Source organism: Psychromonas arctica DSM 14288, from assembly GCF_000482725.1.
Lineage (GTDB): Bacteria > Pseudomonadota > Gammaproteobacteria > Enterobacterales > Psychromonadaceae > Psychromonas > Psychromonas arctica.
Genome location: NZ_KI519479.1, coordinates 147,674 through 193,705, shown reverse-complemented (window position 1 = coordinate 193,705; position 46,032 = coordinate 147,674). Strand labels below are relative to the sequence as shown.

The 46,032-nt window shown below is 37.7% G+C and carries 30 protein-coding genes (1 of these 30 running past the window's edge); 5 read left to right on the top strand and 25 right to left on the bottom strand.

What is annotated here, in order from left to right; genetic code table 11:
- Window positions 1–681: 681 nt before the first annotated feature.
- From H592_RS0115840 to H592_RS0115830, 3 genes are all read right to left on the bottom strand, one after another.
- Window positions 682–1,914, bottom strand: coding sequence for a quaternary amine ABC transporter ATP-binding protein (locus tag H592_RS0115840; RefSeq protein WP_028869630.1), 1,233 nt, complete (start codon window positions 1,912–1,914; stop codon window positions 682–684).
- A 1-nt stretch (window position 1,915) separates the two neighbouring features.
- Entirely contained in the window at window positions 1,916–2,806 is an 891-nt protein-coding gene (locus H592_RS0115835) for an ABC transporter permease (protein WP_028869629.1), read from the bottom strand.
- Window positions 2,807–2,945: 139 nt separating this feature from the next.
- Window positions 2,946–3,950 (bottom strand): ABC transporter substrate-binding protein, encoded by a 1,005-nt coding sequence (locus H592_RS0115830; RefSeq protein ID WP_028869628.1) that lies wholly within the window; start codon window positions 3,948–3,950, stop codon window positions 2,946–2,948.
- 492 nt (window positions 3,951–4,442) lie between these two features.
- Between H592_RS0115830 and H592_RS0115825 the strand changes: the two genes are divergently transcribed.
- Window positions 4,443–5,822 (top strand): ATP-binding cassette domain-containing protein, encoded by a 1,380-nt coding sequence (locus H592_RS0115825; RefSeq protein WP_028869627.1) that lies wholly within the window; start codon window positions 4,443–4,445, stop codon window positions 5,820–5,822.
- Window positions 5,823–5,914: 92 nt separating this feature from the next.
- Here the strand turns inward: H592_RS0115825 and H592_RS0115820 are convergent, their stop codons facing one another.
- From H592_RS0115820 to H592_RS0115800, 5 genes are all read right to left on the bottom strand, one after another.
- Window positions 5,915–8,854 (bottom strand): UvrD-helicase domain-containing protein, encoded by a 2,940-nt coding sequence (locus H592_RS0115820; RefSeq protein ID WP_028869626.1) that lies wholly within the window; start codon window positions 8,852–8,854, stop codon window positions 5,915–5,917.
- A 253-nt stretch (window positions 8,855–9,107) separates the two neighbouring features.
- Entirely contained in the window at window positions 9,108–10,757 is a 1,650-nt protein-coding gene (locus H592_RS0115815; protein ID WP_028869625.1) for a GTPase family protein, read from the bottom strand.
- Complete coding sequence (locus tag H592_RS0115810) at window positions 10,744–11,841, bottom strand: YcjF family protein (RefSeq protein ID WP_028869624.1); 1,098 nt, start codon at window positions 11,839–11,841, stop codon at window positions 10,744–10,746. The genes H592_RS0115815 and H592_RS0115810 overlap by 14 nt, the downstream gene beginning before the upstream one ends.
- Before the next feature lie 385 nt (window positions 11,842–12,226).
- Entirely contained in the window at window positions 12,227–12,868 is a 642-nt protein-coding gene (locus tag H592_RS0115805; RefSeq protein ID WP_028869623.1) for an RpiB/LacA/LacB family sugar-phosphate isomerase, read from the bottom strand.
- Between the two features lie 530 nt (window positions 12,869–13,398).
- Complete coding sequence (locus tag H592_RS0115800; protein WP_028869622.1) at window positions 13,399–14,532, bottom strand: TerD family protein; 1,134 nt, start codon at window positions 14,530–14,532, stop codon at window positions 13,399–13,401.
- A 474-nt stretch (window positions 14,533–15,006) separates the two neighbouring features.
- Between H592_RS0115800 and H592_RS0115795 the strand changes: the two genes are divergently transcribed.
- From H592_RS0115795 to H592_RS0115785, 3 genes are all read left to right on the top strand, one after another.
- Window positions 15,007–16,458, top strand: coding sequence for a glyceraldehyde-3-phosphate dehydrogenase (locus H592_RS0115795; protein WP_245600441.1), 1,452 nt, complete (start codon window positions 15,007–15,009; stop codon window positions 16,456–16,458).
- 489 nt (window positions 16,459–16,947) lie between these two features.
- Window positions 16,948–17,373: a DUF4174 domain-containing protein gene (locus tag H592_RS22545; RefSeq protein WP_084296307.1), complete on the top strand. Its 426-nt coding sequence runs from the start codon at window positions 16,948–16,950 to the stop codon at window positions 17,371–17,373.
- Window positions 17,374–17,449: 76 nt separating this feature from the next.
- A complete protein-coding gene (locus H592_RS0115785; RefSeq protein WP_211235679.1) occupies window positions 17,450–18,613 on the top strand; it encodes an alpha/beta hydrolase in 1,164 nt (387 codons plus the stop codon).
- A gap of 200 nt (window positions 18,614–18,813) precedes the next feature.
- Here the strand turns inward: H592_RS0115785 and H592_RS0115780 are convergent, their stop codons facing one another.
- From H592_RS0115780 to H592_RS0115720, 13 genes are all read right to left on the bottom strand, one after another.
- Window positions 18,814–19,269 carry a tellurite resistance TerB family protein gene (locus H592_RS0115780; protein ID WP_028869619.1) on the bottom strand — a complete coding sequence of 152 codons (456 nt, stop codon included), beginning with the start codon at window positions 19,267–19,269 and terminating at the stop codon, window positions 18,814–18,816.
- Window positions 19,270–19,333: 64 nt separating this feature from the next.
- Window positions 19,334–19,951, bottom strand: a complete 618-nt coding sequence (locus tag H592_RS0115775; RefSeq protein ID WP_028869618.1) for an HAD family hydrolase — start codon at window positions 19,949–19,951, stop codon at window positions 19,334–19,336.
- Window positions 19,948–21,036 carry a cysteine protease StiP family protein gene (locus H592_RS0115770; RefSeq protein ID WP_028869617.1) on the bottom strand — a complete coding sequence of 363 codons (1,089 nt, stop codon included), beginning with the start codon at window positions 21,034–21,036 and terminating at the stop codon, window positions 19,948–19,950. The genes H592_RS0115775 and H592_RS0115770 overlap by 4 nt, the downstream gene beginning before the upstream one ends.
- A 4-nt stretch (window positions 21,037–21,040) precedes the next feature.
- The gene (locus H592_RS0115765) at window positions 21,041–21,820 is read right to left on the bottom strand and encodes an HAD hydrolase family protein (protein WP_084296306.1); all 780 of its coding nucleotides are present in this window, start codon (window positions 21,818–21,820) and stop codon (window positions 21,041–21,043) included.
- Window positions 21,799–22,869 (bottom strand): phosphoribosyltransferase domain-containing protein, encoded by a 1,071-nt coding sequence (locus tag H592_RS0115760; RefSeq protein ID WP_028869615.1) that lies wholly within the window; start codon window positions 22,867–22,869, stop codon window positions 21,799–21,801. The genes H592_RS0115765 and H592_RS0115760 overlap by 22 nt, the downstream gene beginning before the upstream one ends.
- A gap of 276 nt (window positions 22,870–23,145) precedes the next feature.
- The gene (locus H592_RS0115755) at window positions 23,146–24,222 is read right to left on the bottom strand and encodes a sodium:calcium antiporter (protein WP_245600440.1); all 1,077 of its coding nucleotides are present in this window, start codon (window positions 24,220–24,222) and stop codon (window positions 23,146–23,148) included.
- Window positions 24,223–24,757: 535 nt separating this feature from the next.
- Window positions 24,758–25,363 (bottom strand): TerD family protein, encoded by a 606-nt coding sequence (locus H592_RS0115750; protein WP_028869613.1) that lies wholly within the window; start codon window positions 25,361–25,363, stop codon window positions 24,758–24,760.
- Between the two features lie 92 nt (window positions 25,364–25,455).
- A complete protein-coding gene (locus H592_RS0115745) occupies window positions 25,456–26,031 on the bottom strand; it encodes a TerD family protein (RefSeq protein WP_028869612.1) in 576 nt (191 codons plus the stop codon).
- Between the two features lie 1,108 nt (window positions 26,032–27,139).
- Window positions 27,140–30,538: an EAL domain-containing protein gene (locus H592_RS0115740; protein ID WP_028869611.1), complete on the bottom strand. Its 3,399-nt coding sequence runs from the start codon at window positions 30,536–30,538 to the stop codon at window positions 27,140–27,142.
- A gap of 334 nt (window positions 30,539–30,872) precedes the next feature.
- Window positions 30,873–31,292 (bottom strand): ATP-binding protein, encoded by a 420-nt coding sequence (locus tag H592_RS0115735; RefSeq protein ID WP_037071966.1) that lies wholly within the window; start codon window positions 31,290–31,292, stop codon window positions 30,873–30,875.
- A gap of 198 nt (window positions 31,293–31,490) precedes the next feature.
- Complete coding sequence (locus H592_RS0115730) at window positions 31,491–33,158, bottom strand: methyl-accepting chemotaxis protein (RefSeq protein WP_028869609.1); 1,668 nt, start codon at window positions 33,156–33,158, stop codon at window positions 31,491–31,493.
- Window positions 33,159–33,415: 257 nt separating this feature from the next.
- On the bottom strand, window positions 33,416–35,761 hold the full coding sequence (pbpC, locus tag H592_RS0115725) for a penicillin-binding protein 1C (protein ID WP_028869608.1): 2,346 nt from the start codon (window positions 35,759–35,761) through the stop codon (window positions 33,416–33,418).
- 97 nt (window positions 35,762–35,858) lie between these two features.
- The gene (locus H592_RS0115720) at window positions 35,859–40,823 is read right to left on the bottom strand and encodes an alpha-2-macroglobulin family protein (protein ID WP_028869607.1); all 4,965 of its coding nucleotides are present in this window, start codon (window positions 40,821–40,823) and stop codon (window positions 35,859–35,861) included.
- Window positions 40,824–41,253: 430 nt separating this feature from the next.
- On the opposite strand from H592_RS0115720, the gene H592_RS0115715 reads away from it, so the two are divergent.
- Window positions 41,254–42,261, top strand: coding sequence for a zinc-binding alcohol dehydrogenase family protein (locus H592_RS0115715; protein ID WP_028869606.1), 1,008 nt, complete (start codon window positions 41,254–41,256; stop codon window positions 42,259–42,261).
- A gap of 157 nt (window positions 42,262–42,418) precedes the next feature.
- On the opposite strand, the gene H592_RS0115710 is transcribed toward H592_RS0115715, so the two are convergent.
- The 4 genes from H592_RS0115710 to H592_RS0115695 form a co-directional block, all read right to left on the bottom strand.
- The gene (locus H592_RS0115710) at window positions 42,419–43,366 is read right to left on the bottom strand and encodes a LysR family transcriptional regulator (RefSeq protein ID WP_028869605.1); all 948 of its coding nucleotides are present in this window, start codon (window positions 43,364–43,366) and stop codon (window positions 42,419–42,421) included.
- Between the two features lie 298 nt (window positions 43,367–43,664).
- Window positions 43,665–44,972 carry a TRAP transporter large permease gene (locus H592_RS0115705; protein WP_028869604.1) on the bottom strand — a complete coding sequence of 436 codons (1,308 nt, stop codon included), beginning with the start codon at window positions 44,970–44,972 and terminating at the stop codon, window positions 43,665–43,667.
- A gap of 20 nt (window positions 44,973–44,992) precedes the next feature.
- A complete protein-coding gene (locus H592_RS0115700; protein WP_028869603.1) occupies window positions 44,993–45,472 on the bottom strand; it encodes a TRAP transporter small permease in 480 nt (159 codons plus the stop codon).
- 68 nt (window positions 45,473–45,540) lie between these two features.
- On the bottom strand, window positions 45,541–46,032 hold the 3' portion of the coding sequence (locus tag H592_RS0115695; RefSeq protein ID WP_028869602.1) for a TRAP transporter substrate-binding protein. It continues 465 nt past the right edge of the window; 492 of the gene's 957 nt are visible here — the last part of the coding sequence; its start codon lies beyond the right edge, outside the window — the gene reads right to left on this strand; it ends in the stop codon at window positions 45,541–45,543.

The following is a 46,032-nucleotide window of genomic DNA, read 5'->3' as shown; positions in this document are numbered from 1 at the left end:
CTCGTCGGGCTCAACTCTCTGTAAACAATGGCGATGGTCGCTCCCTTTGTAAGTCAAAATATAATGGAACAATACTTTTCACAAATATCAAAGGCCACAAAAGAGAATAGGCACGTTGTCGTTATCATGGATGTACAAGCTGGCATAGTGATCGGATGGAAGTAAGCTTCGGGAATGTCTCGATAATAAAACGCCCTCGCTATTCGCCAGAACTAAATCCTATAGAGCAAGTATGAAGTTGGATGCGTCAGCATCATTAGCAAATCGCAGTTTTAACGAATAAGAAAATGCAGCTTTAAAGGATATGATAAATATAATCGATGAAGTTGGTCACGCATAGAATAGCTTTATAGGGCCAGTAAAAGAGCAATAGAAACGTGCACAAAGGACTGGATGAATCTGATCAGTTAAATTTACACATTACTATTAATCATAAAGATATTGAGGAATGGGTAATATAAATAGTGGTGATTTAAAGTCACTTTTCCGTACTCAAAGTGCGATAAAAATGACATGTGACAGCTCGTTTTAGCACATTCTAAAGAGGGTAAACCGCATACTCAAATTGCAAGATTTCTTAAAGTAAGCGATATAAGTAAAAAAGCCCATTCTGTAAAAAATGAGCTTTTAATTTCAACTTAGATCATGATGCTAGTTTTTCTTAACTCAAACCAGCGTTATTTACTCTTTTTGGGGGTCAGGATCTTTACTCTCTTCATTGCTGTCGCTGAGTACTTCCGCTAACGTGGTACGTGATAAGTGCCCTTCTACTTCACCTTCGGCATTTAAAACAGCTAAAGGATGCTCATTATCTAACATGTCAGAAATAACAGATTCCAATAGTGCATCACTTTGTACCGATGGCACATCTTCTAATAACTCATCAGTAATCGCATTGCCATAATCACTTTTTTCAACATTCTCTAATGTTTCTTGTGTGATCATACCTTGATAACCATCATCATTTACAACGTAACCATACTCTTGTTTAGATTTACGCATTTGTGCGACAGCTTCACCAATATTTTCGCTAGAGATCCGACAAATTTGTGGTTGCATAACAGTCTCAACGGTTAACGCACGTGCCCTATTTACATCTTTTACAAAGGCTTCAACATAGTCATCGATGGGATTCAATAAAATATCAACAGGTGTACCTTGTTGAATGAGTAATCCATCTCGTAAAATCGCAATTTTGTCACCAATACGTAATGCTTCATCTAGATCATGGGTGATGAACACAATGGTTTTATGTAATTTATCTTGCAGTTCAATTAACTGATCTTGCATTTCACTTCGAATAAGAGGATCTAGTGCAGAAAAGGCTTCGTCCATTAATAAGATATCAGCATCAGTACATAGTGCACGCGCTAAGCCAACACGTTGTTGTTGTCCACCAGAGAGTTGGCCTGGGTATTGTTTTGCATACCCGTCTAAACCCACCGTTTTTAACCATTCATTACCACGCTCTTCACGATCTTTTTTAGCCACACCCTGAACTTGTAGGCCATAAGTAATATTTTGCAGAACAGTACGGTGCGGCATTAAACCAAAACGTTGAAATACCATCGCCATTTTTTGACGGCGGAAGTTTTGTAGGTCTTTGTCGTTTAACTGCATCACGTCATCACCAGCAACCACTATTTCACCTGCTGTTGGATCAATTAAACGATTAAAGTGACGAATCAATGTTGATTTACCAGAGCCTGATAAGCCCATGATCACAAATATCTCACCGGGATAAATATCTAAATTAATATCCGCTAAGCCAACGGTATGCCCTGTTTCAGCTAAAATAGCTTCTTTAGATTTACCTGCTTTTACTTCCTCTAAAACTTTTTTCTCATTTTTACCAAAAATCTTATATAGATTTTTAATACTAATTAAAGGAGCGTTATTTTCATTCGAACTCATCTTAATGCCCCCCAAAATTTTGTAACGTACGTTTTGCATAACTTTGTGAAATTCGATCAAAAATGATCGCTAATGCCACAATCGCAAGACCATTTAATAAACCCTGTGTAAAGTATTGGTTACTAATCGCTTGTAATACTGGTTGTCCCAATCCTTTCACCCCGATCATTGATGCAATAACTACCATGGCTAATGCCATCATAATAGTTTGGTTAATACCAGCCATAATAGTCGGCATTGCTAACGGAATTTGCACGCCAAATAATCGCTGCATTGGGCTCGCACCATAAGCGGTGGCAGCTTCTAACACTTCTTTATCAACAAGGCGTATACCTAAGTTTGTTAAACGAATTACCGGAGGAATCGCATAGATAATCACCGCAATCACACCCGGCACTTTACCGATACCCAGTAACATAACCACTGGAATCAAGTAAACAAAAGCAGGCATCGTTTGCATAACATCTAAAATGGGGGTAACAAGCGATTGCACTCGATTAGATCGCGCCATCGCGACGCCAATCGGCATCCCTATTAGAATCGCCAACAAGGTAGAAACAATGATCATGCTCATGGTGCGCATTGTATCTTCCCACATACCGAAATAACCAATGATGACAAAAGCTGCCGCGACTGAAATAGTTAGTTTAAACGAACGACTGGCTGCGTATGAGAAAGCAGCTAGAACAGCGATAACTAACCACCAAGGAGTTGATAATAGTAATTTTTCAAACCAAATGAGGGTGCTTAATAATGGGTCAAAGAAAGATTGAATAGCATCGCCGTATTCACGTGAGAAGTCACGAAATAGACCATCTAATAATTTTTTAAAATCTCTTAATTCTTGACGATCAAGCTGCGGGATTTCTGACATCCATGACTTGTCTGACATTTTATTTTTTCTCCTGAAAAAATTCTAACCGACCTAGGTAAATATCTAGCTAAGTAGAACGCTAAAATTGATACAGTGTAAGTTATTTACTTGCCTAGAAGGTAATAAAGCCTAGTTTAACTAGGCTTTATAGGAAGGATTATAATTCTGCTAATGCTTTTTTAACTTTTGCAGCGGTAGGTGCATCAACCCATTGTGTCCAAATTGCTTCATGGTTAGTTAGGAAATACTCAACGATATAATCACCATCGGCTTGTTCGTCTTCTTTCCAAGCTAATAACGCATTCATTTGTTCATTAGTAAATGAACGACCAGCAAGATAAGCCACTACCTCTGGCGCTCTTTTCGCGAAATCTTCAGTGACAACTGACTCCACTGCTGAAGGCGGGTACATAGTAACTTTAGGATTTAAACAATCGATTTGAGTGGTACAGTTTACGAACTCTTCTTTATCGATACCCGTTCCAAAATCTACTTTAACCATTTTGTATTTACCTAAAACAGATGTTGGCGCCCAGTAGTAACCTAGCCAAGCCTCTTTGCGCTCATAAGCTTTAGCAATTGAACCAGATAAACCTGCACCTGAGCCTGGATCTAATAACTCAAAACCAGAAGCTTCTAAATCAAGTGCCGTAAACAATTGGCTAGTTGAAATTTGACAGTTCCAACCTGAAGGGCAGCCCATTAAGGCAGATTTAGTTGGATCTTCGGGGTGTTTAAACAATTTTGCATTGGCTCTAATACCAGCAATAGTGGCTAATGTAGGGTCTTTCTCAACCATGTAGGCAGGTACCCAAAAACCTTCTTCTCCACCATCGGTTAGTGTTGTACCAGCATAGCGAATTCGACCTTCAGCAACTCCTTTATCTAATGCTTCACGCATTGAGTTACTCCAGAATTCAGGTGCAATATCAGGTTGCCCTTTTTCAATCATTGCAGCACCGGTTGGCATGGTATCGCCAGGTACAAGCTCAGCATCACAATCAAAACCATGTTCAACAATAAAGCGGTCAACATTGGCAATAACGGTTGCAGAAGCCCAGTTCATATCAGCAATAGTTACTTTGCCACACTCACTTGCCGCAGCAGGTAAAGTGAAAGAAGCACAGGCAAGTAGTAATGAAGATGAGATGAGTTTACGCATATTAATATCCTTATTAATGAAGTTTGCATTTACGGTTAAAAATTAGAATTTATGACTAAAAGATGAGGATTAACATAGCAAACGAAACAACATAGTACATTAAATAAGCTTATATTTGAAGGTATTAACCATAATCACAGGGTTCGCAAGCGATAAATGAGACCATGCTTTAATTTATTGAATTGAGTCACATTAATTTTCATCAGTATGCTATGTAAATATTTATGGCATGGTTAAATGTCCCCTTTCATGATCTCTTAGCGATATTGAAATAACCTTATTTACAAGAAAGGAAGCCAACTAATATCACTATTCTTGCGTTAACAGCTATCAATAAACAGTAAAATCAACAGCGCTTGCGACTGAGCTAGTAATGAAAAACACGGTAATGACAGCAAAAATCACTCTTAAAATTAATAATTATAACTTACTCATTTATTTAACTTTGTGGCAGAATAAATTTTTAATCACTTTACCAGACTGAATAATTCTATGATAAATATTGTAAATTTAGCACATGAAAAATTAACCATCGATCATTGGCAAATACGCAACAATGAAAGCTGGTGCGTATTAGGCCGTAATGGTTCAGGAAAACAATATATTGATCAGCTTTTAACTGGCGATCTACAAATAGACAAAGTGGATCAACTCACTCTGCCGAGTAAAGAAAAAGTAGGTATTATTTCTTTTGAAGCACAGCAACAAACCTATGAAAACACGCTAGCAATGGAAGCGCCAGACTATGTGGATGCAAACGATGTTGGCACCAAAGCGCAAGATTTTTTACCGCAAGATAGATGGAACGACCCACTAATTAGCGAGTTCGGACTCAGCCATCGTATGCAAACACGTTACATTCAATTGAGCACAGGTGAAAGTAGGAAGTTATTAATTCTACAAGCTATATTTAGCGGTGCTGAACTGTTAATTTGTGACAATCCCTTTGATAGTTTAGACGTACAATCCTGTGAAACTTTATCCAATGCGCTAGCACGTTTATCTCATACAGGCTTCACCATTGTGCTGATGCTAAGCAATCGCCAAGATATTCCAAATTGGTGTAATAACATCGCCTTTATTGAGCGTGGCCGAGTAGATGTAATTGGCCAGCTCGATGATATTGAAACTAAAAATCAATTAGATGCATTATTAAGTCCAGTGCCTGACCACATTCCTTGGCCAGAAAACATACAACAATTATCTGATTATAATCATCTTTATTTAGTGAAACTAAACAAAGGTACTGTTCATTATGGCGGCGTTAATGTTTTTGAGGATTTAGACGTTGAAATAAAACCACTGCAACATACCTTGATAACAGGGGCTAACGGTAGTGGAAAATCAACCTTAATGCAGCTGATTACTGGTGATTGCCCACAATGTTATAGCAACGATATTCATGTACTAGGTTACAAAAGAGGTTCTGGAGAAACTATCTGGGATGTTAAAAAGAACATGGGAATAGTTAGCTCTGAATTACACCGCCAGTACCGTGTTAATGGCGAATTGTTAACCGTGGTATTATCGGGTTTTTATGACTCTATTGGTATGTATCAACAGGCCACAGCTCACGAAGTTAACATTGCACAGCAATGGCTAGAAAAGATTGGTTTATTGGATCAGCAAAAAAGCCTGTTTCAGAGTTTAAGTTACGGTGAACAACGACTGGCTTTAATTGCCAGAGCCCTAGTTAAATCACCTTATTTATTAATATTAGATGAGCCAACACAGGGTCTAGATGAGTTAAATAGACACCGTGTTCTTAATTTCCTAGAGCACCTAGCCACTCAACAACACAGCACCATGTTATTAGTCAGCCATAGAAGAGATGAATTTTTACCTATTTTTGAACAACATATTACCCTTTAGTTGAACTTCAATGTTGAATCCGCTAAAACAATAAAGTTTATAAAATAGTTAATGATTAGAAAAATAACCGGCTGAAAACTAATTTCAGTCAGTTAATTTGGCCACTGTAACTTGGCTTTATCAATACCATTTTTACAACTCATCGGCTCATTACCTTTAAAGTTCCGACATCCCCAAAATTCACCTTTTTTGCTTTTCCTTAACGCCATTTCTGCGCCACACTGATCGCATACAGGCACTATTTCAGAACAAGCTGGATTAAGGCATGTTTTAAAACCAGTATATTTGCTTTTTGTCATTGCCGTATCACATTGACGACAGCCTCTTTCTTTATGGTCACAACGAGGAAAATGCGAGCATGAAAAGAAGTGTCCAAAACGTCCTTTACGCGGCATTAGCGTGCCAGTTTCGCACAGCATACAGGTAATTTTATCCACTAATGTCTGACTAATTGATATACCGAATTCATTTAATTCAACATCGTAACCATCCACCAGCTCCTTAACAAAATCACTGCCATCAAGCATATCTGCAATAATATAAGCGCGCTCTTTAGCCCGTGTTAATGCCACATACATTAAACGCCTTTCTTCCGCATATTCAAAATCTTCAGGCTTAGCTAATAAAGCATCAGTAATGGCAGGAGTGGCTTTTTGAGAAGGGAAACCAAGTTTGCCCGATGTCATCCCCATGATCACAACAAAATCCGCCTCTTTCCCCTTGGAAGCATGAAAAGTTTGATTTTCAATAAACAGTGTTGGGTACTGTTTATTGAACTGAGCCAAGGTTTGCTTATCGGGTAACTGAAACCAATATCGTGCTAATAAATATACGCTTATTTTGTCGTGTTGATGAGGTTTATTAGCAATGGCAGTTAATACTTCCGCTAGTGCACCGTTGGCAACTTCAGCAATGCTTTGTGATTGTTGTTTATTAGCAGTGAAACCATTATTAACACCTTGATTCACGACACTTTTACGTAAAATAGAGACAGCTGGTTTATCAACCTGTTTAATTGCATCGATAGTTTTAGTTAACTGTGATGGATTTTTACTAACAAACTCAGTCGCCACTCTTGCAATGCTGTTATTAAATCGAAAAGTTTGATCCAGCTGTGTTTGTGTACTGGCGCCAAAATACTGTTCAAATTCAGTTGTTAATGACACATCCCCACCACTAAAACGATAAATAGCCTGCCAATCATCACCGACGGCAAATATTGAGCAGCTTTTACGATTATCACGTAAAGCCTTCACAAGGCGAGCACGTGGCTCAGAAATATCCTGAAATTCATCAACCATGATATAACGCCAAGGTGAACGAAATTGGCCATTTTCAATATACCGCAAAGCTTTATTGATCATATCTTCAAAATCAATTTCATTACGAGCGTCTAGTAATGCTTGATATGCGGTTAAGATAGGGTGCAATAACTGTAAGGCTTTACTGGTTTGCGTAGGGTCTGCTGCATTCGCAATAACTTTTTTTTCTAATAATGGATCTAAACAAGCCGCTTTATACAACCCCACCAAGGAGGAAAAGAGCTCTGCTAATACACTAATACGCCCGGTTTCTTTGAGGTTAGCTAATATCACTTGTTCAGGTAACGGCTGGTACTGTATACCCTGAGCTGAAAGGGATTTTTTTAAGTGGCTTAATAGCATCCCCTGTTTATGCATCGCATAGGTTAATTCGATACACTCAGTATTATGTTGTTGATGAGTTTGCCGCTTCCATTGTATAGACGCATGGTAATCTTCCCTATCAATATAGGGTGCAGTATCGCCATTTTCATCAATACCATAATACTCAATATACAGATTAAACGTGGGCAAAAAGAAGTCGGGTTGGTACTGTTTACGCTCAATAGTGCGTACATCAAGCGCATAGTGAGCTTCATATTGATAGTCGATGCCATGATTAAATAACCAATTGGCAACATACAATTCACCAAAACTTTTAACCTGTTCGCCTTTCAAAGTACGAATATCATTGTCTGTGAGGTATTGGTAATAATCACCTAAACTAGCAAATTCAAAGTGATTTTTTTCTGCAAAATAATAGCGACTAAAATAAGTGAATACAGCTTGTCTATACTCTGCTTGTTGATTAATTAATTGCTCAAAACAGTCTTGTACCCATTTAGCTTTAGCGTGCTGATCTTCAGCAAAATGCGATAGATTAGGTTGTGCAGCTTCTACCTTGGCAATAATACTCAAGCCTAAATGGTGAAACGTAGAAGCTTTGATTGTATCAATGCCTAACTTATCTTTAATACGTTGATCCATTTCAAGCGCTGCTTTTCTGCCATAAGCTAATAATAATATATCACTAGCTTTTGCCTGTTGGCTTTTAAGTAAATACCCTGTTCGCCCCACCATCACGCTGGTTTTACCTGTACCAGCTCCTGCTAATAACAGATTGTTATCGTCATCAATCACACAAGCTCGACGTTGCATTGCAGTTAATGGATTAGATTCAACTGCATCAAAAAATGATTGATATTGTTGAAGTTGTTGCTTGATATAAGCGTCACGAAACGCGTTAATCTGCGCCACTTGCCAATGGCGGTAGCGTGATAGTTTTTCTAAGTAAGGTGCTAGTGATATAGGTACTCGTTTAGCAGATAAAACCCAGGGAAACCACTTTTCATACTCTAGGGTTACTGCCTTGAGTAGCCGCTTTAGCACTGATTGTCGAAGGTATTGACGACTAATAAAAGGTTCTATCTTAACTATTAGTTGTATCAGTGACTGTTGATTCGCTTCTATCCACCACTGCTGGCATTGATGCTTATAACACTTAGCAGCGTCATAGCTTAATTTACTTAAGTGATAGTGTTTATGGTTAGATTCAACAATTAAAGTTTGACCAAGCCATGTAGAAATGAACACAGGTGGCTTAGTTAACGCGGCCCAATTAGCTTCTGATTTAACTTTATCAACGCAAATAATCACCCCTTCAGCATTAAAGTTAATTTCCGTACGGTGACCAAAGAGGCGACCGAAAATGCTTGAAGTGATTGATGTCATGATGATAAATAGCCTGATAGAAGATCAAAGAGCGCTTAAAGTACAACTTAATATAAGAAATGCAAGTCAGCTGCATGTAACACGGTGCACAAAATTAAGGCATGATACTGGGGCTTAATGACTTTTAAAACCAATGAAAGCCGTGAGAATAAAAGTGTTTAATGTTTTGGCCTTGTAAATCATTTACAAGGTCTTCTGATACTCACCGCATTAAATACTCATTTTTTGTGTGTTGATGGGACGATAATAGAAGTTAAGGTTTCTTCTTCAATTTTTTAATCACTATTTCATTTAACTTTGGTGCAGCGGCTCTTAACAAATTAGGATAAAGTTTTTTGCCACTATGCAGGGCACGATCAAACTGCTTTTTGATACCAATGCTTTTACCTATTGCTTCCCGTCGCTGCCTATTGCGCTGCACATTATTTGCATTTTCAATCTCAGCTTGCAGCGTGTTCTTCAGATTTTCTATACCAAAGTGTGGTTTATTCGGGCTAATTGAAAGTGCAATCATTTTATCCGGCGTTAATAGGGTTTGATTATAATCCATCGCTTGCTTAATGATCTTCGCTTTGGCTGCCTTTGCTTCAACTAAGTCCGGTTGTATTAAATCATAGGGAGGTTGCCAATCATCAACCGGTTTAAGCCTATCAACTTGATTAACTACCCCAACTACCGTCGCTCTTTTACGAGAAATATGCTTTACATCGTCATAATAGACATCAAACTTAGTTTTAAGGTTTTTATCCAATGCGCGTGCAGGCTGGTCAGCTTTTAAGATCCAAAGAATAAGGTCTGCACTAGTCATTTCAACCAGCATACTTTGCTCTGTTTTAGGCTTACCATCTAAGCCCTGTAAATCGATCAGTCGAATATCAATGCCATCTAACCTTGCTTGATAAGCAACCGTGCCGTCGGTGCAAGGTAAAACATCCACTTCGGCCATTAATTGCTCTTTGAGTACATTAATAACCGATGATTTACCTGCATTAGTTTGCCCGACAATAACAATACGTATTGGCTCTAAATCAGCCGCCATTCGCTGATCATCCTGCGTCGCAATGTTAGAAGCGGTGACACTGCCCTGCTCAAAGTTAAATCGGCCACTGTATAAATCAATCGCAACAGAGGCCACTTCATCCAATAGAGCTTGCTTGGCTTGCATCTGTATATTTTCAAATAAACCTTTAGTCATGCCCGAGGTAGATTGATCTTTGATAATATCAGTGGCAAATTTAGCAGGATTTAAATATAAGTTTTTTGCATAATTAGCCCAAATAGCTACTTTAATCGCTTTTTGACCTACTTCACCATATTGGTCATAAGCTTTATAGCCACTTGTTAAATGAGAAATTTTAACCAACTCGATGGCAGGAATATACTCCTTAACCACTAATTGATAGCGTCGACTTATTTCCTCTAATAACTGCAAACCTTCGGGAATTGAAAAATCTAACCCTTTTTTATCAAATGCATGTGCAACAAAACTCATCAGCTGATAGGCAACTTTATCCAACTCTCGCCACTCTGTATCAGTACCTAATAATTGACGAGCCTGGATCTTAGACTGCTCCCAGATAGCCACTTCATGCGTCGACCAATCGTTATTAACCTTAACCAAACTATCATCAACCTGGGTGCTATTTTCATTGAGTTTTTTTTGTTTTTCTTGAACACGATGTTTTTCTTGATGACGATTAATTAGCCATAAAGGCAGACTGATCAGCAGCGTGCTAACCGCAATACAAACAGATAAAAGAAGCAGATAATCGTATTGTATAGCCAAAAATAAACCAAATCCCACCGTCACCAACACAGGTAAAATAGCTGATACGACAGCAATTCCCCATCGTCCACCGGATAACTGTGATAAAAGCAAAAAGAGTTGTTTAATTTTTTTCATATCCAGCCGCCGCCTTACCTTGTTTAAGGGCATTTTTATATAAATCTTGCATCACCTGTTCAGATATCGGCTCACCTTTACGCTTATGGTAAAAATAATAACAGGCAACGCGGCCTAATCCATAGGTTGTAGCAAAGCTCATCGATGCTGCCGCAGCGGCACCAATCGTTTGTCCATACACGGGAATTAATTTAATAAGCTGTCTTGCACCCAGTTTAGCTGAATACTGTAAGGCAAAACTACTGCCTAATGAGCCGGTTAGCTCTGTAAATGTGCGTTTATTCCACTGCACACCATATTGATTAGCCAAACTATGTAACATCTTCGCCTGAATAGCTGGCACAGTCACCAAACCAAGACCCGGAATCAAATCACTAGCAGCAGCACTACCGGAATACCACAGCACTTCTTTTTGTACTTGATTAAAGTTTGCATTTTCAATATCGGAATGTGCTTTATCTTCCACCAGCAAACCTAAAATAGGTAGTATTTTTGTGACTTCTGAAATTAATAACTGCTCATTATAAACACCTCCTTCAGCAGCCTCAAAGTCTACACTGACCGAGTTAAAGGGGTTATTCCAAATGTCGCGCACTTGCATTTCATTAAATGCAATTTGTCGTTTTCTATCCGCTTCATTAGTTAATAAAACCGCACTATGGATCAATAATAAATGTTCAATATTTTTGCTTTTTTTAATTTGTTTTAAAGCATCCAACACCGCGCTTTGTTCTGGTTCATCAACCTTCATCACCACCACAATCGCATTACCAGACTTACTGATCTCTTTTATATCTTCGCTAGCATTGTAATCTGCCTCGCCTAAGCCACGTGTATCTAAAAATCGCATCACAGCTTTTTGTTGCGGAAAGTCATAAACTTGTGCAGTCATGGTGCAAGGTTCAAAACCGTTCCCCACTTCTACCGACGACAGTCCAGTTAATGCTTGAATAAAAGAAGATTTACCCGCCCCTGTTTTGCCTAGTAACCATAGCGTTGGTAAATACTCATGCTGAATTTTTTGCGCTTGGCTGAGATCAGGATTTTTACTGGGGTTAATAAACTCTTTTATTTGTTCAAACATAGCAGCGGACCCGTGACTAAGTGAGATTGAATAGATTAAACTAATATGGATAAATTAAAGCGATCTTGTTTGACTAGAATAACCTGAGTAGAAAGGAGTGGCTAGCGGTGTTAATGCTAATTACTTGCTGATTGACAGTAATTTTCTTGTTTTATAAAAAAATAGTGAGTGGCGATGGCGATTAATAATGAAAAATTTACTGTAATCGCCATTTTATGTAGATAGTGATGCAGAGGCTTACTACTTACTATATGTATTTACTATATGTATTTACTATATGTATTTACTATATGTATTTACTATAGGTACTTATATCAATATTATAAAGTCGTTTTATCCTGCTAGGGCCTTATAAGACTAGGTAACCTTTAACAATCCAACTAAGCTAAGCAAGAAGGGATTGTACGTATTCTTTAATCTCGGGATTTTGGCAATTATCGAAAAAGCATTGTTGAAAACGTTCGCCCGATACTGCCGTTTTAACCAATGTTTGGTCAATTGCGCGTAATGTATCTAAGTAGTTTTCTTTAACAACCGCGGCCTTAACATCATTTAAAATGCTCGCATTACTTTGTTGCGGTGCAGCGCGCTCTAACGGATACCCTTGTCCGCGTTCCCCCGTGGCAAATGCCTTTTCAAAAATATAACGAACATTAAGCTCTGCGCCCCAGCCATAACCTTTTGCAAAAGCTAAAGCCAGTGCATTGCCATTATTGATTTGGTTAAACAGAAAAGCATCAGACGGATCTAAGCAATAACCACAAACCACACCAGGATGGATATTCAATGACATCATTGCACCTTGACCAGTTCCACAACCGGCAACAACAAAATCGACAGCTTTAGCATTAAGTAAAAGACTCGCCATAATACCTAGGTGGATATAGGTTAAGTGATGATCATTTTCATCGCTCATTCCAACGTTGTAAACAGGGTAATCAAGCGGCCCGACTACTGTATTTAATTCATTTAAAATGGTCGCATTTTTACCTGCTTGGCTATTTTCCATCATTAACGCTATTTTCATATTTTACTCCTGTGCTATTCGCCGTTCGTTTTGTCAATAAGGTTTAATAAGGCCAAATCCATTCGCCTGTATTTACTCATTTTTAAATAATAAATAATTTTTATATCAAAATGCATTATCCCAATTCCGTTAATTAAATGTTTCTAGCTTTGGTACTGTTTAATTACGGTTTAATTACGGTTTAATTACGGTTTAATTACGGTTTAATTACGGTTTAATTACGGTTTAATTACGATATAGATATTACAGGTCAATAACTTAAATATACAGACAAATAGAATTCACAGCAATAAATTTTAAAACAGTGTTTTATTATGCATAAAATGTTATTGATATTGGTCATACTGGTTTAGATACAGAAGATATTTAAGCTTTAGAGAAAGGGTAATAAGAACAAGCTACCAATTCGCTGTAGTCATGGTGGCTTGATTTGAGCGTATAACCGCTACCTCACAAATTATTTAAAAAGTAACGTTAGCCAAAACAACACTGAATGACTAACGCTCCTCATTGATTTACATTGTTAATGTTTACTTACGCCCTTCGGTCCAAGTAAATCCCCAACCAAAGTGTTGGTCACAATCTTTATGGCCATCAAATAATTTATTTAACTGTTCAACCCGTACATTGCCATTGGTAACCGTTATTTCTGCGATCGCACAAAACCGTTTTGATTTACTTTTTTCAGTAAGTTTTGACTCAATCGGTGCCATTTCAGGTACATGTATCGTTACCTGTGCATTGGCTTTTTCCCAATTCGGTGAGCCTTCATAGATAAAAGCAAAGATGATCATACGTTTAACATCTTGAATTTTGTCACCATTAATGTGTAACCATTCACCATCGACACTTTTCCCCGTACGGTCATCGGCTAACAGTTCCACATAGGGTGTAAATTCAAGGCGCTTACCTAGCGCTTGGACTAACGCCTTTTGTCCATTATTAAGCTCAACAAAAGCACCTAAATCTAAATCAATAGCTGAGCTGAAAAAACCGCCTGATGCCTGCGTCCAATTCAAATTCGCTTTAATTAATCCTAACGTACCGGCACGCTTAGTTAAATCCACCTTGGGTTGTGCTTTTGTTAAACTTATTTTGCTCAAATTAACCTTTGCAGATGCACTCGATGTAGTAGATGTAGCAACTCCATTTTCTGCAGAAGGTTTAGCTGGTGTTGGCTGTGCATCATTTGTACTTGGCTTTTCTAATTCCACGCCAAAATGTTCTGCTAGTGGCGCTAAACCACCATTAAAACCTTGTGCAACAAACCTCACTTTCCATTGCTCATTACGCTTATACAACTCTAATAAGATCAGTGCTTTTTCAGGGCGATCTAGCGTATCAACCACACAGTTAAATTGAGCAGTGCTTAACGCAATATTTTTTCCCCAGGATGCTACGCTCTCTAACGTCGCAGTAATAGCAAGCTTTTCAATACGACTAGGGATTTTATCAAGATTAAATTCAATCGTCTGATTAACAATCTTAACCCCTGCGCAAGGTGAAGTCGGTAGACCATAAAAAATCATATCCTCGTCGACAGCAATTTTTGCCGTCGCATCCAGTAAAAATATGGATACGTCTATATGCTCCGCTAAGTTATGCGTTAATGTAAAGGCATGCTGAGTAAGCTGTTGATTGCCACCGATCGGTAGATTTGTCACCTAAAATTCCTTCTAATAATGTATAAATAGAGATGATTTAAGTTACCATTTTTATTACAAAAAGTGTTTATAAATCTTAGGATTTGCTATCTACAAAAAAGTGAAAAGGTGTGTCGCCGACGAAGCGACATCACTTAAAATAAGCACCAACCTGAACAGACCAGCGCAGAAGAGTTATAAAACCAAAATTTAACACTCTCAGGGCTAATATTGGCTTTGGCGATAAGAACCAAAAGAAATATCTAACCTGATAATATTGATAATATTGATAATTAAATTATAAGTCACATAAAAAATATTTAACAATATAAGCTATTTCTTTTAACATCTACGCGATCTCATTTTTCATAACACATTCAAGCTTTTGCTTTGTCAATACGAGTCAAACGAGCATAATCTAGGCCTCATTTTTAGGGATTGAGCAAGGCTCTTTTCCTTTGCAGAAACATATTATTATAAATGAAAGGTAAACGCATGAACCAAGCTATTTCTAATACCTGTATGCAAGATTGGTCGGATCGCGAGTCGACAGTAGAAACCATGATACCAATGATTGGTGCTTTGTACCGTAAAAAGAACATTGTGACTTCTGTATACGGCCGTCCCATTATAAATCGTTCTGTTATTGACTTATTAAAAGCTCATCGCTTTGTTCGCCATATGGAAGACCAAGAACTTTCTGTATTAGAAACCTTTCCCATCATTAATGCGATGATGTCGATGGATCTAGATCGCGCTCACGTTGATGTAGGTAAGCTTGCTGTTAAATTCCGTAATCAAGAGAATGCAACTGATCTTGAGACTTTCTTGAATGAAGAACTTAAAGGTGCACTTGGTCAAAATAGTCCTGCGACAAAAGAAAATCGTGATGTGGTGCTTTACGGTTTTGGTCGTATTGGCCGTTTATTAGCACGCCTTATTATTGAAAGATCAGGTGGCGGTAATGGTTTGCGTTTACGTGCGATAGTGGTTCGTAAAGGTAAAGGAAGTGACCTTGAGAAACGTGCAAGCCTATTGCGTCGAGATTCTATCCATGGCTCTTTTCGAGGCACTATCTCTATAGACAAAGAAAAAAATGCGATTATTGCTAACGGTAATTATATTCAAGTTATCTATTCAGATGCGCCTGAAAATGCGGATTACCAAGCATACGGCATTGAAAATGCTTTAGTCATTGATAATACCGGTATCTGGCGTGATCAAGCTGGATTAGAGCGTCACTTGCAAGCGAAAGGTGCTTCGCGAGTCTTACTGACGGCTCCAGGTAAGGGAGATATTAAGAACGTCGTTTACGGTATTAATAATGACGTCATTGAAGCATCGGATACTATATTATCTGCCGCTTCGTGCACAACTAATGCAATAACACCTGTATTAAAAGTGATTGATAATGAATTTGGCATTGTTAATGGTCACGTGGAAACTATCCACTCTTATACTAATGATCAAAACTTAATTGATAACTATCATGAAGGTGATCGACGTGGTCGTGCTGCGGCATTGAATATGGTTATTACTGAAACAGGAGCTGCGTCTGCCGTTGCAAAAGCATTCCCTGAAATGAAAGGGTTATTAACGGGTAACTCTATTCGTGTACCCACCCCTAATGTATCGATGGCCATCTTATCTTTGAATCTAAAGAGTGATGTAACTACAGAAGGAGTTAATGATTTTCTTCGTAAAATGTCTTTGTATTCTGCAGTACAGAAGCAAATTGATTGGGTTAACTCTTCAGAAGTGGTATCAACCGATTTCGTGGGGAATTCTCACGCCGGTATCGTCGATGCGCAAGCAACGATTACTAGTGATAAACGTGTTAATTTATATGTTTGGTATGATAACGAGTTTGGTTATAGCCACCAAGTTATTCGTATTGCACAGCAAATGTGCGGAGTGTTTTACCCAATGTACCCTGTTGTGAAATAGCAATTAAAACCAAGAGAACCATAAGCTGGCCACATATTTTTAGACAAAACACTGATATTTTAGTGTGATGAATGAAATATGTGGCTATTAGCGAGTTGTGCTAACCAAGCAAATACTGTTGTAATGGCTTATTCATGATTGGCTTAGATTCAAGTGATATGTGAATAATTTGAGCTGATATTATCTCCACTTTCGAACGCCCTAGAAGCGACTCGGCCACAGAGCATCAAACATTTTAATATATGCCCCCTTTCTTCTATCTACTATCTACTATCTACTATCTAACAGCAAGTAGCGAAATGGCTTTATCGATGACCTTCTTTTTGATCTTATAACGCTTTCATTACGTATTTAAAAACAGAACATGCTCTAACAACAGCTAACAATTTTTTTAGGCCTGTTAGCTTTGCTACATTTTATAACGCAAAAATAATACAACAAAGAGCAGCTATTTAACGTAATGGGTATCTATTGAGCAGGGAATAAAATATGAAGTACATTATTTGTTTTTTTATCTTTAGTTTGTCTATTCAGGCTAAGGAGTTAGTGATGCTTACAGACCTCTCTCCACTAAGGTGGGAAAATAGGATCATTGTCGTTAGTACCATCAATAACCAAGACAGAATATTTAACATATTTGAGCAACATGAAACTGAGCTTAATGAGCGTGATATTGTTTGGTTCATCATGCAAAATGACACCATAAGTAGCAACTTCAACGGTAATATGACCGACAGCCTTGTATCTAACATAGTGAAATATTACAAAATAAATACGCAGGTGGAGCAAGATAAAGTGCTCTTAATTGGTAAAGACGGTGCTATAAAATGGACTGCACAACACCTTGATTTAGCAGTACTATTTTCAGAGATTGATGCGATGCCAATGCGACAAGCTGAGATGCGCACTCAATAAATTAAATGAAAATAAGTTGAGCGTAAATAAACTACTTAGTTATTAATTATATATTCATTTTTAATAGGACTTTATCGTGACTTCATCTTTCTATCGTATTGCTTTGATTAGCGCGGTTGCTCTTTTAACGGCCTGTAGCCAATCCAAGACAGATCCTAATTATGTCGCTTCGGCATCATTACCTAGCTACTCTCAAGACAATTTTCAACAGTATATTAATGAAACAAAACAATGGTTATCCCAGCATCGCGTATTTAAAACAGATAATATTGAAAAAGAGTTACAAGCGAATGCCCCCTTTGAATTAATCCCTGAAAATCAGAATGGAGATGCCGTATTATTGGTACATGGTTTAGGCGACTCCCCTTACTCTTTTATGGATGTGGCGCAACACCTCGTTGCGCAGGGTTATCTTGTTAGAACAATATTATTACCCGGACATGGCAGTAAAGTTGGAGATTTAATGTTACCAACATTAAAAGATTGGCAAAATGTGGTGAGCCACCATGTTGCGTTACTAAAACCAAAAGCCAACAAACTCTGGCTTGGAGGTTATTCAACAGGTGCAAACCTAGTGACATCAGAGGCATTAAATGATGATGGTATCGAAGGGTTATTACTATTTTCACCAGCTTTTAAACCAGAATCAGCAGTAGTGAAATGGGCTAAAGCTGCCAGTTATCTGATGACATGGGCAGACCGAGATCCTGAAACCAATTATACACGCTATAACTCTTTGCCAATGAACGGCGCCGCTGTTTATTACGATACAGTGAAAGTTGTGCAACATGATTTAAAAAATACGACCTACAACAAACCTGTTTTTATGATGATAAGTGAAGGTGATAGCGTTATTGATACTCAATTTCCTACCAGCGTATTTCAAAAGCAATTTATCAATAATAATAATCAATTGATATGGCAAGGTGAGCGTGATTTATCAATTGAAAAAACGACAAGATTCAGCATGTATCGTCCCGATTTACAGATTGTTAATGGCTCTCACATGGGATTATTGTTTTCACCTAATAACGCCGAATATGGTCAACAAGCAGCGATCAGAATATGCAACAACGGACAAAGCAAAGAACAAGAAAAAGCATGCGAACAAGGCGCTGATGTTTGGTTTTCTTCTTACGGTTCAAGAGAGGAAGGTAAAACCTTGGCACGCTTAACCTACAACCCCTATTTTGAACAAAGTATGGAAAAACTAGATACGATGATGAAGGGGCAATTATAGAATTAACTGGATAGCTTATTTGTTTAAACCTATTTTAGAAGATGCTTTGAACAAAATTATTAGCAGTTGAGATAAAATTTGCTTATAAAAAAGGCTGAAATCTTTAGTGAAAGATTTCAGCCTTTTATTAACTACCAGTCATTGATTAGTTTAGCAGTCATTGGTCAGTTGAGCATTGATGACTGCATATCAATTGATGATTATAAATCGAATTCAGATGGGGCAATACCCACTGCGTTACAAGCCTCTTTAATGACTTGTTTTTCATCAGCATCAAACTCGCCATCAGCACCACCAATAATAATACCTAACTGAATACAAGCGCGTGCTTGTTCTGGTTTGCCTTTTAATGCACCTAGCGCTTGAATCGCTTCAATTTTACCAAAATCGTAATCAGCTTCTAATTTGTTACAAAAGAAATCAAACTTTTCTTTTAGGTCAGAAGGCGAAAACACTTTTAATGTATCGTTAGCCATAATAAAACCGGCTGTTTTTTTGCGCTCGTCTGCATCGATGTCACCATCAGCAGCAGCAACTAATGCACAGATTGCCATTGACGCATCAGCAAATTTTTTATTTTTAAACTGGCCCACATTTTTTTGTAAATTTTCATTGGCCTCATTTAATTTTTCTTTAATATTATTCCAAAAACTCATTTTTACTTCTCCAAATTAAAATTAAACTAAACCAGTGATAGGTTTAGCATTAAGCGTATTAATATCAATTCCCTACAAAGGGATCTAATTTACCGTTTTCTACAAAAAACTTATGTTGAGCAAGGTTTAACATCGGGATGTCTACGGGTAAGTTACCATAGGATGCCTCTACACAATAGTCTAAAGCATCTTCTTCAATGGTCATATTAAAGCGACGTACTTTTTCTTCTAATTGACACTCAGGCCCGATTTCTCCAGTTAATTTTCCTTTTTCAGACTCCAGTAATGTTCCAATCACGCGCGCTACTGGCCATTTTAGTTGTGCCACGATACCTTCAATAAAAGGTTGTGGTGAAGCGGTGATGATCCAAACTTCAACGCCTTTTTCATGCAGATCATGCATCTGTTGCACCACTTCTTTTATTTGAGAGAGTTTTGCCGCACTCACTAACCCAGCTTGATAAACTTGTTCTGCATCCCTTCCCTCTAATGATTTTTTATAAAGGCGGTGTTTAATCAGGGATCTAAGCTGTCCACGATAGACTCTAAGATCCCAAAAAAGCGCAAATAGATAAAAAAATAAGGGTTTTCTGCCTAACAAATATTTAAATAAATAGCTCAGGGAGTTTTCATGTACTAAGGTCTCATCAAAATCAAATAGGGCAACTTTTTTTGTATTCATATGACATCTTTAATTAATGCGCATGCCCCAAAAGGCATCGCTGGAAAGGTAATTATGCTAATTTCTTTTTCATTAGCAATACGTAATAAATGCTTTATATCTGGGTTATTCGGGTCATTCACAATTAACAAGTCTGGGACTCTGCGCAGCATGACGCGCGTGGCTTCTGCAATACCTGGCTTAATACGATTGATGTCACTGACATTAAATTCCTGCATCAGTTGAGAAATCGCTTGCTGTGTTTGTTGATGACGTAATTGACGCTCCTCAAAGCTTATCAACTCTGCCTGTCGATATTCTTTTGCTACAAAGCACGCTGAAATTGTTTCAATAAACCAATTTGAATAATCATAATCCTCTAGGTGCTGATAAGAAATACAGCCATGAAAGTCTTCTTCACCAATTTGGTCATTGATCACAGAGCGGCTTATTAACCCACTCACGGTTGAGTTCATAAGTGCGCTAGGGATAGTATAATCACGTAACGTTACCGAATAATCTGCTGTACCGCCAATATCTGAAATCACGTAAAGTTGTGCGCCAATATTCACTTGTCGACTGTTATTATATTCAACAATAGCTTGCTTTAACTCTCTTGTGATCACGCCTTTTGCAGTCCAACCATCAATGAACACTATACTTTCAGGTGATATTTTTAGATCATAGATAAGGTAATCAAGGGCATTAACGTCAATGCCTTTATCACGCACGATACTGATCGAAAAATGTTGAGCATTGACATTTGCATATTGCGTCATGGCTTTATTCACCAATACGCCAATAGGCGTGCCCGCGCGCACTAAAGACACAATACAAACATCCTGTTGAATATTGTGTTCTATTAAATAGGCCAGCTGTAGAATTTCATTGGCTAATTGTTGCTTATACTGCGCGGTCAGTGAAAGAAATAGTTGTTCATATGCAGCAGTGGGCTTTGATTCTTGACTGACCATTTGTGAATAATGCAATTGCCCTGTTTGAATCAACCTTTCTTTATCTTCCACTGTATAGAAGTTAGGCTCAATTTGTTTCAATAGAAACTGGCAATCTTGTTTTGAATAACTGCCTAATAATGGCTCTTTCATTATTTTATTCCTGCTTAAAAATTTGTGCTTGTTGCGGAACAATTAAAAAATCGGAGTCCTGCATAAATGGCAAATCACTGTGGCTATCACCCATTGCAAAAACCGTATCCAACTCACCTACGTTCATCATTTTTTTTAAGAAATCAACAGCTACTTTTTTGCGTGCGTAGGGAGGTAGTATGGCAAAGTTTCGACCATTAGCGTGTAAAAACATCTCTTTAGGTAAGGTAGATTCTAGATAGTCATTCACTTGTACCATTTTTTTAGCGTCTGCATAATCTTTATTTATTTTTAAGCAAAGATAGGTGCTAATGCCATGATCGATAATCAATCTAACCCGCACACCACTATTGATCACTTCAAAGTAATGAGATAATTTTTCATACAATTCAACTAATTTATTATGCCATAGTTGTAGGCTAAACTGCTGTTCTAAAAACACTTTCCATTCATCTAACAGTTGATGTTTATTATCTAAAATAACAGCCCCATGTGAAACAATAGCGTAATCAGTATTGGTGATCGCAGGTAACTTACAATTCAAAAATGAACTACTTCTTCGCCCTGTAACAGGGATAATGATCGCATCTGATTTGATCATTACGTTTAATAATTTTTGTTGTTGTACTGAAGAATAAGCATAGGGTTGACCGTTCACGCCCACTGTAGAAGGGATCATATGTTCACTAACTTGCCCTTTTACACTCGCAAATAATGTATCGTCTAAGTCAGTAAATACAAATAAGCGATCATTGTTTTTGGTTAAGACTTCCATGGGTGACATTTAACTCCATCGGCAAATTCTAACCCTTCGTACTGGTGCTCACTGACCACAAATACTGATTTATTTTCAGGAAAATAATTATACAAATAATGTTCCGCGGTATTAGATTCGGTTTCAATTTTATATTGGTTTTGAATCACTTCACAGGGCAAAATAGGTGAACGGTTAATTGATTGAAATACGACATCTACCCCACTTTTTTCTAATTTTTCAGCCAATAAAAAAGGAATATATTGATGCTCCCCATCAGCGATAACAATCGTGCTTTTTGCAGATTTAATTTCATTCAACTCGCTAACATAGGGCATCGCTAAACCACGTCTACCAACGGCAGAAGAAGCCCTTGAAGTGCTTAATGTTGTATCTGCATGTTGTGGTAATTGCGGCTTAAATTCTGGATTTTTTTCAATGCTTAGGTCAGCATCAACTAAGGATACATAACGAATAGGTAAACCGATATCTGCGCTATTAATTAAACTTTGTTGACCACCTAAATTAATGATTGAAGTCACAATCACTTCCTCTAAACAAGGTAGATAATCAATCAAATTAATAAGTAATTGTTTAATCGTTCGCCCAGTGGTAATTTCGTCATCAACTAGGATCAATCTTTTTACCTGCGCAATGGCCGTTAATAATTCATCTTTAGGTTGGTAAAAAAGATGGCTGACGGCATGACTGTGAGCCTCATCAATACTAAACCACAATTTAGCATCTATTTTTTGTCTAGTCGTATGCTGAAAATAAACCTTGCTTTGTCTTTTAGATAAGCTGTCTGCAACGCCAGCACCTAACCCCGTTGCCGCTTCAGCCAAACTAACGACATAACTGCTTGCTCCGGGTTTGATTTGCTCCACAAGTTGCTCGTAAGTTTCACGCATTACCTTCGGAGCCGTAGGCGTATATCGACCAATTAACTTATTAATAATAATAAAATGTCTTTTAGGATTCTGTCTGCAGGCAAATGACAAAATGTTATCTAAACATTCTTTGTCATTATCGGTCTTTAAGGAGATATCTCCCGCTGCAGTTGTATAAGTATGTTTCATATTAACCATTAAATTATATTTAAACGTTTAAAATTTATAATCATCGTATCGGCTCAGTATGAGCTAAGACCGCCATATATTGTTATTATTTCAAGCATCAGTGATGAATAAATTACGCCTCAAAAAAACCATACGCAGCGAGACGCTGTAATTTTAAAGCTATACTCAATGATATAACATCACTTATTGTTAAACTGCATTTCGGTGTAAATTTATTGCAACTCAATAAAAAAGGCTTATTCAAGAATAAGCCTTTTTTGCGAGCATTAAGTACTTTTATTGAATAACAAAGTACATTGCAGCAGCCCAAATACCGAACATTGCTAATAAGAAATATGCAACGCCTTTGGTTACTTTCTTATGTTTGAACAATAAGCTTGCTGCTACTGCTCCAGTAATGGCAACAATTGACCAACGTAAAATAGTCAAGTTAGCATCTTGCTCTAATGGTAATGAACTAACCCCATTAATAAGGAACCATGCTAATAATGGTAATGCAAAGGCAACCGTTGTATCAAAAGTATTAGAAGCTAATGGGTTAGCAACGGCATCTTCATATTCACCTTTTTGAGCATCTTTCACCGATAGGATTAAATCAGGAATAGAAGACGCTGCAGCACCAAATATTAAGCCAGCAAAAAACTCAGGAACACCTAATACTGTCGCACTACCTAATACACCTTCAACCAGTACATGTGATGCGCCTGATATGATTAAAATAGCGAGTATTAAAACGACTAGGGAGCTGATTAAAGTAAAACTTTTATTTGAAAATAACAATGCATTGAAGTTAAAAGTAAATAAGTTCCCGATCACACCTTTATCTTCAATTTCTTCATATTCATACTCTTCATCTTCTTCACTGTATTTTTTAGAGTCGTAATATAAATGAGCACCGTAACCTACATAGATAAGATTAAGAATAATCGCCATCCAGATAGTGAAATGATCAAAACCTAAACACACGATCAATGCAATTTCTGCCGCTAATACCCAAAAAACGTCTCTTAACAAAGTGCGCTTATCAAGTTCAATATGATCGACTTTTTTGCCGCTTTCATCTTTTGCCATTAGGATGGATAAAGCAGGGATCACACAGCCATTAAAAATAGCAGAGCCCGCTGTTACACCTAAAGCAACCATCACTAATGATGGGTCGTTAAACCAAAACAAACAAGCAATAACAACAAACATTTCTGGCATGCTAGAACCGATAGCATTAACCGTTGCGCCTTTTATACCAGGTGCGAAATTACGGCCTAAGTAACCAGCTGCTTGTTCAAACGTATCACAGGCATATTTAAGTAAATAGCATGAAATAATGATATAAAAAAACGGTAATATTGTATCCAAGATACTCTCCAAAATTAATAAACTACTTGTATGCCGTAGCTTGTGGCTAATAAACTAATTTTTACTGCTGTCTAATAATATCAATAGTTGATATAGAAAAATCGATATAAATTCCATTAACCGCACTCTATCAATAGTGATATTGGCCACTAGTAAATATAGATGCAGGATGAGGAGTTAAATTCAGACAAGTTATTGTGAACCTATTGCGATAACTAACTTCTATAATTACCAGTTCTATAAATAACAGTTCTGTAATTAACAGTCATACAATTAACGGTTTAGATTTATTTTTTACTTTTATATTTAGTCATCAATCTGTGAGTCAGTTTTAATCAATTTGTAAACAGCTTATTGAATTCCTTTCTCTCGAACAGCCTTTGCCCCACCCTCTCAAGCTAAATATTTGCTAATAGCAAGACAGGCTGCATCGAATATTTGTTTGATGACTAAAACGTTCTATTGTTACTGTGAAATTGGCTAAATTGCATTGGTAGCACTACCTTGCCAAAGTTACATCGCCACTTTTTAAATATTAAAGATAACCATTTGCAACAGTTTTAATTGTACCTTCTAGGCCTTTATCTGCTGTTGTTTCGCCAATCGCAGAGAACTTCCAGCTACCATTATGCTTGTAAAGTTTACCAAGTACCATAGAAACAGAACCTGCAAACTGTGGATCATTAGCAATATCATAGATGGCATGAACAGAATCAACGCGACTCGGTGTACCTTCATATAAACGGATAGAAGCAAAAGGGATGGTTTTAAAGTCGTTTCCGCTGAATGAGTTCAGTACAAAAACAACTTGCTCTGCATTAGCAGGCAATTGCGGTAGATTCACGCTAATGATTTCATTATCTAAACCATCATCACCGTCTAAATCACCCTCTAGGTCATCACCAGAATGTTTAATTCCCGTGCTAGTTAGTTTACCAAAGTAGACAACATCTAATGTTTTCCCGCTTGCATCAAAAACAGCACAGCTCGCATCTAAATCAACAGCAACTTTTTTCTCGCCGCCAAAAAAGCCTTTTTTAGTGATCGCGCCCCAGTTAACACCTACACAAATATTCGTTAAGCCAGTACCGTTACTCTTTTCAAGGCTTATTTTCTGGCCTTTTTGTAATGAAATTGCCATTTAAAACTCCACAATGTTATTTAAAATGTTTATTTAAAAATAAAGATTGGCTAACCAAGTCAGCCAATCTTTTATTAAAACTTGATCAGATACTAAACCTGCACGCCATATTGACGAGCTAGAGGGCCTAAACCACCTTCAAAACCTTGTCCAATCGCTTTAAATTTCCACGCACCATTATGTAGGTATAACTCACCGAAAATTAATGCAGTTTCAATAGAATAATCTTCAGATAAGTCGTAACGTGCCACTTCTTCATTAGAAGCTTGATTTACAATACGAATAAAGGCATTTGATACTTGACCAAAGTTTTGTTTTCTTGCTTCAGCTTCATGGATAGTCACTGCGATAACAATTTTTGAAACATCAGCAGGTACTAAACTTAAATCAACTTTAACAGCTTCATCATCGCCTTCGCCTTCACCCGTTAAGTTATCACCCGTGTGTTCAACAGATTTACACTCAGACATTAAATTATTAAAGAATATAAAGCCTTTATCTGATTTAACTTTACCATCAGCCGTTAGTAGAAACACAGAAGCATCTAAGTCAAAATCAGCGCCATCAGTGGCTCTAGAATCCCAACCTAATCCCAATAAACATTTGGTCATACCAGGAGCAACTTTCTCTAAAGAAACATTTCCACCTTTTTGTAACGAAACAGCCATATTAATTCTCCACTTAATAAAAGTTTATTTTAACATTACAGACGCCTATAAAGCGTCAATACTCAATATACTATAGGGGTAAAAAAATTAACATGTTAGAAACCTAACTTTTCCTAAAAATGAGACCTGAAAAAAGTTAAATTCTATTTATAATCAATATTTTACTTATAAAAAAGCCAATCATCCCATCTAGTATAAGTACTACTTTACAGAGGGTTTTAAAATGCGCTTTGATTAATTAAATCACTCAAAGTTTAATGCATTTATCAACTCTCTTTTCACCATTAAAAATGAACAAAGAACTCGCGATAATATTCAACGACTTCGCTATTTATGCAGACTTAAATCAAGTCTATAAAAGATCGTATTTTGGCCTTTTAATTCACGCCAATATCGCCGTTACTTACTCACTTTAATTAGTGTCTTAACTTGAACAAATAGTTCAACTTATCCATTCATTCTTTGCCCAGAGACTATTTATTTTTTGTGATTAACAATCAAATTAACACTCACATGAAAACATACATTAAAATAACCACAGGCATATTATGTCGAAACAGTAGCATTAAAACAATCTATTTAAAACACTAATTTAACAATTTCTACTGTTGTTTAACCTCGACTCCCCCCTTTATCTCATTGTTAGCATATCTATCGTTTCTCTGGCGTTAGTTAATAGAGAAAAAATTGATTACTCTCATTAGATGGTGACTTAATTACAAAAAGCAAGGTAGCAATCAATTTTAATCACAAAAATAATTTATTTGACATGTTTTACAGGCACAAAGATAAGTCTTAAAAATAGATGAAGGTTAGTTGGAAAGTAACTCAATATTAATGTCACTGCCATTGAGGGTGTTTAATTAGTAGCAAAGGTAAGGACTTTCAAGACAGCAAGCAACTTATATAAGGAAGCGCGAATGAAAAGCATGCCGAGGGAGATAAGTGACTGCTTGAAAGGGAGAGCAGAAAATAGCCGTAAACAAGCAGCTAGCAGCGCATAAAACCAATCATAGTGCGCTGTCAGTAAGTTAAAGTAGAGTGTAAATTTAATGTTTTAAGCCAATGATTTACGCCACAGAGTAACTGAAAATTTTATTTACAGAGTCTATTTAAGAGGTGTTACCACCCTTTGTTGCAATAACAGCTCAGCTTGTGTGGAGGGGCAAGGTTTATAAAAGTAATAACCTTGAATTTCATGACATCCTAATTGTTTAATAAACTCATATTGCTCGAGGGTTTCTACACCTTCAGCAATGATTTTTAAATTTAAACTGCTAGCAATCAGGACCATACCTTGAATAATTGCTTTATTTTTTGGGTTGTTTACCGCATCTTTAACAAAAGTTTTATCTATTTTAATCGTATCAATAGGGTAAAGGTTAATACAGTTAAGCGAGGAATAACCAGTACCGAAATCATCCAAAGCGATGCTCAGACCATAGTCTTTAAATCCCTGTAAAATAATCAATGCTAGTTGTTCATTTTCAATTAAAGCATTTTCAGTAATTTCTATTTGGATATCTTTAGGGTCAACATGGTGTGTTTTCATTATCTTTATGTAAGTATTCAGCAATTTTTCATTACGTAATTGCAGTGCCGATAAATTGATAGATAAGCGAATATTTTGATGGCCATCGTTACGCCAAGAAGCATATTGTCTACATCCCTCTTCAAAAATTAACTCATCGACTTGACCAATTAATCCTAGCTCTTCAGCCAATGGAATAAAGTTATTGGGCGCAATAATTTCCTGCTCTTTATTTTGTATTCTAACCAGTACTTCAAAACCGACAATGTTTCCCGTATTAACTGAAACTTGAGGTTGATAATATAAAACAAATTGCTGCTTCAAGATCGCTTCACGTAAAATATCTTCGTATTTATTGCGTAGTATATTCTTTTGCTCTAAAAATTTATCATAAAAAACATAACCATTACGTCCTTGAGATTTTGCTTGATACATTGCATTATCCCCAGCCTGCAATAATGTTTGCACATCATTACCGTCATTGGGGTACAAGCTAATACCTAAACTCAAGGTACTGTAAATAGGTTTATCATTAATCAAAATAGGTGCTTTTATATGATTAAATATAGATAGGACAGCCTCAATAACATTTTCTTCACTCTGTATATCAGGCACAATAATAACAAATTCATCGCCACCTACTCGCGCTAATATATGTTCTTTAGAAAGCGCATTTTGTAAACGTTGCGTTAATTGAACCAGTAATAAATCACCTCCTTCGTGCCCAAGTGTATCGTTAACATGCTTAAAGTAGTCAACGTCGATACATATAATTGCACACTTTTTATTCTCTGCACGACAAGATTCAATCACTTCAGTTAGTTTATGTTGAAATAACTTGCGGTTTGGTAAGCCGGTTAAAATATCTAAATTCGCTAAGTTTTGAATTTTCTCTGCTTGTAGTTTTTTTTCAGTTACATCTTCAAATAGTCCACGATAACCAGTAAATACCTGGTTAATAAAAATAGGTTTAGCTGAAATTAACAGACAAATAACATTGCCATTGTGATGTTGATACCAACACTCGAAATCAATTATCACTTCATGACTATGCATTCTATTGATAAAATATCCCTCTTTTTCGACATTAAATTCATCAATTCTTTTATGCATCAATAATTCAGGTGGATAACCAATGATTTCGCTCGTTGAGTTTGAACAATAGGTAAACTCATTATTTTTATCGGTTTCCCATAACCAATTAGATGAACTATGTGCAATCTCACTAAACCGTTCTTGCTCATTCTTTAAATCTTGGATCAAAATTTCATTTTTTAATGCAGCACTAATAATAGCGCGCAGATTCTCAAAGGCAGTGCCTTTACGATTACTTAAATTCAATACCATAAAACCCAATGCTTTTTTTCTGAAAGACAGTGGAAAAACCATCAATGTAAACCGATCTTGATAATCTAATAGGCCATTAGGCAATAGTTTTTTAGCAACAAATTCTTTATTCTCGATTTGCATAAATTGATTATTACGAACAGATACAATATTAGTAGCGTGGAGGGGGTCGCTATTAAGTTCATTAAACAAAGAGATGTGTAGCTCTGATAGATTTAAAATATCAACGGCATATTCTTTTATTCGTGTTAAATCAAATGAGGAGTTGAGGTTATTAACGATAGTCCTAAAATAATTCAAATAGTACTCAGCTTCAAAACGCTGAAAATTAATCGCCACTTTCTCAATTTTATTTTTTAAAGAGATCAATTGCCCTATAAAACCAACCAAATCCAGTGCTTCTTTGTCCTGTTCTAAATACTGTAATGCACTAAATTGTATACGGTCAGTCAATTCAAGCCATAGAATAATTTCTTCTGTTTTCATTGCGTCTTGTAAGTGGCTTTGTAATATTTTTAAAAAACCATCAAAATCTTTTTCATGGACGGCTTGTTGGTATAAATGAATCACTGAGGCAACATCAGCGCGAATAATTCCGCCTTTATAAGGGACTACCTTAGACTCAAAATAGTCCACAATTCCTTTAAAAACCAGATCCTTATTTTTTATCTTTCCTAATGCTTTAGTCAGGTCACATTGTTCTTTATTGGGTCTAAAATGAGCCTCAGGTAAACACCCACATGATTGTCTTATCACTAATGATGTAGGAACGTAAATATCAACCCGTTGTGATTTACCTTCAATTTGTTCAATGAGAGCCTGAGCAGCAACGCTACCAAGTTCGAACAGCGGTTCTTGTACACTGGTTAAAGCAGGCGAAGCAAAGGCGCCTTCTAATGTATCCATTGACCCTATTACTGCTATCTCTTCGGGAACAGAAATACCTCGTTCCTTGCAGGCATCAATAACCCCTAGGGCTTGGTTATCATTCACTGCAATCACAACTTCGACGGGTTTACCCACTTCATCTAAAAACTTTTCAAAGGAGATCTTTGCAGACAAGCGATTTAAATCGGCATATAAAATGGCATCTTGATCAAAGGGCAGCTGATGCTTATTTAACATTTCTTGATAAATTTCAGTACGACTATTTGAAGAAGAATGGTACTTAGGGCCTCTCATTAAAAGAATATGGCGATACTGATGTTTAACATAAAAGTGTTCGAATAACTGTTCAAAACCTATTGCATAATCGGTAATGACATTGCTATGTTCTTGCACATAACTACCGATATTGATCGTTGGTACTGTAGCAAACCGATTGATCAATTCTTGACTAGAGAGATCATCTAAAAAACGTAAGTGGGAGCTAAAGGGACCAATCACACCCGCAATCAAGTCCATATCAACAAGCCCAAAAACACGATCTCGCACTAATGATAAAGGGTCAGTAGAATTAACCGCACCGCCGCAATAACCGATCACATTATAATCATTTTTTTCTGCCACATGAGCTGCGCCACGCATAATCCCCTCTTGGTACGCAGATGACATTGAGCCAACTAATACGGCAATGGTCGGGCGGCCATTTTTTAAAATATGTTGCTCATCGGCGTGGAGGTTATGCATAGACTTATTTCCTTAATTTAAGGCCTTACCATCGAGCTAAAAGTAAGTCTGTTTACTTTATTCAATCTGAAAAAAGTCAATTAATCGGCAATACTGTGCTTTCTATATCGTAAACCAGTAATAAAAAAGAACAACTAGTAACCATAAAATTAAAAAAGAAACAGAGACCTACAGTATTATCTATAAAGTAGAAACTATGTAGTAGGTAATGGCAGAGGCGTGAGGAATGACACTATATTTGTGTTGCCATATAATAAATTGTGACATATTTTTGCTATTTAAAAATATATAACGCCTAAAAAGGTACTGTGATAGCACGCTGAATTGCAAGTATCTAGGGTTGCCACTTCTTTTGCATTTTTCTAATTGTTTCAGCAGGAACATCGTGAATGCTTGTGAATTTACCTGTGCAGACTTTAATTTCTAGGGTTGCATTATATTGCTTGGCCAATTGTCGATAAGGCTGCATCTCCCATTGCTCCACAAAGGTATTTGCTACCACGACATTGTGCTGTAGCTTTAAAAAATACTGACACTGTTGTTGGCACCAATTATGAGCTTGCGTGAGTAAGGCTGGTTGAAATAGATAGCAGCCACTGTCATCAACGAAAAACATATCAGTTTCTAAATGCTGCGTTGTATGTTGTGCTTCTTTTCTCATTTTTTTAGCTAATGTACTTTTGCCACTGCCCGGTAAACCACGAATAAGTGTCAACGTTAATGAAGGAATAGGTGAAGGTGTAGATGGCGGCATAGATGACTCTTTTTCTGTATTTTTATCCTTGCAATCATAACAAACAACAAGCAAAAAATGGTTAATGTGGGATCAGAATACCTTATTTTATAAAAGCGGAGATCCTGCTCGCGATGAAAATACTAAAGCTCTAACCAGTTAATTAGCAATGTAACGCAAACGAGCATATGCATAATATGCTCGTCGCGCGTCATCCTGTTACTTTATTTTGAATTGCCCCACTAATTGGTTTAGTTTGTTGCCTTCAATTAATACACCACGTGCAATTTTTTCAGCTTCACCACTACCTTCAGTTAATGAATTCACAATGCTTTGAATTTGGTAAACATTACGCGTGATCTCTTCCGTCACAGAGCTTTGTTGCGTTGCCGCAGTAGCAATTTGAGTACTCATATCATTGATAGCGGTAATGCCAGAGGTAACCGAGTGTAGACTGTCTGAAATCGCACGAGATGAATCCACAGAGCGTACACTTCGCTGCTGGCTCAATGACATCGCTTTAGCAGATAACTCTACTAAACGATGTAACTCACCAAGCATTTCATTGATTTCAAGGGTACTTTTTTGTGTACGGCTTGCTAGGCTTCTTACTTCATCCGCTACCACAGCAAAACCGCGTCCATGTTCTCCTGCTCGCGCTGCTTCAATGGCTGCATTCAATGCTAATAGATTAGTTTGATCTGCAATCGCACCAATCACACTCAACACCTTATTAATTTCTTGCGATTGTTCCGTTAAAGCATTCATACTGCTTGCGGCACCATTAATTTCTTCTACTAAAGCAGAAACTTCTGTTAATGAAGTTTCAACACAACTTTGTGCATGATTAACATCTTCTGAAACCGCATGTGTGGCTTCCGCTACTTGATTAGTATTGCTAGCAACTTCATTAGCCGTTGATGACATCTCAGTAACAGCAGATACCACTTGCTCTGTTTCATTGTTATGATCTTTTAATTGTGTCGCAATGCCGCGGCTTTGTTGGTCCATATCACGTCCAGCTTGATTGATGCCAATCGTCGCTTCACTAATATCAGCTATGATATTTTTCAATTTATCAACAAACAAATTAAAAGAACGACCTAATTGTGCAATTTCATCGTTCCCATGAATTTCAAGGCGTCGTGTTAAGTCTCCTTCGCCTTTAGCAATATCATTTAAGTTATCAGCCATACGTTGAATCGGTCTTACCATTTTAACTGCGACGATATAGATGATAATAGAAGTAACAATGATTAAGGCGACCGAAATCATGAAAGTAAACATCACTTTCTCTGATAACGCTTTCTCATCTTTAGCGGAGTAGTTAGCGATCGCTTTTTCAATATCATCAATATAAGCGCCTGTTCCTATCATCCAATTGCTATTGGGGATCATAGTCGCATAACCAATTTTCTCTATTTGCTCAGAAGAACCTGGTTTTTGGAAATAAAATGAATAGATGCCATCCCCTTTTTGAGCTGCATTTAATAAACCAACAATTAATTTATTACCTTTAGTGTCTTTTAAGTCAATAAAGTTTTTACCCTGCATTTCAGGTTTTACAGCATGAAAAATATTAACTCCTTCGGTATCATAAATATAAAAATATCCCGCACTACCAAATCGAATATCACGTAATGCAGCATCAATATCACCACCATTAGGTAGCGATTTTTGATAAGCAATAATCTCTAACGCAATTTCAGTAACTTCTCTTAGTGCTTGCTTACGCTCTTTCATCAAGGATTGACGAAATTCAGCAACATCTCGCTCAAGTCCTTCTTTTTCTACAGAGTAAGAGACAGAAGAAAGTGAAACAATAATGATCACTAATGGTAATAGTGTTAGTAATAACAGCTTTTGAAGAAGGTTAAATTTATTCATACTCAGTCCTGATCCTCTTTTTAAGGGAGTGAAGATAATGCATAGGGGTAAACATTTTCGCTGAGTATAAGCAATTTGCACATTTTTTCTCACTTTCAATATAAAAAAATAATCAATTTAAGCCCATTTTAGAGTTAGGTTCAACTTACTTTGCTTAAGCGTATGATGAGAAGACAATTTGTTGGGCTTTCATAAAGCTGTTAGGGGGTTATTAAGGCAGTTCACCTTTACAAAATAAACACGGACGTACATCTGACCTAGAGTGAAATTAAATCATCTTTCATGGTAAAAGTGATTCGTCCCGTTACGCCATGTTGATCGATGGCAACGAGTTCAGCTTTTCCTTGTAATTGAGGTAATAGCTTTAAAGTGAATGCACCGGCTTGTGTTGCTAGCCATTGCCCATTTAAATACCAGCTAACTTGCCCTGAAGCACCAGATGCATAGACAGTTTGTTGGATTAAACTCTGTTGCCGCCGATAAATTTGTTGGTGATTTAATAACCCCACAATAGTGAGCGCATCAGCTTGTTTTGGGATCACTAAACAATGAGGAGAATACATGGGAATACGGTGTCCTCTTTTTTCATTAACGGCAAGCCAAGGTTCTAGCTGTCGAGGCCATACACTGACTTTTTCATGCTTTGCTACTAACGCTCCACAATGGCCCGATAAACGCAGACCGCTAACGGGATCAATCATAATGTTTTCTATCACTTGATGAAAAGCTAATCTCGATTCTATTTGTAGCGTTCTCGGTGTGACCCCACCTTTAGTAAGTGCAACAAAACGGCGATCACAGGTACCTTCACTTAAGTGGCTCACTCTACCATCGGGCCAACAAATCTCTTTTTCTTGTACGTTAAATGGTCGCTCAGGCATTGCTGAGACAGATTGATAACTCCCCTGTTTTGCATTATTTAACATGCTCAACACAGAAAATAACGCCGGCGCTGCGGTGGTCACTCCTAATGCTCCTTTTAATGGCTCTCCACTGGGTTTGCCAACCCAAACACCAATACTATATTGTTCAGTGCTACCAATTGCCCATGCATCCCGACTCGACCAACTTGTACCGGTTTTCCAAGCAAGTAATGGACGCACTTGTTTTGAAAGGCCCCAACTAAATTGTGCTGGAGGAGTTAATCCGGTTAAGGTTTTCCAAGTGATCCAAGCCGCTTCATCACTAACCAATCTACGTCCTTTAACTACATTATTTTTAGGATTTTTAGGCTCAGTTTCATGCTTTTTAAAAATAAGTGGTTTAACCCACCCTTGATTAGCAAAACTACTATGTAAAGTTACTAGACTTTGTAATGAAATCCCCGCGCCTCCTAATATAACGGACGCATTAGCTTGACCATTGGGAATACGTAATGGATACAATACATGTGCAAGTTTATTCACAAATTTTTGTTCTCCATAAGCTTCAATCAATTGTACAAAAGGAATGTTCAAAGAACGTTGTAATGCATCCGTTGCTGTCACTGGACCATCAAACCCTTTAGCAAAATTACCGGGTTGATAACGAGAATTCAAACGTGGCACATCGGCTAATAAAGATTGTGAATGGATTAAGTTGTCATCAATCGCTAAAGCGAATAATAATGGTTTTAACGTTGATCCAGGGGAGCGAATAGCTTGAATCATATCAACGTGGCCAGCACGACTTGCATCCAACATCGAGGCAGAACCCACATAACTGACTACATGCTGTGTCTGATTATCAACCACCAGCACCGCCATCGACACACCTGCTCCCTGTAACATGGCGTATTCTCCGACGTAACTACTAATCTGTAGTTGTAAATCACGTTTAATATAGGTATTGATAACCGCTTTACTGGGGTTTTCTTGATGTAATCGCCTTGCTAACAACGGCGCTACAAAAGGTTGTTCAGGTTTCCATACCACCACTGGCTCTTGTTTTACTCGTTTTCCCTTTTGTGGACTCCAATTGCCTTGCTTGACTAACCGATCGATGACTTTATTTCGTGCTTGTGTGGCACGCTGAGGGTAACGATCTGGTCGATATCGCGAGGGGGCTTGTGGTAAAACTGCTAATAAGACAGCTTCAGCAGGTCGCAACGCCAAGGCTGGCTTACGAAAATATTGATAACTTGCTGCTTGCACTCCTTCTAAAGTTCCACCAAATGGGGCGTAATTAATGTAAATATTTAATATTTCTTGTTTGCTCAAATACCATTCTAATTGCAAAGCACGCAATACTTGCTGTAGTTTTCCCAATAAAGTACGCGGATGAGGGTGCAAAATGCGTGCAACTTGCATGGTGATAGTTGAACCACCAGAAACAATGCGTTGATGGATTAAATATTGCCATGCTGCTCTTAAAAAACTAATTGGGTTGACACCAGGATGCTGATAAAAGTAACGATCTTCATAAGCAATTAAGGCAGCCAAATACTCCTCAGAAACATCCTCTATATCGACTTTATAACGCCATACACCTTGCTGATCTGCAAAGGCACGCAACGGGTAACCTTGGTCATCTAATACCACGCTAGCAAAATCCTGTTGCTGCTCAGACAGTAGTAATGGATAGTAACGATTAGCCCCCCATAAACTACACAGCGCTAAAACCATAAATACAAAGCACCATGCTAAACAAAGCCATCGCCATTTTAACAAACTTCGATCGGTTGTCTTTGTCACTAAACCTGTAAGCCGCTGAAATACAACGTTAATCAAGTGCATTCACGTTAACATGTTTAATACTACCACCAACACCGTACACAGCAGGTTGATACATGGATTCTACACGTACCGCAGGAACCACATACTTGCCGGGGTTCACTGCGCGTGACAGCACATATAATGTTTGAATCTGTTGCGCACGTAAATCAAGCGCGGCCACATAACGGTCATCTCTATATTCTTGATGTACAATGTTCGCAGTCACTTCCACCTGCTCATCGTCAATCATAAGATCTGACAATTTTAAACTGTTGTTTAATTGTTGGTTTTCTAACTCCACGCCTGCCGGCATTAAATTAACCAGTAAGGCATCTGCGACCCTTTGCTCACTGCGCACAGTAATACGTGTTAATAATAATTGCCCTGATTGTAAAGTACTATTATCAAGCAACGCTATTGCACTATTTTTGTCCACTAAGAAATGTTGTGCAGTCACTTTAATACCTTGGTCAAGGTCATAATCAGGCTGTTTTTTTACACCAGACCAATCAAAAGAAGCATAAATAGGTCTAGTGCCTGTATTTTTAAAGCTAGCTTGAATTCCTTTGCTTTGATTATTATCGATTGTTATATTTTGATGGTATTCACCACTTGTTTGTAGCGCTATATTATTATCATTAATGAGCAGTTCACCCTGCCATTTGTGTGCTGTGTATTGCTTTTTCATGGTCATTGCTAAGGACAAAATAGCACTGCGTTCTTGAATACTTAACCACTGTTTTTGCTGCATGTTTAATGCTAAATCAGGCACCATCTTTAATGCTATTTGTTGTAATGACGCGTTCACTGAAGCAGAGGTTAATATCGTATTAATAGCCATTGCTTGGTCGCGCAATTCACTGCCGTAATCACCGAGGTAATCTTGTCCACGTTGTTGCGTTAATGCTTGTTTAATTAAAGCAGTCCCCTCTTGTTCACTACCGGTCATTAACATCGCTAAACCAAGGTGAACACCTGGCAATTTGCCGATTGCCGCTGGCATATCTTTTTCAGCAATATCACGCAATGGCCCAAGGGTAATGCTATTTTGTTTTGCCAACACATAGGCGGCATAGGCACGATAAGCGGCATCATAATGCTGCGGATTAGTAGACCAAGTATTAACATGATGACGACTACGAGAGCTTAAATAACTTTGCAAACGTTGTGTCGCTTTATCCAACAACTCCTCTGGCACCACCACTCCATTTGCTTGCAAATCATAAAGAAAGTCGGTGGCGTAAACAGTTAACCAGTGCTGCTCTGGGGAATGGTTACTCCATAAACCAAAACTACCATCAGCGCGCTGCAATTGACTGTATCGTTGAATTGCATCTTGCACTTTTTGTTGTGCCATCTGTGTATCAACAGCTTCCATATTGCTTACTGGACTGTGCAATGCTGTCACAAAAGGACGCGATTTACTGGTGGTTTGCTCTAGGCAGGTATAAGGATAATCCGCGAGATATTGCCAGTGTGCCTGTGCATCCAAATGTGGGTTTAATGCCACTGATAATTGTAGTTTTTTACTACTATCAGTAAAGGCAGAGAGCACATCCTTTGGCAATGTCATTTGCTCATTGGGCATTAACAATGCTTTTTCGGAATGGTATTCACTAGCTTGTGTTGGGCGAACAGGTAATGTCCAGTGGCGCTTAATAACAACCTTCCCTAAGGTCATACTGGCATTAATTTCACCGTTCCCTATTGCTTGCTCAGCATCTAAAGAGAAATACAGAGTCTGCTTTTTATGAGGCAATAAAGTGATTTTTTTAACCTGTTTCTGCGCTAATAATTGGCCACCCACACTGAATGTGAATTCGCCTTGAAGAGGTTTATCTGTGCTATTACTTAAATCTAACGCAATCTTACTGTTATCACCCTGCGCCATAAATTTTGGCATCGCCACTTGCATCACCACTGGCGAAGCGACCTTGATGGTTTTTTCTGCTTTAGCAAATTGCGCTTTATTGAACACTACCGCCGTCAAATTTAGTTGCCCATCAAAGGCAGGTAATTGTAGCGGGATCTCCGCTATCCCCTGTTTAACTGAGACTAAACCACTGAATAGACTTACAATTTGCACTTCACTTTGAGCTTGTTCACCACCACGTGTTAATGCAGCATCACCTCCCCAACGTATTTTTGCCGAGTCCCCCAATAAGGGAGTCATCACTTGATCATAAACATCGGTTATTGCACCTTGGTAAGCACGTTGGCTATAAAAGAAATGATGTGGGTCTTCAACTTGATATCCACTCACGCTCAATACACCGGCATCAACGGCGGATAAAGTGACTTTAGCGTCTCCCGATACAGGGTTGCCCTGTGCATCTTTTACCAAGACTTTGGTCATCACTTGCTGATTAGGTATCCAACTTAATGCAGTATCAATTTCAACATTTAATTGACGTTCACTTCGATTCAAAGGCAAAGGAATAATACCAAAACTACGTTTAGTGATGGATTTTGATGCATTGTCTGCTGCTGAGATTACAAAAGCAGAAATGTACAAATCATGCCTTGCAAGCATTTTCGGTACGCTTAGCGATAACGTTGACTCGCCCTTGTCCACCTCCACTAACTGTTGCCATAATACTTGGTCAGATTCAATTGTTACCAGTGCACTACCTGATGTAGGTGAACCAATACGTAATGTTAAATCCTCTCCAGGTAGGTAAGTGGCTTTATCTAGGGCTAAATTGACGCGATCAGGTCGGATCGTCGCACTATTATTTTGCCAATCGTTATACCATTCCTGTCCAGCACGAAAACGATAAACAGTGCGTGCTTGCGTTGTTAAGTCAGTAAGTTGTAATCGATAATCACCCCATTCAACTTGCTGTGATAAGTTCAGTGGCGTTGAATCAACAAAGTTAAGTATACGATCATCAACAGTATATTCTTTTTCTATACGTTGATAGTGCCAACCATTATTATCGTCATAGCTCCAAAAATAACGTTTTTCTTCACGTATTAACTCTGCTTTCACATTACCGGAAGTAACGGGTTGCCCCGCTTTATTCAGCTTTAATAGACTGAAATTAATGCGACCATTGCTTACAGATTGATTATTATCAAAGCCCGGTTTAACTGCAATAAAACTGGCTTTAGGCCATAATAAATTATCGTAAAAACGATTAATTGCACGTCCACCTGTTTCAAAAAGGCTGTAATGCAGGCGCACTTTAACGGGTACACTCCAATCACTCCAATCTTTATCCACTACCGTCACAACGTGTCCAGTGTCATCTAACTGAGTATCTGCTAATTCGAAGTTATCATGTCGAGCGCCGTTAATATCGCCCACGTAATAATCAGGCCATTGTTTAAATGGGTAAGCCCAGGCTGACACGCTAACCTTAGTTTGTAATTTATTGCGCGCGGCGGCCGCGCCATACATATATTCTCCTAACACATTAACGGTTAGCTTTTGTGTAGCATCGAAACTATTTAGTTTTGTGGTTTTTAAAGCGTCTTCCCCGTTAACACTTAAGCGCATACGATCCGGTAAAAAGTCTTCTACTTTAAAATGAAAACGCGCACTATATTGACTGTTACCTTTAGCATTAACTTTAGCTTGCCAATTACCCAGCGGACCAGACTTTGGCAGATCAACTTGATATTGATAGTAACCATTTTTTTTATCCGTTGCTTTCAACCAGATTGATTTGTAAGTACTGCCATCAGGTTTAAACAATGTCACACTTAATTCAGTTGGTAGTACTTGTCCGTCTGCATTACGCTGCAGCATATTCAGCCTTAAGGTTTCACCGGGACGGTAAATATCTCGCTCAGAATAAACAAATATTTGGCTATCGCTGTGCGTTGGGCCCGCGACGTTGTAATCTGAGAGGTCAAAACGCGGATGTTGGTAAGGTAATACAGTCACTTGCTGGTCATTACGCGCCACAATTAACGCTAAACGCTCACTATTATTAATGCTGACTTTACCCGATGAATCGGTAGTTAAGGAAGAAAACCGTGTTGATTTATTATCTAAAAAATCTATCTGTATATTCGTAAGTAATTGCCCCGTTTTAATATCTTGGGCAATCACATAGGTTTTTGTCGGGAATTGACGTATTTGTAAACCAATCGCAGACACCGAAAACCAAGTCGCCGCATCGAATTCAAAGCCACCCGGTTTACCAATAGTGGCAAAATAAACACCGCTTTCATTAGCCCAATTTTTATCTGCAATAGCAAATTTTGTAATATGTCGTTGATTGGCTTTACCTGCAGTTTCAATACGAGCCGTATAGATATGTTCAACCATCTCCTCACGGTTTGCATTTTGATAGTGATAGGCACCGCTATTAGCAATATAATTGAAATCACCAATAAAACGACTAAGTTGATCGGCTTTAACGCGATAAATATTAAGATTCGCAGCTTCAACATTGACAGAATAAATGCCTAAACTTTCAGAGTGTCCCGGTACTAATATAGCGCCCGCTTGCATTTTAAAACTAACAACTGGCGGCATTGCTCTTGTGGTGACTGAATATTGTGAAGCTTTGCTAAGAGAGGTGTCATTTTCAGCCATTAATCCAGCAATCACATTAATTTCATAATCGGTTTGCGGTTGTATGCCAAAAAATTGTAACTTTTTCCCATCTTTGCTCAATACGGGAGTGGCTAATTTAGGGGAAGTTTCAATAAAACGGTCAACGTTTTGATCTGCTTGTAATGGGCTATTAAACAATAATTCGATGGCATTGCTATTACCCACTTCGCGTTCGGATATATCCAGTAACCTTAATGCGACTGATGCAGCGGTCGAGCTGGCATTCGATGTGGCAATGACAGCGCTAGTTTGTTTCTCAGCTAATTTTTCAACTGGTAATTGCTGTACAGACAATTGTTTGGCAGTCGATGCTTCAGCAACTAATGGTTGATCGGTATTTTCCTGGCATCCTAATAACAATAAACAACATAAGCTGACATTTAATACTTTATTGAACCACATGAATACTCTCCAATTGCTGTTAGCGATGAGTTGTTAGCTATCAGTTATTATAAAAATGACATTAAGTTTATCTTAAAAATTCTATCATAAACTATTTTGTTAACGAAAAAGTGTCCATTCAGTGATCAATCATGTTCAAAAAGTGGCAACACTTGACGCAGTCACTATCGATTCACAAGAGTAAATAATAGTAAGCCCTTATTGCAAGCTCTCTGAACGATCACCTTTGAATATAAATCATTTAATTCAATCATTTAATTCAACTTAACTCTTAATCTTAATTCAATTAAAAAATAGCCTCATTAATTATGGAGTATTTGCTCCATAATAATTGGAACTTTCCTCTCTGTGCAACGGCAGTAGATCGCTTCAAAATGCCTCCATTAACTTAACTCACGAGCGTAACTCATTAAACTGAAGAGGATTAAACATGAAAGCAATTGGATACCAACAAAATTTACCCGTAGAAAATGAGCTATCTCTACAAGATATAGAATTAGAGACGCCTATTGCACAGGGACAGGATATTCTGGTTGAAGTTAAAGCTGTTTCGGTAAATCCTGCTGACTTTAAAATTCGTCAGACAGCCCCTGCTCCTGACGGTGAATACAAAATATTAGGCTATGACGCGACGGGTGTAGTTAAATCCGTGGGTGAAAACGTTACCTTATTTAAGCCTGGTGATAAGGTTTGGTATGCTGGCGATGTCACTCGCTCAGGTAGTAACGCACAATACCATCTCGTTGATGAACGTATTGTTGGTGGTATGCCAAGTACGTTATCTTACGGTGAAGCGGCTGCATTGCCATTAACTAGCCTAACAGCATGGGAGTTGTTATTCGATCGCCTTAACGTGGCAAAAGATGATGTATCTAAAAGTATTCTAGTGATTGGTGCAGCCGGCGGTGTCGGTTCAATCATGGTACAGCTGTTAAAACAACTAACAAAACTTGAAATAATTGCAACGGCATCACGTGCAGAAACTATTTCTTGGTTAGAAGATTTAGGTGCTGATACCATCATTAATCACCGTAATCCGTTAAGCGAAGAGTTTGCAGCAAAAGGTTTAGCAAATGTCGATTATGTTGTTAGCTTAAATAATACAGAGCAGCATTTAGCTGAGATTGAAAAAGTCATTAAACCTCAAGGTAAGTTTGGTTTAATTGATGATCCAGCGACATTAGATATCGTACCTTTTAAAACTAAAGCGGTTTCGGTTCACTGGGAACTGATGTTTACACGTTCAATCTTCAAAACAGATGATATGCAGAAACAGTATGAAATTTTAAATAATGTCGCAAATATGATCGATAATGGACAAATTAAAACCACAGTTGGTCAAAATTTAGGATCAATTAATGCTGCTAATTTACGTAAAGCGCATCAGTTCCTTGAAACGCAAACTGCAAAAGGTAAAGTTGTTTTAGAAGGTTTTTAAGGACAAGTACTTTAATCATACTTTTTAACAATAAAGCGCATGTTATGCGCTTTATTGACTAGTATTTAGGTTGTTATATTGTTTTAGTTGCGCCGTTATAATCTTAACCTCTGTTCCAGATAACCAAAGCAAAATGCACCATTATCCCGAGCAGAGTTTATTTATAAAGCTGTTTATAATTAGGAATATGATCAACCCAGAAAGCAGGCTCACCGATATAGTTTTGAACTGTTTTAATAAACTCACTGACCAGTAGCGTTTGTTTACGATGTGGGTATAAAGCATAAATAGCGGTGTCCATATTCGATAGTTTATAATCAGTTAACAACGTAACTAACCCCATCTCTGCAATCGATTTTTCTAAATTAAAAAGATCAATCAAGGCATAACCTAGTCCAGCTTGCACGGCTTCCATCATAGCCCTAACATCACTCACTTTGTAATTGCCGCGCATTTTAAATGTTTTCTGAATATCGCTGTGTGCTTGTTCACTTATTTTGATTTGATCTAAGCTGACATCACCATTACCGTAAATAACCGCAGGTAAAGCAATTAACGCTTCAGGTGTTTGTGGCACCCCATAACGCGAGATAAAACAGTCAGATGCAACCAACGCAAAATGTGTATTGGCAATTTTTTTGGCGATCATGCTGGAATCATCCAATTTTCCAATTCTAAAGGCTAAATCAAAGTGGTCTGCAATAATATCACTGCGTTTATCATCTAACATCAATGTAATTTTTACCTCTGGGTATTGCTGCATAAACTGATTAATCGCAGGTTGAATATATTGTTGCCCAAAAAACATACCCGAAGTAATACGTAACATGCCTTTCGGTTTAACTTGATAGGAATCAGCAATACTTTTCATATCATCCAGCGTATCCATCATAATATGAGCTTGATGCAGAATCTCTTCTCCGGCAGAAGTCAAAGAAAATGAGCGTGTTGAGCGATTCAACAATTGCACACCTAGCGTACTTTCTAGTTTTTTAATTTGTTTCGATAATGAGGAGTTATCCATATCATGAATAGACGCCGCTTTAGCAAAAGAGCCCTGTTGTACCACATCGATAAATAACATTAACTGATTAGCAATTGACAATTCAAACTCCCTACAAAGGATCACGGATAACTTTCAAATCTATAAAGTTAATATCTTACCATTCACGGTGTGACACACACCATAAGTGATCAAAGTATTATGGGAAAATAATAATCAGAGTAAACCTGAGAGACTAAAATATTGAATGGGACAAGGCAGGAGTTGGCTTATTAGACTTTAACTTAATGCCAACATCAGCCCACCATAAGGCTTCTGATGTTGGCATATAGAACAGTAATTAATCTATTAAAGTACTTTCTTAAGTCATTTAATCAAGTGATTCGGTTAAGCCTTTAGATTAAGAAATTAATCCAAAGAATCTCGGTAAGAATAAGCTAATTTCAGGAATGAAAGTGATTAATAATAAGGTCACAATCAATACCGCACAAAATGGCATAATACTTCTTATAACATCTTCAATCTTAGAGCCACTAACACTACAGCCAACAAATAATGCTGTACCAACGGGCGGTGTGGCAATACCGATACATAGATTAAATATAAGCATCATTGCAAAGTGAATTGGATGCATACCCAGATGCTCTGCAATTGGCATAAATATAGGTGTAAAGATCAATACGGCAGGCGTAAGGTCCATAAACATACCAACAATTAGCAAAATTAAATTCATTAGAATAAATATAATAATTGGATTATCAGAAATTGATAACATCCAATCGCTTATCATCGTCGGTAAACCTGTAAAAGCCATTGCCCATGACATAATGGTTGATGCACCAATCAAGAACAGCATAATACCGGTGATCAGTGTTGTTTCTTTACAAATTATTGGGAAATGTGACCACTTAAGTGTTCGGTAACAGAGTGACAGGGTGAAAGAGTAAAGCACTGCTATACACGCGCCTTCTGTTGCGGTAAATACACCGCCAATAATCCCCCCAATAACAACAAAAATAAGCCCTAAACTTGGTGTTGCTTGCCAAATAATTCTTAGTACATCTTTAGCTGTGAAGCCGTCATTAGCACTTGTTTTATAACCTTTCTTTTTAGCGATAAAATAGGCCACAACCATACAACTTAATCCCATTAAAATACCAGGGACATAGCCTGCGATAAACAGTGCGGCAACGGATGTTCCACCCGATACGACTGAAAATACGATTAATGAATTACTTGGTGGAATCAGTAAGCCTGCAGGACAAGATGCAACATTGACTGCTGTTGCTAAATTTTTGTCATAGCCTTCCTTTTCTAGTTCTGGACCTAAGGTTTTACCAACTGCAGCAGCGGCAGCTACTGCAGAACCAGAAACTGCACCAAACATCATATTAGCAAATATGTTCACGTGTAAAAGAGATCCTGGGATCCAACCAACCATTAGCTTTGCTAAGTTGATAAGTCGCCCCGCAATACCACCGACATTCATAATATTCCCAGCGAGAATAAAGAAAGGGATAGCTAATAAACTGAAACTATCAATACCAGTAATAATTTTTTGGCCGGCTGTAATACTTGCTACATCAAAGGGTAAAATGAAGTACATGATGGTTAAAGATGACATGGCAATAGCAATGGCAATTGGCACGCTTATCGCAATCATGAATAAAAATAGGCCTAGCAGCCAAACACCAATGGACAAGTCCATAATATGAATCCTTTTAAAATTTATTTTTTGTTAGGTTTACAAAAAAGTTCAATCGTATTTAATGTCAAATAAATAAGAATAATAACGGCTGAAATAGGTAATATTGAATAAACGGTAGACATTGGTAGTTGCAGCGCAGGTGATAGTTGTTGGCCGGTTCTTCCCATCAGGGCAATACCACCTTTAAGCATTGCTAAAGAGACAAATGCAAAAGAGATCCCATTGATGAGTAATTGTAATGCTGTATGTGCTTTTCCTCTAAGATAGCCATCTAATAGCGTTATCGCTAAGTGTCCTTTAACACCAAATAAATAACCGGCTCCTAATAATCCAAGCCACACCATCGTATAGCGAGCAAGTTCACCAGTCCAGCTGCTTGGGTCATTCAACACATAACGACTAAAGACTTGCCAGGTGACGGTTACTACTAGCAACATTAATGCGAAAGAAGAAATAAAGAGAATCAACCTATCAAGTAGGTTTCTGAAAGATGTTAACATGTAGTTATACCTCGAAGGATTTTGCCCTAGCAAGGCTAGGGCAAAATTATATTTTTACTAATACTTATTTAAAGTGCTTCAATTTTATCAATGAAGTACGCTAATTTAGAATCTTTTTTAGCTTCATCGATCATTGGTTTAACAGCTGCGCGGAAAGGGGCTTTATCAACTTCGATAAATGTTACGCCTTCTTTGATGCCTTTCGCTTTGTTCATGTTATCCGTTTCGTCCCAGATTTTGATCTGTTCTTCAAGAGATTCTGCAGCTGCTTCTTTTAATATTTTTTGCTCTGCAGCTGTTAATGAATTCCATTTATTTTCTGAAATGATAATCACATCAGGGGTCATCATATGCTGATCCATAGAGTAAAATTTAGCAACTTCACTATGCTTCATTTCAACTAAGCTAGAAATATTATTTTCTGCTCCGTCAATTACACCCTGTTGCAAAGCAGTGTAAACTTCATTGAATGGTACAGGTGTTGCTTTACCGCCTAATAAATTAACCATTTCCATCATAGTTGGAGACCCTGGAACACGTACTTTCATGCCGGCTAGATC

Coding starts and splice junctions, on each gene's coding strand:
- H592_RS0115810 (WP_028869624.1), bottom strand. CDS start 11,841: ATGTTTGAACAAATAAAAGAGTTTATTAACCCCAGTAAAAATCCTGAT.
- H592_RS0115705 (WP_028869604.1), bottom strand. CDS start 44,972: ATGGACTTGTCCATTGGTGTTTGGCTGCTAGGCCTATTTTTATTCATG.
- H592_RS0115815 (WP_028869625.1), bottom strand. CDS start 10,757: ATGAAAAAAATTAAACAACTCTTTTTGCTTTTATCACAGTTATCCGGT.
- H592_RS0115780 (WP_028869619.1), bottom strand. CDS start 19,269: ATGAGTTTTTGGAATAATATTAAAGAAAAATTAAATGAGGCCAATGAA.
- H592_RS0115805 (WP_028869623.1), bottom strand. CDS start 12,868: ATGAAAATAGCGTTAATGATGGAAAATAGCCAAGCAGGTAAAAATGCG.
- H592_RS0115830 (WP_028869628.1), bottom strand. CDS start 3,950: ATGCGTAAACTCATCTCATCTTCATTACTACTTGCCTGTGCTTCTTTC.
- H592_RS0115820 (WP_028869626.1), bottom strand. CDS start 8,854: ATGACATCAATCACTTCAAGCATTTTCGGTCGCCTCTTTGGTCACCGT.
- H592_RS0115720 (WP_028869607.1), bottom strand. CDS start 40,823: ATGTGGTTCAATAAAGTATTAAATGTCAGCTTATGTTGTTTATTGTTA.
- H592_RS0115765 (WP_084296306.1), bottom strand. CDS start 21,820: ATGTCACCCATGGAAGTCTTAACCAAAAACAATGATCGCTTATTTGTA.
- H592_RS0115700 (WP_028869603.1), bottom strand. CDS start 45,472: ATGTTAACATCTTTCAGAAACCTACTTGATAGGTTGATTCTCTTTATT.
- H592_RS22545 (WP_084296307.1), top strand. CDS start 16,948: ATGAAGTACATTATTTGTTTTTTTATCTTTAGTTTGTCTATTCAGGCT.
- H592_RS0115740 (WP_028869611.1), bottom strand. CDS start 30,538: ATGCATAACCTCCACGCCGATGAGCAACATATTTTAAAAAATGGCCGC.
- H592_RS0115745 (WP_028869612.1), bottom strand. CDS start 26,031: ATGGCTGTTTCGTTACAAAAAGGTGGAAATGTTTCTTTAGAGAAAGTT.
- H592_RS0115795 (WP_245600441.1), top strand. CDS start 15,007: ATGAACCAAGCTATTTCTAATACCTGTATGCAAGATTGGTCGGATCGC.
- H592_RS0115825 (WP_028869627.1), top strand. CDS start 4,443: ATGATAAATATTGTAAATTTAGCACATGAAAAATTAACCATCGATCAT.
- H592_RS0115840 (WP_028869630.1), bottom strand. CDS start 1,914: ATGAGTTCGAATGAAAATAACGCTCCTTTAATTAGTATTAAAAATCTA.
- H592_RS0115750 (WP_028869613.1), bottom strand. CDS start 25,363: ATGGCAATTTCATTACAAAAAGGCCAGAAAATAAGCCTTGAAAAGAGT.
- H592_RS0115735 (WP_037071966.1), bottom strand. CDS start 31,292: ATGCCGCCATCTACACCTTCACCTATTCCTTCATTAACGTTGACACTT.
- pbpC (WP_028869608.1), bottom strand. CDS start 35,761: ATGGTTTTAGCGCTGTGTAGTTTATGGGGGGCTAATCGTTACTATCCA.
- H592_RS0115775 (WP_028869618.1), bottom strand. CDS start 19,951: ATGAATACAAAAAAAGTTGCCCTATTTGATTTTGATGAGACCTTAGTA.
- H592_RS0115770 (WP_028869617.1), bottom strand. CDS start 21,036: ATGAAAGAGCCATTATTAGGCAGTTATTCAAAACAAGATTGCCAGTTT.
- H592_RS0115835 (WP_028869629.1), bottom strand. CDS start 2,806: ATGTCAGACAAGTCATGGATGTCAGAAATCCCGCAGCTTGATCGTCAA.
- H592_RS0115730 (WP_028869609.1), bottom strand. CDS start 33,158: ATGAATAAATTTAACCTTCTTCAAAAGCTGTTATTACTAACACTATTA.
- H592_RS0115760 (WP_028869615.1), bottom strand. CDS start 22,869: ATGAAACATACTTATACAACTGCAGCGGGAGATATCTCCTTAAAGACC.
- H592_RS0115715 (WP_028869606.1), top strand. CDS start 41,254: ATGAAAGCAATTGGATACCAACAAAATTTACCCGTAGAAAATGAGCTA.